The 45,543-nt window shown below is 63.5% G+C and carries 39 protein-coding genes and 2 pseudogenes; 15 read left to right on the top strand and 26 right to left on the bottom strand.

Features of this window, described 5'->3' with window-relative positions; translation table 11 throughout:
* Positions 1 to 372: 372 nt before the first annotated feature.
* Entirely contained in the window at positions 373 to 801 is a 429-nt protein-coding gene (locus tag PQR02_RS29230; RefSeq protein WP_408239699.1) for a response regulator, read from the bottom strand.
* Positions 802 to 1,362: 561 nt separating this feature from the next.
* On the opposite strand from PQR02_RS29230, the gene PQR02_RS29225 reads away from it, so the two are divergent.
* Complete coding sequence (locus tag PQR02_RS29225; RefSeq protein WP_408239696.1) at positions 1,363 to 1,617, top strand: hypothetical protein; 255 nt, start codon at positions 1,363 to 1,365, stop codon at positions 1,615 to 1,617.
* Between the two features lie 164 nt (positions 1,618 to 1,781).
* Here the strand turns inward: PQR02_RS29225 and PQR02_RS29220 are convergent, their stop codons facing one another.
* Genes PQR02_RS29220 through PQR02_RS29210 form a run of 3 tightly spaced genes read right to left on the bottom strand, consistent with a single transcriptional unit; the run spans position 1,782 to position 4,783 of the window.
* Positions 1,782 to 2,093, bottom strand: coding sequence for an AtuA-related protein (locus tag PQR02_RS29220; protein ID WP_149670988.1), 312 nt, complete (start codon positions 2,091 to 2,093; stop codon positions 1,782 to 1,784).
* A gap of 1 nt (position 2,094) precedes the next feature.
* A complete protein-coding gene (locus tag PQR02_RS29215) occupies positions 2,095 to 3,453 on the bottom strand; it encodes an acyclic terpene utilization AtuA family protein (RefSeq protein WP_408239692.1) in 1,359 nt (452 codons plus the stop codon).
* Positions 3,454 to 3,478: 25 nt separating this feature from the next.
* On the bottom strand, positions 3,479 to 4,783 hold the full coding sequence (locus PQR02_RS29210; protein WP_408239689.1) for a CitMHS family transporter: 1,305 nt from the start codon (positions 4,781 to 4,783) through the stop codon (positions 3,479 to 3,481).
* A 99-nt stretch (positions 4,784 to 4,882) separates the two neighbouring features.
* Here PQR02_RS29210 and PQR02_RS29205 point away from each other — a divergent pair, with 99 nt between their 5' ends.
* Positions 4,883 to 5,788 carry a LysR family transcriptional regulator gene (locus PQR02_RS29205; RefSeq protein WP_408239686.1) on the top strand — a complete coding sequence of 302 codons (906 nt, stop codon included), beginning with the start codon at positions 4,883 to 4,885 and terminating at the stop codon, positions 5,786 to 5,788.
* Positions 5,789 to 5,844: 56 nt separating this feature from the next.
* Here the strand turns inward: PQR02_RS29205 and PQR02_RS29200 are convergent, their stop codons facing one another.
* A complete protein-coding gene (locus PQR02_RS29200; RefSeq protein WP_408239683.1) occupies positions 5,845 to 6,612 on the bottom strand; it encodes a tetratricopeptide repeat protein in 768 nt (255 codons plus the stop codon).
* A gap of 105 nt (positions 6,613 to 6,717) precedes the next feature.
* Positions 6,718 to 7,100, bottom strand: a pseudogene (locus PQR02_RS29195) (cation:dicarboxylate symporter family transporter); the annotation flags it as partial.
* Positions 7,101 to 7,548: 448 nt separating this feature from the next.
* Between PQR02_RS29195 and PQR02_RS29190 the strand changes: the two are divergent.
* From PQR02_RS29190 to fabI, 4 genes are read left to right on the top strand one after another with little or no spacing between them, the layout of a single operon-like run.
* Positions 7,549 to 9,828, top strand: coding sequence for a DUF3141 domain-containing protein (locus PQR02_RS29190; RefSeq protein ID WP_408239680.1), 2,280 nt, complete (start codon positions 7,549 to 7,551; stop codon positions 9,826 to 9,828).
* A 59-nt stretch (positions 9,829 to 9,887) separates the two neighbouring features.
* Positions 9,888 to 10,829 (top strand): phosphate acetyltransferase, encoded by a 942-nt coding sequence (locus tag PQR02_RS29185; protein WP_408239677.1) that lies wholly within the window; start codon positions 9,888 to 9,890, stop codon positions 10,827 to 10,829.
* 11 nt (positions 10,830 to 10,840) lie between these two features.
* Positions 10,841 to 12,019: an acetate/propionate family kinase gene (locus tag PQR02_RS29180; protein WP_408239674.1), complete on the top strand. Its 1,179-nt coding sequence runs from the start codon at positions 10,841 to 10,843 to the stop codon at positions 12,017 to 12,019.
* Between the two features lie 2 nt (positions 12,020 to 12,021).
* Positions 12,022 to 12,801, top strand: a complete 780-nt coding sequence (gene fabI / locus PQR02_RS29175; RefSeq protein ID WP_408239671.1) for an enoyl-ACP reductase FabI — start codon at positions 12,022 to 12,024, stop codon at positions 12,799 to 12,801.
* Positions 12,802 to 12,924: 123 nt separating this feature from the next.
* Here the strand turns inward: fabI and PQR02_RS29170 are convergent, their stop codons facing one another.
* Both PQR02_RS29170 and PQR02_RS29165 read right to left on the bottom strand, forming a co-directional pair.
* Positions 12,925 to 14,097 (bottom strand): NHL repeat-containing protein, encoded by a 1,173-nt coding sequence (locus PQR02_RS29170; RefSeq protein WP_408239668.1) that lies wholly within the window; start codon positions 14,095 to 14,097, stop codon positions 12,925 to 12,927.
* A gap of 599 nt (positions 14,098 to 14,696) precedes the next feature.
* Positions 14,697 to 16,382, bottom strand: coding sequence for an alkaline phosphatase family protein (locus tag PQR02_RS29165; RefSeq protein WP_408239665.1), 1,686 nt, complete (start codon positions 16,380 to 16,382; stop codon positions 14,697 to 14,699).
* A gap of 476 nt (positions 16,383 to 16,858) precedes the next feature.
* On the opposite strand from PQR02_RS29165, the gene PQR02_RS29160 reads away from it, so the two are divergent.
* From PQR02_RS29160 to treA, 3 genes are all read left to right on the top strand, one after another.
* Positions 16,859 to 17,269 (top strand): DUF302 domain-containing protein, encoded by a 411-nt coding sequence (locus PQR02_RS29160; protein WP_408239662.1) that lies wholly within the window; start codon positions 16,859 to 16,861, stop codon positions 17,267 to 17,269.
* Positions 17,270 to 17,273: 4 nt separating this feature from the next.
* Positions 17,274 to 17,552, top strand: coding sequence for a hypothetical protein (locus PQR02_RS29155; RefSeq protein WP_408239659.1), 279 nt, complete (start codon positions 17,274 to 17,276; stop codon positions 17,550 to 17,552).
* A gap of 831 nt (positions 17,553 to 18,383) precedes the next feature.
* The gene (gene treA, locus PQR02_RS29150) at positions 18,384 to 20,111 is read left to right on the top strand and encodes an alpha,alpha-trehalase TreA (RefSeq protein ID WP_408239656.1); all 1,728 of its coding nucleotides are present in this window, start codon (positions 18,384 to 18,386) and stop codon (positions 20,109 to 20,111) included.
* 252 nt (positions 20,112 to 20,363) lie between these two features.
* Here the strand turns inward: treA and PQR02_RS29145 are convergent, their stop codons facing one another.
* The gene (locus PQR02_RS29145; RefSeq protein ID WP_408239653.1) at positions 20,364 to 20,771 is read right to left on the bottom strand and encodes a hypothetical protein; all 408 of its coding nucleotides are present in this window, start codon (positions 20,769 to 20,771) and stop codon (positions 20,364 to 20,366) included.
* A gap of 434 nt (positions 20,772 to 21,205) precedes the next feature.
* On the opposite strand from PQR02_RS29145, the gene PQR02_RS29140 reads away from it, so the two are divergent.
* The 3 genes from PQR02_RS29140 (at position 21,206) to PQR02_RS29130 (ending at position 23,306) form a co-directional block, all read left to right on the top strand.
* The gene (locus PQR02_RS29140) at positions 21,206 to 21,955 is read left to right on the top strand and encodes a hypothetical protein (protein ID WP_408239650.1); all 750 of its coding nucleotides are present in this window, start codon (positions 21,206 to 21,208) and stop codon (positions 21,953 to 21,955) included.
* Positions 21,956 to 22,103: 148 nt separating this feature from the next.
* Positions 22,104 to 22,424 carry a pyrimidine/purine nucleoside phosphorylase gene (ppnP, locus tag PQR02_RS29135; protein ID WP_408239647.1) on the top strand — a complete coding sequence of 107 codons (321 nt, stop codon included), beginning with the start codon at positions 22,104 to 22,106 and terminating at the stop codon, positions 22,422 to 22,424.
* Positions 22,425 to 22,682: 258 nt separating this feature from the next.
* The gene (locus PQR02_RS29130) at positions 22,683 to 23,306 is read left to right on the top strand and encodes a LysE family translocator (RefSeq protein ID WP_408239644.1); all 624 of its coding nucleotides are present in this window, start codon (positions 22,683 to 22,685) and stop codon (positions 23,304 to 23,306) included.
* A 10-nt stretch (positions 23,307 to 23,316) separates the two neighbouring features.
* On the opposite strand, the gene PQR02_RS29125 is transcribed toward PQR02_RS29130, so the two are convergent.
* Positions 23,317 to 24,732, bottom strand: a complete 1,416-nt coding sequence (locus tag PQR02_RS29125) for an aminotransferase-like domain-containing protein (protein WP_408239702.1) — start codon at positions 24,730 to 24,732, stop codon at positions 23,317 to 23,319.
* Between the two features lie 240 nt (positions 24,733 to 24,972).
* Between PQR02_RS29125 and aptA the strand changes: the two genes are divergently transcribed.
* Positions 24,973 to 26,301 carry an omega-aminotransferase AptA gene (gene aptA, locus PQR02_RS29120; RefSeq protein WP_408239641.1) on the top strand — a complete coding sequence of 443 codons (1,329 nt, stop codon included), beginning with the start codon at positions 24,973 to 24,975 and terminating at the stop codon, positions 26,299 to 26,301.
* A gap of 123 nt (positions 26,302 to 26,424) precedes the next feature.
* Here the strand turns inward: aptA and PQR02_RS29115 are convergent, their stop codons facing one another.
* Entirely contained in the window at positions 26,425 to 26,949 is a 525-nt protein-coding gene (locus tag PQR02_RS29115) for a DUF6496 domain-containing protein (protein WP_408239638.1), read from the bottom strand.
* Positions 26,950 to 27,242: 293 nt separating this feature from the next.
* On the opposite strand from PQR02_RS29115, the gene PQR02_RS29110 reads away from it, so the two are divergent.
* Positions 27,243 to 27,494 (top strand): hypothetical protein, encoded by a 252-nt coding sequence (locus PQR02_RS29110; protein ID WP_408239635.1) that lies wholly within the window; start codon positions 27,243 to 27,245, stop codon positions 27,492 to 27,494.
* 105 nt (positions 27,495 to 27,599) lie between these two features.
* On the opposite strand, the gene PQR02_RS29105 is transcribed toward PQR02_RS29110, so the two are convergent.
* The 11 genes and pseudogenes from PQR02_RS29105 to PQR02_RS29055 form a co-directional block, all read right to left on the bottom strand.
* The gene (locus tag PQR02_RS29105; RefSeq protein WP_408239632.1) at positions 27,600 to 28,808 is read right to left on the bottom strand and encodes an ABC transporter substrate-binding protein; all 1,209 of its coding nucleotides are present in this window, start codon (positions 28,806 to 28,808) and stop codon (positions 27,600 to 27,602) included.
* A gap of 101 nt (positions 28,809 to 28,909) precedes the next feature.
* Positions 28,910 to 32,550, bottom strand: a pseudogene (locus PQR02_RS29100) (molybdopterin cofactor-binding domain-containing protein).
* On the bottom strand, positions 32,547 to 33,056 hold the full coding sequence (locus PQR02_RS29095; protein ID WP_408239629.1) for a (2Fe-2S)-binding protein: 510 nt from the start codon (positions 33,054 to 33,056) through the stop codon (positions 32,547 to 32,549). Before PQR02_RS29095 ends, PQR02_RS29100 begins: the two are co-directional and overlap by 4 nt.
* 23 nt (positions 33,057 to 33,079) lie before the next feature.
* Entirely contained in the window at positions 33,080 to 34,279 is a 1,200-nt protein-coding gene (locus PQR02_RS29090; protein WP_408239626.1) for an amidohydrolase family protein, read from the bottom strand.
* Positions 34,280 to 34,350: 71 nt separating this feature from the next.
* Positions 34,351 to 35,064, bottom strand: coding sequence for an ABC transporter ATP-binding protein (locus PQR02_RS29085; RefSeq protein ID WP_408239623.1), 714 nt, complete (start codon positions 35,062 to 35,064; stop codon positions 34,351 to 34,353).
* Positions 35,061 to 35,870, bottom strand: a complete 810-nt coding sequence (locus PQR02_RS29080) for an ABC transporter ATP-binding protein (RefSeq protein ID WP_408239621.1) — start codon at positions 35,868 to 35,870, stop codon at positions 35,061 to 35,063. The genes PQR02_RS29085 and PQR02_RS29080 overlap by 4 nt, the downstream gene beginning before the upstream one ends.
* Positions 35,867 to 37,810 carry an ABC transporter permease gene (locus tag PQR02_RS29075; protein WP_408239618.1) on the bottom strand — a complete coding sequence of 648 codons (1,944 nt, stop codon included), beginning with the start codon at positions 37,808 to 37,810 and terminating at the stop codon, positions 35,867 to 35,869. Before PQR02_RS29075 ends, PQR02_RS29080 begins: the two co-directional genes overlap by 4 nt.
* A gap of 161 nt (positions 37,811 to 37,971) precedes the next feature.
* Positions 37,972 to 38,556 (bottom strand): amino acid synthesis family protein, encoded by a 585-nt coding sequence (locus PQR02_RS29070; protein ID WP_149671018.1) that lies wholly within the window; start codon positions 38,554 to 38,556, stop codon positions 37,972 to 37,974.
* A 70-nt stretch (positions 38,557 to 38,626) separates the two neighbouring features.
* Positions 38,627 to 39,217, bottom strand: a complete 591-nt coding sequence (locus PQR02_RS29065; protein WP_408239614.1) for an amino acid synthesis family protein — start codon at positions 39,215 to 39,217, stop codon at positions 38,627 to 38,629.
* Positions 39,193 to 40,149 (bottom strand): UPF0280 family protein, encoded by a 957-nt coding sequence (locus PQR02_RS29060; protein WP_408239612.1) that lies wholly within the window; start codon positions 40,147 to 40,149, stop codon positions 39,193 to 39,195. Before PQR02_RS29060 ends, PQR02_RS29065 begins: the two co-directional genes overlap by 25 nt.
* Positions 40,150 to 40,204: 55 nt before the next feature.
* Positions 40,205 to 41,818, bottom strand: coding sequence for a 6-hydroxynicotinate reductase (locus PQR02_RS29055; protein WP_408239609.1), 1,614 nt, complete (start codon positions 41,816 to 41,818; stop codon positions 40,205 to 40,207).
* Positions 41,819 to 42,200: 382 nt separating this feature from the next.
* Here PQR02_RS29055 and PQR02_RS29050 point away from each other — a divergent pair, with 382 nt between their 5' ends.
* Entirely contained in the window at positions 42,201 to 42,941 is a 741-nt protein-coding gene (locus PQR02_RS29050; RefSeq protein WP_408239607.1) for a TetR family transcriptional regulator, read from the top strand.
* Positions 42,942 to 42,998: 57 nt separating this feature from the next.
* Here the strand turns inward: PQR02_RS29050 and PQR02_RS29045 are convergent, their stop codons facing one another.
* From PQR02_RS29045 to PQR02_RS29030, 4 genes are all read right to left on the bottom strand, one after another.
* A complete protein-coding gene (locus PQR02_RS29045) occupies positions 42,999 to 43,376 on the bottom strand; it encodes a DUF3658 domain-containing protein (RefSeq protein ID WP_408239605.1) in 378 nt (125 codons plus the stop codon).
* A gap of 98 nt (positions 43,377 to 43,474) precedes the next feature.
* Positions 43,475 to 44,239 carry a hypothetical protein gene (locus tag PQR02_RS29040; RefSeq protein ID WP_408239602.1) on the bottom strand — a complete coding sequence of 255 codons (765 nt, stop codon included), beginning with the start codon at positions 44,237 to 44,239 and terminating at the stop codon, positions 43,475 to 43,477.
* Between the two features lie 55 nt (positions 44,240 to 44,294).
* Entirely contained in the window at positions 44,295 to 44,597 is a 303-nt protein-coding gene (locus PQR02_RS29035; RefSeq protein ID WP_408239599.1) for a hypothetical protein, read from the bottom strand.
* Positions 44,598 to 44,653: 56 nt separating this feature from the next.
* On the bottom strand, positions 44,654 to 45,543 hold an 890-nt coding region (locus tag PQR02_RS29030), incomplete at its 5' end, for a DUF6531 domain-containing protein (RefSeq protein ID WP_408239596.1).

The raw sequence follows: 45,543 nt of genomic DNA, 5'->3' as shown, positions 1-45,543 counted from the left end.
GGGGGGGGGTTTTTTTATCGGGGGGGGGTTTTGTTCACTAAAACTCCACGCTGCCGCGCGTTTCATTTCATTCACGCTTTCGTCTAGCGCAGCCACACCAAATCGTGTTCCTTTTTTTCGACCGATGTCAGCTTCAGTGTTGCTGTTCCACGCGACGCGGCCCTGCGGATCGATTGAGGTCGCGTACTGGGCCGCCTTGCGTTCGACGAGGTCGCGTACTGGGCCGCCTTGCGTTCGACGAAATGATCGGTGCGGGGCAGCGTGAGCGACGACATTATGTGAGCGACGAGCGGCAAGCTGAAATGGGATAGGGGCACAGGCGTTGGCGTCGTCGCCGTTTGTCGCGAGACGAGGTACGCCCAGAGGTACGCCCTATTCGCGCCAAAGTTTGCGCATCAGCGCAAGCAAAGCGGTTGGCGCCGTGCCTTTTTGACAATAGCCGTCGAAATTGTGACGTGCCTTGCCGGTTTCCTTGACGTGGTCCTCGTCGAGCGACGTGAACGCGACGATCCCGAGACTCTGGGTCGGCAGATAGCTGCGCAGTGCGCTCGCCGTTTCATAGCCGTCGCGCCCCGGCATCATGATGTCGAGCACGACAACGTCGGGCACCCAGTCCTTCACGCAACGCAACGCATCCGTGCAACTCATGGCGGCACGGGCTTCGAGGCCCTCATAGGAGAGATAGGTGGCGAGCGCTTCGGCCGCGCCGGCGTTGTCGTCGACGACTAGAATGCGCGGCACTTCGTGCAATACCCGGACCTCACGGGCGCTCCATCGTTGGCAGGTAGGTGTTCGGGACATGGAGGGCAACGTGCGATCAAAACATCGATCTGCAGCAAACCGCGTACCCGTGCGCATCGCAGTATCTGACGTCGGGTGCGGGGGTCGCCTTTGGGCGACTGCGCAGCACGAAGGAAAACGCCGCTGACATTGTCCGTATTGAGGTAAGCACCCCATGCGAAAAGGTAACAGTTACCACACGAAAAATTGAAACATTACAATGTCCTTTCTTCAAAAATTCGCGAAAGGGGGACATGCAATGCTTCTGTTTCACCGTGGCGCAGCAATTCAGGCGTCCGCTATCAGACATGGCCATATGTTCGTCGGCCGCGCCTGCATTTTGAAGGAAGACGGCGAATCCACCTCGCTGGGTGATCTTGGTCCGTTCGCAAGCCCTGCCTGTGCATACGAGTTTGCTGTGCGTTGTGCGAGTGCTTTCGTGGATGGCGTGCCGATGCCTCGTTGCCCTATCGGCCAATCCTCAACCGTCGACGAGCCGGCTCATAGTTGACGGCTCTCTCCAAAGCACATTGCATCCCGGCGCAATCGTGCCAAAGACAATCTGCCAGGCAAGGAGACGTGATGTACAAACCCGTATTAAGCCGCTTTCAGTACACCCGCAAGCACGGCAAGCGCCGCACCTACGACGTAACGATCAACCTCGTGCAAAAGGCATCCGGTGTCTGCTCATACGCGGCATGGGTGCATTTCCAGGCCGAATTCAAAGGCTCCGGATTAATGCTCCCACTCGTGGCCAATACGCGTGACGCTGCCGTGCGGGAAGCGCAAATGCGTATTCAGACAGACATCGACAATCTGATTGGTATCGTCGAATAGGAAACCGGCCGGCGCGGGTGAATCCGGGTGAATGAATGCCGCGCGCTGTCCTGATCGTTCATTTGCGCGTCAGCGCCCACCACGAGGGCCGCACCCGCATCGCCTGCATGATTCGACATGCCGTCCGCTCTCACGCCGACGGCATGTTGCATATCCACTCCAGCCTAGGGCAAGTCAGCGATCTCCAGGCTCATCAACGCCGAACTCAATGATTTTCCATGCGCATCGAGGGCGAGCGAACGCGTGACACCGCCGCCAAGCGCATCGCCAAGTACAAAGTTGAATGCCGCAAGATGCGGAAGTTCGTAACGAACGACATCCCCGCGCACGACCTCACGCAAATGCAACTTCACGCGGTCCGCGGATAACTCGCGCCGCAGATGTTCGTAGTGACGCGGGTCATAACAGATGACCGACACGTTCAGCGTATTACCCTTGTCGCCCGTTCTGGAATGGGCCAGCTCTCGCAGTTTCATCTCATGCCTCCACGAATTCGAATGCCGGATGGACGTGGACGCGTGGTAGCAGCACCGATTGAACCGCAAGCACTTCTCGCGTCAGCCTGGTGACGCCCCCGCCACCGGCCGGACCATTCGTATAGAGTGTTTCGACTTCGTTGCCGATTCTCACGGCTTCCGCCACCGAGGACGTACGTCCGGCCACGCGTGCGCGCACTTCATAGGGCTGCGCCTCGCAGGCGCCCAAAGTGTCGCCATGCAAAGCGTTCACGCCAATCAGATCGAAGCGCAGCTCGCTCGTCTCGACGCCGGTGAGTTGCAGCCTTTCCCTGACGACATCGAGTGCGAGCCGGCCTCGCGCCACCGCGCCGGGACCGGCGTACGATATCTGCCCTTCCCCGATGTAGCCATCGACATACGCCACCGACACCTTGAGCGTATCGGTGCGCGGCGTGCCGCGCCCCCCGCTCACCCGGACGCGGTCCGGCGCTTCCCCGCTCACGCGGACACCGGTGAAGTCAGCGACTACATCGGGCTGCAAATACCTGGCCGGGTCGTGAATCTCGTAGATCAGTTGCTCCTTGCAGGTCGCCTCGGTCACGCGGCCGCCCGCATGCGCCACTTTCGTCACGATCACCGAACCGTCCTCGCCAACTTCGCCAATCGGAAATCCGAGGCGCGCGAGTTGCTGCACATCCTTGAAGCCCGGGTCGGCGAAATAGCCCCCCGTCACCTGGCCTGCGCATTCGAGCAGATGCCCGACCACGGTCGCTTGACCTAGCGTGTTCCAGTCGTCCATCTTCCAGCCGAACTCATGGATCAGCGGCGCCGTGAAAAGCGACGGGTCCGCCACCCGCCCCGTCAGCACGATATCCGCGCCGGCCGCGAGCGCGGCGACAATCGGCGCGGCGCCCAGATACGCGTTGGCCGACACGATGCGGTCATTGAACGAAGCGACGCTTTCTCCCGATTCCTCGAAATGGAAGTCGCCTCGCTGCACGACATCGAGCACGTCATCGCCGGTGACGGCGGCGATCTTCAGGCCGGCGAGTCCGAGTTCGCGCGCGATCGCGGCGGTCCTTTGCGCGGCCGCTAGCGGGTTGGCCGCGCCCATGTTGGAAATGATGCGCACGCCGTGACGCGCCGCGATCGGCAGCACCGCTTTCATGCGCGCCTCCAGCAGCGGATCGTAGCCGAGCGCCGGGTCTTTGCGCCGGCACTGCTGCGCGAGCGCGATCGTGCGCTCGGCAAGGCATTCGAACACGAGATAGTCGAGTGCGCCGTATTCGGCCAGCTCGACCGCGGGTTCGATCCGGTCGCCGGAATAACCCGCGCCTGCGCCGATGCGCACGCGGCGTTGGAGTTGAGTTGTCGTCATACGGATACCGCCTTTCGGAAAAGCTTCACAGAGGAAACACGCCGAGCACGACGCACGCGATCGTCATGACGATCGACGCGCCGAACAGCAGCGGGAACGTGAATTTCTGGTGGTCGGCCAGATCGATGCCACACAGGCCGACGACGAGAAACGTCGCGGGCGTGAGCGGGCTCACCGGAAAGCCCGTGGTCATCTGGCCGAGCAAGGCGGCCTGGCCGACGTGCACCGCCGGCACACCGAGTTGCCCCGCGACTTCGGCCACCACGGGTAGCACGCCGAAGTAAAACGAATCGGGATCGAACAGCATGCTGAGCGGCATCGAAACGAGACCGAGCGCGATGGGAATGTGGCTCGCCATCGCCTGCGGCACGAAGCCGACGGCGGCCTGCGCCATCGCCTTGAGCATGCCGCTGCCCTGCATGATGCCGGTGAAAACGCCCGCTGCGAGAAGAATGCCGGCCATCATCAGCGCGGCGCGCGCATGCGCATCGATTCGCTTGCGCTGCATGTCCACGTTCGGATAGTTGACCATCAATGCGATGCACAAGCCCACCATGAACATGATCGCCGGCGGCACCTTCTCGCCCAACACGACCATCGTGCCGAGCACCACCACGGTCAGGACGATGTTGAACCAGAAGTTCTTCGGCCGGCGCAGCGTCTGTTCTTCAGCGGTAAGCTCGCGCTTGGGCATCGGCACCGCGCCGTCCGCACCGAAGTACCCGAGGCGCCTCTCCTCGCGCCGGCCGAGCCAGAATGCCATGCCGAACACAAAGACCAGTCCGACAATCTGCACGGGAATCAGCGGATTGAACAGCGCCGAGACAGGAAGATGCAGCGACGCCGACGCGCGGATCATCGGCCCGGTCCACGGCAGAAAGTTGATGCCCGCCGCCATCGACACCGCGGCGGCCAGTACACGCCGATCCATTTTCAGGCGGTCGTAGAGCGGCAACATCGCCGGGATCGTCACCAGAAAGCACACCGCGCCCGAGCCGTCCAGATGAATCAATAGCGCGAGCAGCGTCGTGCCCATTACGATGCGCGTCGGCTTCGTGCCGACTGCCCGCAGTATCCGGTCGATGATCGGGTCCAGCGTGCCCGCGTCGGTGATGGTTCCGAAGTACAGGATCGCGAACACGAACATGCCGACGACCGGCGCGAGATTCTTCAGCCCGTCGATCACGAACTTGCTTGTCTGAAACCCGAAGCCGCCAACCAGCGAAGCCGCGATCGGCACGATGATGAGCGCGACGAGCGGCGACATGCGTTTTGAAAGGATCGCCGCGAGCAGGACGACGATGGTGGCCAGCCCCAACAATGGAAGCATCAGCTTGTCTCCAACGTGTTTTTTAATGTGCCCCCAGCGTAATTTCACGCCTACAATAAATCAATTGAAATGATTTGATAGCAACAATCACAAAACGTAATGGATCTGAACTTCCGCGATATTCGCGCTTTCATCGCCGTGGCCCACGCGGCCAGCTTCACGCGTGCGGCCACGCGTCTGAATCTCTCGCAGCCCGCGTTGACGGTGCAGATTCGCCGTCTGGAGCAGACGGTCGGCGTGCGCCTGCTGGATCGCAACAGCAGGAACGTCGCGTTGACGCCCGCGGGCCGCGAGCTGCTGCCCGTGTTGCAAAAGTCGCTTCATGACATGGAGCATGTATTGAGCGACGCGCGCGCGCTCGGCGACGGCACGAGTGGTACGGTGAGAGTCGCGTGTCTGCCGACATTCGCCGCGAGCGTGTTGCCCGAGTTGATCCAGGACCTGAACAACGAGGTGCCGCGCGTGCGCTTTTACATTCGCGATGTCGTCGCGGACATGGTGAATACGTTGGTGCGCAGCGAAGAGGTCGATATCGGACTGACGGGGGGCGATCTGTCCGATACGGATTTTGAAGTTCTGCACGCCGGTGTCGACCGTCTGGTGGTCGTATGCCCGAAGGAGCACCGGTTGGCGCGCGGTCGGCACATCAAGCTCGAAACTCTTGCCAACGTGCCGCTGGTATTGACCGCGCAGGGTACGAGCGTAAGGGCTGTGGTCGACGCCGCGTTTGCAAGCAGCGGCTATACGCCCGACATCGCGTGCGAGCCGACCTACATGATGACCGCGGTGGCGATGGTTCGCGGCGGGCTGGGCGTGACGATTCTGCCAGGCTCGGCTCGTGAAGTTCTCGCCGAACCGGGGCTGGTCGCGCGACCGATCGGAGACCGGGCGTTCGTGCGTCCCATTACGCTGATCAAAAAACGCGGGCGGACTTTGCCTGCGGTGACCGAGAAGTTCGTCGCGGCGATGAAGAAAAAAATCGGCGCGACGCGGCGCGTTCCGTAGAAAAGCCGCAGCGGCTCGAATGAGCCGCACCCGCCTTCAACCGGCAAAACCCTGATTCATCGACGCGCCGGCGCCGTCGCCAGCGCTGCCTGCGCACGTTGCAGCCATTCGCGGTTATGGTCCCTTGCGTGGCGCGGCCAGTGTTTGGCGTCCTGAACGATTTCCTTGTACAGGTCGTCGGCCCGTTCGCGATCTGCCGCATCGGCTTGCGCGGCCAGCCAGTCCGCGAACAGACAGCGCGGCGCCACGTCGCTCGCGCACGTCAACGACTGCTCGAACGCCGCGCGTGTGCCGGATGCTCCTAACGCGGCAAGCGTGCGTGCAGACAGCAGCGCCGGTTCACCTTGATTGCGGGCCTGCGGATGAGCCGCGAAGAGTTTCGCCAGGGTCGCGTCGGCGGCCGCGGGGTTGCCCATCGCGAACTGCGCGCGCCCCAGGCCGAGCAACAACGCGGGGTCGTTCGCGAACGGGCCGTTCGCGGCAGCCTGATAGTGTTCGAGTGCTTCGGCGGCATTACCCGCTGCAAGCAACGCTTCGCCGAGCCGCATGCGGTGCTGGACGGTGGGCGCGCGGTCGAACTCAGCGCGCGCCTCGCGCACCGCGCGATTAGGGTCGACGAACTGCGTGATGGCCTGCGTGGCCGCGCGCGCACCGCGCGATTGACGCAGGCTCGGCAGGTAGATGGCGAACAAATACACGACGCTGCCCAGCATCGGAAAAGCAAACAGGATGAACAGCCAATACAGGCCCTGGTTAGTACGTACCGCGTGCACCGCAAAGCAGATTGCGATGATGACGTGAAGACCGATTCCGAAATATGGCATGTTTGTTTACCCGTCGAGGCTCAGGGAGCGCTTGTGGACACAGCCGCGCTGCTTCTTCATCAGCGAGTTTATTACAGGGCGAACAGAACGATCGGAAAAGGTCCTGCGCGGCCCCAGCCTGGCGAGAGCAATCGCGAGAAGCACCGAAAAGAAAATGATGGGCAGAATCTCGCCGTTCGCAAATGCTCCGACGATGCTCATGAAGAAATCGAGCATGCCGTGCTGCTGCGCGGCGTGGGTATAGCGCGCAATCGCCGGACTGTCGATATGCGCGGGGTCGATATTCATGCCGCTGCCGGGCCGGATCACGTCCATGATCAAGAGACCGATCATCGGTGCGATTGTCGACGCGACCTCGAGGTAGAGCACCGCCTTGACGCCCACTCGACCCGCCTCGTGCAGGTCGTTCATCCGCGCAATGCCGACCCCACCCCCGACGCGAAGATGATCGGCGCGAGCAGCATCCTGATCAGTTTGATGAACAGGTCTGTTCGTCTATTATCCGAACAAACGCAACCAATCGGCGCGCGCACGGGCCTTCATCGACTTCCTCGTGGATCGCTTCAAGCGGAACGCGAATACGCTGCCGTCGGTTTCCGCGTAACGCGGCTGCGTCAGGTGCATGCGATGCAGCAAGCGGAGCGGCGGCGCACGCGCTGCGCGCTCGCAAACCAAATCCGGATTGCCAGTCGAAACTTCACCGTCTAAACTGATCTGGTTGATGCGGCGCAACACATGCGGTTGCGATTCCGTGTCACCCATGTGACAAGCCGCGTGGCCGTGCTATCTGCTATCCGTTGTATCGCTGATCCTGGTGAAAGCCGCGCCTTTGACAGAGCGCGCCAGGTCTCGCCCAAGTCCACACCCGCTGCGGAAAACCGCAAAACGCGGACGTGCCAGGGCCGGGCCGACTATCTGACGGAGTTCGAAGCGAACATGACCCAGTCACAACCGCTACCCGCGTCGCCTGACTTTAGCGCCCCTGCCGTTCCCTCTGGCTTGCCGTTCGTGCAGGCCGCCGTCGCCTACTCCATCGACGCCTGGCAACGCGGCGTACTATTCGCCGACGTGATGCGCGAGCGCGGCAACCAGTATCAGGCCCACCTGCTCGAACGCACGCCGAACGTGCTCGACTTCGGCGCCGAGTTGATCGTCGACGGAAGAACGTTGCCGCGGCCGGTCAACTATGGCCTCGTGCGCATCGTCGCCCCCGACGACCTCAAGCCCGAGCGCGAGGCCGTCAGCCCGCACGATCCCGGCCGCCTGCGCCCATTCGTCGTGTTCGATCCGCGCGCGGGGCACGGACCCGGCATCGGCGGATTCAAGCGCGACAGCGAGATCGGCGCCGCATTGCGCGCCGGACACACGTGCTACTTCGTCGGCTTTCTGCCCGACCCGGTGCCGGGCCAAACGGTCGAAGACGTGATGCGCGCCGAAGCGACGTTCCTTGAAAAAGTCATCGAATTGCATCCGGACAGCCCCGGCAAGCCCGCCGTGATCGGCAATTGCCAGGCTGGCTGGCAAGTGCTGATGACGGCCGCGATGCGTCCGGACCTGTTCGGGCCGATCATCGTGGCCGGCGCGCCGGTGTCGTATTGGGCCGGCTGGCGCGGCAAGAATCCGATGCGCTATTCCGGCGGTCTACTGGGCGGTTCGTGGCTGACCGCGCTCACCGGCGACCTCGGCGCCGGCCGCTTCGACGGCGCATGGCTGGTGCAGAACTTCGAGAACATGAACCCGGCCAACACGCTGTGGAGCAAGCAGTACAACCTCTACTCGAACGTCGACACCGAGGCGCAGCGCTATCTGGGCTTCGAGAAGTACTGGGGCGGCCATGTGTTTCTGAACGCGGCCGAAATGCAGTACATCGTCGATAACCTGTTTGTCGGCAACCGGCTCGTTCAAGGCGAAATCGTGACATCGGACGGGGTTCGCCTCGATCTGCGCAACATCCGTTCGCCGATCGTGGTGTTCTGCTCGTACGGCGACAACATCACGCCGCCGCCGCAAGCGCTCGGCTGGATCACCGACCTGTATCGCGACGACGCCGATCTGCGCGCCCATGACCAGACGATCGTATACGCGACGCACGACAGCATCGGACACCTCGGCATTTTTGTGTCCAGCAGCACGGGGCGCAAGGAGCATCGCGAGTTCGTCAGCAATGTCGATCTGATCGATCTGCTTCCGTCTGGTCTGTTTGAAGCGCAGATGGGAAAGAAGACCGCCGCCACCCCGCACGCGGAACTCGTCGAAGGCGAGCATGTGCTGGCCATCACGCGGCGCAGCATCGACGATGTGCGCGCGATCGTGCAGCCCGACCCGGCAAGCGACCGTCGCTTCGCGACTGCCGCTTACGTGTCCAACGTCAATCTCGGCCTGTACCGCAGCTTCGTGCAACCGTGGATGCACGCTTACACGGCACCGTGGGCCGCCGATCTGACAAGCCGGCTCCACCCGCTGCGCGTGCCCTATGACTGGTGGTCCGACCGCAATCCGCTCGCGTCGAGCGTGGCCCACCTGGCGCAGAACGTGAAGGAGGAGCGCAAGAGCGTCGCCGCCGACAATCCGTTCTTGCAGATGCAGACGGTGATGTCGAACGCGATCGAAGCGTCGCTCGATTACTACCGAGACATGCGCGATGCCGCGGTCGAGCAGATGTTCGAGACCATCTACGGCGCGCCGTGGCTGCAGGCGATGGCCGGCCTTCCCGCCCCGGGTGGCGATGAAGAGGCGGCGGCGGTGACGCAGCCGGACGCTGAACGGGAACGGGAACGCGACGCGTCGGTCGCTGCCGAGCACGAACGCCTGCGCGCGGCCATGACGGCGGGCGGCCTGGCCGAGGCGTGCGTGCGCGCGCTGCTGTTCGTGCGCCGCACGCACGGCGAAGCCGACGAGCGGCGCTTCAATCTCGCGCGAGCGATGCTCGGCACGCTATCCGATCGCGGGATTCTGGCCTTCAAAGCGGTGGTCCGCGAGCAGGCCACGTTGCTGCGCTTCGACAGCGAGGCCGCCATCGACGCGCTGCCTGTCATGCTGAAAGGCGTGTCGGCGACCCAGGTACGCTCCGCCGCACGCCACCTGGAGAAGCTCTCCTCGACGCTCGCCCTCGATGAGCACGAACGCGCCGATCTCGATCGCGTGCTGGCGATTTTCAAATCCGCGGAGAAAGCGAAAACGACGCAGCGTAACGAGGTTGATCAGAAGGTCGAATGACGCGCGTCACTGTGCGTCCGCCTGCCCACCCACGTTGTGAGCCATCGAGGGTCTAGCATATGGAACATCCCCGCGAGAAGTACGAGCGACTCGTTACATTTGCGGCCACGCTGCCGCCCACGCCGACCGCCGTCGCGCATCCGGTCGATTACGATTCGCTGTCGGCGGTCATCGAGGCCGCCCGGCTCGGACTGATTGCGCCGATCCTCGTCGGGCCGCTCGCGAAGATCATGGCGGCAGCCCAAGAAGGCAGCCTCGACCTCGGCGATCTGCCCATCGTCGACGCGCCGCACAGCCACGCGGCCGCGGCGGCCGCCGTGCAGCTGGTGCACGAAGGCCAGGCGCAGGCACTGATGAAGGGCTCGCTGCACACCGACGAACTGATGGCCGAAGTGGTCTCGCGGGCCACGGGTCTGCGCACCGAGCGCCGCGTCAGCCATTGCTTCGTGATGGATGTGCCGGGCCACGAGGAGGCACTCATCATCACCGATGCGGCCGTCAATATCTCGCCGACCCTCGACGAGAAGCGCGACATCGTGCAGAACGCGATCGACCTGGCGTACGCGCTGCGCGTTCCGGTCGCGCGCGTCGCGATTCTCTCGGCGATGGAAACGGTCAATTCCAAGGTGCAGTCGACCCTGGACGCGGCCGCGCTGTGCAAAATGGCCGACCGGCACCAGATCACCGGCGGCATTCTCGACGGGCCGCTCGCACTCGACAACGCGATCAGCATGGAAGCCGCAAGAATCAAAGGCATCGACTCGCCGGTTGCTGGGCGAGCGAACATTCTGGTGGTGCCCGACCTCGAAGCGGGCAACCTGCTCGCGAAGAGCCTGTCGTTTCTCGCGGGCGCGGATGCCGCGGGCATCGTACTCGGCGCGAAGGTGCCGATCATTCTGACGAGCCGCGCCGACTCGGTGATTACGCGGCTCGCGTCCTGCGCGGTGGCTTCGCTGGTCGCGCTTGCGCGGCGCGAGCGGCTTGCCGCGGCCATCACGTGATGGGTGCCGGCATGGACGTCATTCTCGTCATCAATTCCGGCTCGTCGAGTATCAAGTTTCATGCGTTCTCGGTGAGCGGCGGCTCGCTCGAGCCGATCGCGGGCGGCAAGCTCGAAGAGCTGTACACCGCGCCGCGTTTGCAGGTGAAGCGGCAAAACGGCGAAGTGATCGAAGAGCGGCGCTGGCCGGCGGGCGAACAGCTCGGCCACGACGATGCGATCGCGTTTCTGCTCGACTGGCTGCCTGCGCATGCGGGCGGCGCTACCCTGCTGGCCGTCGGGCATCGTGTCGTGCATGGCGGTGAGCATCATTTCGAGCCGGTTCGCGTCGATGCCGAGGTGTTGAGTGCGCTCGAAGCGCTCGTTCCGCTAGCGCCGCTGCATCAGCCGCATAACCTCGCGGCAATTCGTTCGATCGCGGCGCGCAATGCTCAGGTTCCGCAAATCGCCTGCTTCGACACCGCGTTCCACCACACGCAACCGGCAATCGCAACACGCTATGCGCTGCCGCCCGACATCACGAGCCACGGCGTGCGGCGTTACGGGTTTCACGGCCTGTCGTACGAGTACATTGCCAGTGTGCTGCCGCAATACAGCGAGCGGGCCGCGCGCGGCAAAACCGTGGTGCTGCATCTTGGCAACGGCGCGAGCATGACCGCCATGGACGGCAGCCGCAGCATGGCGAGCACGATGGGATTCACGGCCATCGAAGGGCTCGTGATGGGCACGCGCTGTGGCAGTCTCGACCCGGGCGTGGTGTTGTGGATGATCGAGCAAGCGCATATGGATGCTGGCGCGATCGGCTCGCTGCTGTACAAGCGCTCGGGGCTGCTCGGCGTGTCCGGCATTTCGAGCGACATGCGCACGCTGCTCGCCAGCGACGCGCCTGCCGCCGCCGAAGCAGTCGACCTGTTCTGCTACCGGATCTCGCGCGAACTCGGTTCGCTGGCGGCCGCGCTCGGCGGGCTCGATGCGATCGTGTTCACCGCGGGCATCGGCGAATATGCGCCGCCCGTGCGCGAGCGCGTGTGCCGCCTGGCAGCGTGGCTCGGCGTGTCGCTGGACGCGAGCGCGAACGCTCGACATGGACCGCGCATCGACGATGCGCAAAGCGCAGTCGAGGTGTGGGTCATCCCGACGAACGAAGAACTGATGATTGCCCGGCATACGCTGGAACGACTGGAGGCATGAGCATGGACAAGCTTTCCGCGCAGCCGTTCTCGGAACGCAAGGTGTTGATCGTCGGAATCGCCAATGAACATTCGATCGCCTACGGATGCGCGCGCGCATTTCGCGAGCTGGGCGCGGACCTTGCGATCACCTATCTGAACGACAAGGCAAAGGCCTACGTCGAACCGCTCGCCGAAGAACTCGGCGCGTCGATGCTGCTGCCGCTCGACGTCTCGAAGCCCGGCGAACTCGAAAGCGTATTCGATACGATCCGCGAGCGCTGGGGACGGCTCGACGTCGCCGTCCATTCGATTGCGTTCGCACCGAAGAACGATCTGCAAGGCGGCCTTCTCAACAGTTCCGCTGAAGGCTTCGCGCAGGCGATGGACATCTCGTGCCACTCGTTCATCCGGATGGCGCGGCTCGCGGCGCCGCTGATGAACGAAGGCGGCTCGCTGTTCGCGATGAGCTATCTGGGCGCGGCGCGGGTCGTCCCCAATTACGACTTGATGGGGCCGGTAAAGGCCGCGCTCGAAGCGTCGTGCCGCTATCTGGCGCATGAGCTTGGGCCCAGACGTATTCGCGTGCATCCGATCTCGCCAGGGCCGTTGAAGACGCGCGCGGCGTCGGGGCTGAAGGACTTTGATCTGCTGCTCAATGAAGCGGCGGCGCGCGCGCCGATTGGGGAACTGGTGGATATCATGGACGTGGGGTATACGTGCGCGTTTCTTGCGACACCCTACGCGCGGAGGATGACCGGGAACACGGTCTATGTTGATGGCGGGGTGAGTATCATTGGGTAGGTCGTTAAATAACTTGAGACCGATCGTGCTGCTGTCGGTCGCAACATGACTTCCGCGAATCTCCCCTAATAGACTGCACGCGCGCACCTTGATTGCCTGATGCGCCACGTGCAGCGTCACACCTCATTGGCCCGCGTTCTCGAACGGCAGATGCCAGACGGTCACGGTGTTCGCGTTGTCGTCGACTGCCGCAAAGCGAACGAATTCATTCTTCGGCTGCCCAAACGCGATTCCAAACGGACCGTCGACTGCCGGGTCGATGGAAAACTGCGCGACGAAGCGGCCTTGCGGCGTAAACTCGACGATTTCGCTCGGATGCTTCGGATCGGCGTTGACCGCGTCGCCGTTCGCGACGACCAGATGGCCATTCGGTGCGAGGGCCATTCCGAGCGGGCCGTGCAGATGGGCGTTGTCCGCGTAGATCAGCACGCCCTTGCTGCCGTCGTGCTGCGAGCTGCCCGCGCCGGAGACGGCGAAGATCGCGTTATCGGCGGTCGAGGCGACATACAGTACATCGCGTTGCGGATCGTAGGCGAGTCCCGTAGGTCCGAGGACCAGTGCCGATGGATCGGTGGTAAAGGTGTAGCCGGAGGCGATCTTCGTGGCGCGGTTCAGATGGACGCCGTTGTCGTCGATGCTGACGTCGAGCCTCGTGACGGTGCCATTCAGCACGTTGGACACAAATACCTTCGCATGGTCGCCCTCATCGAAGATCGTCAGATCCCAGGGACCCTTGATCTTTGCCATCGCGGGCGTCCATTCCGCAATTTGACTGCCACTTCGATTGATCACCAGCAACGAGCCGTCCTGGACCGTTGCGGACGTGTCGTGCGTGGTCGGTACATTGCCGACCAGTACGAAGCCGGCCCTGAGCACACCGAGCGCGGTGCTCAGACCAAGACGCGCCGGACCCTGGAAGAACGTCACCGGGTTCTTGCGCGGCACGATCTTGACGATGGTCGTGCCTCTGCCCTGAAGATTGCCGGCGCTCTGCGAATTGTTGAAATTGGACACGAGCAGGTCACCTGCTGCGATCGTGCCGTAGCCGGGGAAACCGTCGGGCACGAACGCTACGCCATACGGATTGAGGTCACCGTTGGTGGGCACCGTCGACGAGGTGACGAACGAAGGCGGCAGCAACGCCGTGAGCTCATCGGCATGCGCGCTGCCTGCTGAGGAAAGCGCGAGACTGGTGGCGTATAGCGTGGTCAGCAGCAAGCGTTTCAGCGCGCGGCCTTTTCCACGGGCAACGCGGTGGCAGGGTTGCCAGCCGAAGTTCGGAGTAAGACTTTGCATGAGGGGATTCATGACTTCGCTCTCCACGAATGCCGCGGGGCGGGCGCGTCTGTTGTCGCTGCACGCATCGCGTGCCGGCCGCCGCAAGCGGATTTCGCCCGTGTCCGCGCAACGGACACTAGCACAGCAGTCTTGCGACTCGAACGCGGGTCGCACAGCGTCGGCGGCAGTGGGGCGAATTACGTCAACCACGCAAAGGCAGCCCCGTTGCCGGCGAGTGCGCGGCGAACGAGACATGCGTCATTCACTACGAGAACTGGATCGTCCGATGGCGAACGCGAAGGCGGACGAAGCGTGTGCAGTAAACGGATGACCGATGAAAATATTCCAGCGTGGTTGACGAAACTGGAGTCGCTTGCCACGTCGACTCTTTAGCTAAACGAGAGACTTCTTCCGATACCCATAGGCCTATGTGGGCGAGCAACAATCGGTGACTGTCAGCAGTTTGTTTGATTCGTAACCCGTAGGATCCTGGCTATAGAGGAAACGCACTCGACGGCCTATGCCGACGACGCAACCGCCTGCCGAATACTTCGGAACGGTTGCGTCGCACGAGTTACTTCGCTTGACAGGTCACCGCGTCGGACGACTTGCCGGCGCTAAAAGCGTTTGCGCTCAAAGCCCGGCAATGCATGCGTTCCCTCGACTGCGACCGAATGCAGCAGTTCAGGCTTGAGGTCGAGCAAGCGCAGGATAGTCGGTGCAACCTGTGTGGTCAGCACGGGATCGTCGATGGTTTGTCCCGCTCGACGAGCGCCCGGAACGGAGACCACGAGACCGAGATGGCTGTCGTCTGGCGCGTTGCCGCCGTGCTCTTCGTCTTTGGATGTGCTCGACGTATAGATGACACCCGGATTCGGCTGCACGACGATATCGGGCGTGCGGCCGAGCGCCGGATCGCCGAAGCGCGCTGCAAGCTGCGGGCCGTACAGGATATAGGCCTGCGGACCATCTGCACAAATGCCCGGCGCATTGCAACCGAGGTTGCCTTTCAAGGTCTTGACGACCGCCGCCAACTGACTTTGATCATGCAACCAGACTAGCCCGACGTCGTCCGACTGGACCATGCCGGTATCGACGAGGCCCGTGCCGTCATTCAGATTGCCGCTCGTCGTCGCGTTCTGCCCGAACTTGCCATTCGGGTCCAGATAGTTGTTGGCTTCCAGCAGTTTGGAGAGCGTGTCGCCGTTCTTCACGACCTTCGAGTGATCGCTAGGCGACTGACCATGTTTGGCCGTGACTATGATCGCGGTGGACGAATAGAGCCCACGCTGCTTGAGTTCGGCCACGATACGGCCCAAAGCATCGTCCAGATAGGCTATCGCGCCGGCAACCTGCGGGCCCGGCGTAAAACTCGCATCCAGATAGCCACCACCCGTCGCGACCGTGGCCTTCTGGGCTACGCTCAGCGTCTGGAAGTTGGTGCCGAACAGCGTGGGGACATCGGCGCGCGACTGGCCCGTCGAGTCCCTGCCGTCAATCTCGGCGATCAGCGACTGCACATGGAAGTTATCGAATACTTCCGTATGCGTGTAGACGTCGGTGTAATTGGTCTTGGTCGCAGGATCGATCGAATTGATTTCCGTGCGCGACAGGTCGTCGACGCCTATCCCTGAGGGCCCGTTAAGCCAATCATAGCCCCATGCGTGCTTGTCGGCCCATGCGGTCCGTGCGTCCCCCTTGTTCTGTTTGACGACTTCGAAGACAGTGTTGGTCTTGATGTAGTTGTGAGGATAGACAGGCTGGCAAACGCCTTTGATCAATGCATGAGGAATAGCCTGCGGGTTGAAAGCGCCGCCGCCGTTGAGATGCGTCAGCGCGCCGCCGTTCTCGCCATCGACGCCGGTCGTCTCGTCGAATACCACGTTCCAACCTTGTTTCCCCGTGCAACCGGTATCGGAAGGTGCGTAGAGCGTTCGATCATAGGACACGTCGTAGAACAGGCCGGCTGATTTCGGCGAACCACCCGTCACCAATGCAGCCAGGCCGGGAAAGGAATCAGACAGACCGGGCGTATATGCATTCGTGTAATTCATACCCGACTTCGCCAGCAACGCGAGATTGGGACACGAGTTCGAACCGATACAGCGTGCGACGTCCTGTTCATGCAAGCCGTCAAAGCTGAGCAGCAGCACATGCTTCACCGACTCATGCTCATGTTCATGCTCACGCCCATGTTCGCCGGAATCGCCCGCCACCGCACCTGCTGCATACAGTGCAGCTAGCATCGCAACGCTGGCGCCAATCGTTCTTTGTACGCACATCCATCTCCTGTTCGCCTTCATGTTCTGTCCTTTTTAGAGGGGTTACAGAAATATTCTGTAATCGAGGCTGAATGTGCAATGAAATTAAGTCCTCCCGATGAATGAGAACTTTCGATTCACTGACGCGGCAAACCTTCTCTCAAGCCACAAAAAAATTCACATGACATCGCGGAGTCCTTAAGGTTTTCTTAAGCATTGAATGATCTATCCCAAAGCAATTTGCATTTCAATCGTTCATGGTCCGGTCGCCGTTGTCAGCCAAGACTTTTTCTGAAACCCCTTATCTAATGGCTCCGCCGACCACACAATCGACCCCGCTGTGCCCGGAACCGCCTAAACTGATCTGATCCGCTTTGTCGAGACCACTTCGAACGCCGCAGCGTCGGCGTCGCGCCCAGGTCGTCGAGCAGAGCGAACGCAGCACTACTGTCGAGGCTGCGCCAGTCACGCATATTCGCGCAACGCTGCCAGGACGCACCGTCCGGACGGGAGACATCATGGCCACGGATTCGATTGCACCGAGCGCCGGTACCGGCATCGTCACTGTTGCCAGCGCGCACTCCGGCGCCGCGACGCTCGACAAGCTCCAGGCGCTACTCCGGGAACGGGGGCTGACGGTTTTCACCTGCATCGATTTCAGCGGCGACGCCGAGCGGGCCGGGCTCGAGCTACGGTTCAGTCAACTCGTGATCTTCGGTAATCCCAAGGCGGGTACGCCTTTGATGCAACGCACGCCAACCGCTGCGCTGGACCTTCCGCTAAAAGTGCTCGTCTGGGAAGACACGAACGGCCATACGTGGCTGTCGTTCAACTCGATCGAGTATCTTCGCCAGCGCCATGGTCTTCCGGATGATTTGATGACGCCGGTCAGTGGCGTGGCCGCCCTCGTGGAAGCCGCTGCGCGCTAAGGCCTTGAAACGCGGATCCCTTACGATTCGCCGCGCCCAAGTCACGGTACCGATCGACTACCACGCGCAAACGGTCGAGCAGTACGTGGCGGCATATATCGATCAAGGCCGCCGTGCATTCTGGCAACTAAAATCACCGCTATTTGCGATTCGCTCCGTAGTCCAGAAGATGACAGCGAAGAAATCGTCGCTTTCCCGATTGAAAGTTGCTGTCGGCGCAAGCACCACGAAAGTCCCCGCAAAGAAATCTTTTCAATCGTTCAGACCCGCCCGTTCCAATTGAGAAGCGAATAGCCGCTACCCGTATAAGTCAATTTCGCGTCGCGTTCGTGAACGTTTCATGCTACCGTCCACCCAGCCATCAGTGCACAGTGTCTCTGCGGACCGGCGTTAGAACGAAGGGTGGGGATTCGCGATCGGCGATGTTCCAGGCTTGTTTGTCGCGAACCTAATACCGAATAAGGAACCGCGACATGAGACACCCGAACCGTGCCCGAACTGTCTTGGCCTGCTGCGCGTTCGCGGCAATAGCGACCACCGGCAGCCAATGCTGTATCGCGGCTCCCGCCGACGCGGATTCCGAATCCGAACTCGACGACTCCAGGCAAGTGGTCCGTTTTGCGGGAAACACTCCGTTTCCCCGCTTTGTTCCATCGCTCGCCCCATCGGGTACAGGGCCGCCCACACCATCCCCAGCCATTGCACTCTGCATCCCGGACCTCTATTGCTCACTCGCATCCGAATTGCCCAATTGAGTGCGGCGACATCATTGTCCGCAGTGCGTTCCACCCAGAACATGCGATGACGCGTATGTAAACGCGGTGTATTCGATTTCAATCCGGCACGGCCGACCGGTTCGAACAGATCGGCGTCGTTAAAGCAGTGAATATGTTCGCGATCGTCGCGAAGCAAAATCGATTGGCTGTTACGCATGACGGCCTATTGCACTGCGCACAATCTATATGCGTATTGCATATGCTGCAGCGCAGTTGATTCTTTCTTCCAACGCATGCGATCCTTTCGACGCTTGTGATCCGTCAGTGCCGCAAACAGACGGCATCGGATGGAGTCGCGCGACGAGACCAGTGAAGCGCCCAAACTCCCAGGAGGCGACATGAGCATCCAGTCACAGTCTCGTACCAGTGCAGCGTCAGTGAGCGACGCGCGATTCGTCGAATCGTCGTTTCAGGCATCCGCATCGCGGCTCGCCTTGAATCTGTCTCGCAGTCGAAAACACATCACACGACAGCGCGCACTCACTGCGATCCGCGCTGCGTGCATCGCGACCCTCGTGTTCGCGTCAGCGAGCGCTCTCGCCGATACTCAGGTCGGCGCGGCATTGCCGCCCGCACCGGACATCCTGTACGGCGATCTCTTTGTCGCCGTGCAGACCGCGCAGATTTTCAGCGACCAGAAGACTTTCGTGGACTCCACGCCGAAGATCAGCCCCGCGACCATCGTGCAACTCTACGAAACCCAGAAGAACCAGCCGGGCTTTTCTCTGCTGGCATTCGTGAACCAGTATTTCACGCCGCCACCCGACCAGAGCCTCACGCCGCCACCCAACCAGAGCCTGCGCGAGCACATCGACTGGCTATGGTCCGGGCTTACGCGCACGACAACGAGCGCGCCCGACAACAGTTCGCTGATCCCGCTGCCCAATCCCTACGTCGTGCCGGGGGGCCGCTTTCGCGAAGGCTACTACTGGGATACTTATTTCACTATGCTCGGGCTGCAGGAGTCGGGACGCGAAGATCTCGTCGACAACATGCTCGACAACTTCGCGTACATGATCGAGACATTCGGCCATATCCCGAACGGCAATCGCACCTACTACCTGAGCCGGTCGCAACCGCCGTTCTACTCGTACATGGTCGAACTCGCTGCGCAGAAGGAAGGCAACAAGGTCTATCAGAAGTATTTGCCTCAGTTGCGCAAGGAACACGCGTACTGGATGAAAGGTGCAACCAGCACCGCGCGCGGCAGTGCGACGCGCAATGTCGTCGTGCTGCGTGACGGCACCGTGCTGAACCGCTACTGGGACGAGCTGGACACGCCGCGCGATGAGTCGTACCTGGAAGACGTCCAGACCGCGGCGCAGGCCAGCGGGCGTCCGGCAAACGAGGTCTACCGCGATCTGCGCGCGACCGCCGAAAGCGGCTGGGATTTCAGTTCGCGCTGGTTTGGCGACAACCAGAACCTGTCGACGGTGCGCACCACGTCGATCATTCCGGTCGATCTGAACAGTCTGCTTTTCCATCTCGAGACGACGATCGCGCGCGGCTGCACCATCAGCCGCGATTTCGGCTGCGTCGCGCAGTTCATCGGCTACGCGGCGCGCCGCGCGGAGGGCATCAACCACTACCTGTGGAACAGCAAAGGCTATTACGGCGACTATGACTGGCAGCTCGGCAAGGCTCGCGACAATCAGACACCCGCGATGCTTTATCCGTTGATGGCGGGCGTCGCCTGGCCCGACCGTGCATGGAAAACCGCGCAGACCGTGCAAAGCGTGCTGCTCAAGGAAGGCGGTCTCGCGACGTCGACTTACGACACCACGCAGCAATGGGATGCGCCGAACGGCTGGGCGCCGTTGCACTGGATCGCGATCCAGGGGCTCAAGCGCTATGGACGCGCCGATCTTGCAAAGCCGATCGGCACGCGCTTTCTCTCGGATGTCGAAAACGTCTACAAGACGCAGCAGAAACTCGTCGAGAAGTATGTCGTCGAAGGGGCGGGAGAAGGCGGTGGCGGTGGCGGCGAATACCCGTTGCAGGACGGCTTCGGCTGGACCAATGGGGTGACCTTGATGCTGCTCGATCTGTACGGCAACGGTCAGTAACGGATGCGGCACAGGCAACGGCATCCAGACCTGCCACGTAGGCTCACGGCACTTCGTGAGCGGACCCGGCCCGGAGCAAATGGGCCGGGTGCGCCGTCAATTGCCGCTCGACCGGGCGACGCCTGCATGGCATTCAACAGTACAACTGACAGTCGCGCGAATAGCCGCCCAGGCCACTGCCTGACGCGGCAGGATTTCGCGCGACCCGACGTTGGCGACCGAACGTCATCGAGTAAACCCGCATACCCCGGATCAAAAGCCGTGCCGGACAAAAAGCGTTGCGCCCGTACTGTTCGAATGGAAAACAGCGATACGCGCCGTGGCGGAAAAGACCCAGTCGTCGACAGTCAAGGACAGCCTTCGCTGCGGTCCTGTACCGAGCGTCAAGGTCGCGTTCGCCGACTGGACGATCGAGAGCTGCGGCGCCGTCGACGGGCTCAGACGGAGAACATTCGAAGCCGCCGGCTGCGCCGCTGCGCCGGGCGTGGGCGTTAGCGTTGGCGTGGCGTTCCCGGCGCCGAGCCGGAAGTCATGCTCCAACCGTACGCTGTAGAAGTTCTCGATCTGCGTATAGAACGGCCCGCCCTGATTCGACGAGTGTTCCATTTCATAGTGCTGCAAATAGCGTCCCGGCTGCGGAATGGGCGGAACAACCTCCACGGGCACAGTTGCGATGTTCGCAACCGTCATTGCTCGGGGCGGATCGCTGGCAACACCGCCCGCGCACGCCAATCCACTCTGCACAAAAAAGACAACGCAAACAACCCTTTCGTTCAGGCACGTCATGGGCATGCCTCCAATGAAGGAATTGAAACGTCTCACCACGGAGCGTTATGCCCGGACCGATCCTGTCTGAACAGACCGCCTCCAGGTTCGCTTGCATCTACACAGTGTAGTCAGTCATTCGCGCTTGGCTACTCCAATGTGCATAGTCGCGAAGGTGACGACCGACATCGCGTCGGGCACCCCGACGCCGCACTCGATGTAGCACTCCGCGTGCCGCGTCGCAGAAGCGAGGCCAGCATGCTTGAGACGTTCAGCGAGTGACGCTTGCAGGCCGGTCCGCGGCAAGGCGATCCTTCGAAAGCTTTACAATGATCGAGATGAGTTCCCCCTTGCAACCGCGCCGAATGCCAGACCTGCTGACCTCCTTTTTCTGGAGCGGCGACGCCCTCCGCAGTCGACGCGTGAGCGAGCTCGTGCTATCAGGCATGGTCGACGTGCCCGAGCCCCCTCGTCGCCTGCTTGCGGATTGGGACAGGGAGATATCGTCGCATGTGATACTGGAGTCTGGAGACGTCGAGCCATTGCCTTTGGCAAGAGCACGGGCGCGTTGGCCTGACTACCCGCGCTGCGTGCAGGCCGTGTCCGATTGGACGCGCGCGCTTGGCATGCCGGCGGTGCTCGCCTCCAGTGACGTAGCCCTGATGGCCTGCCGCGGCGCGAGGTATCACCACGACGGCAATCAATATGGCGGCGCGGCCTTTTGCAATCTCTTCCTGAGCGAGGACAAGGGGCTGGACGTGCATTTTCCCTCTGTCGGCCGTCGCATTCCCCTGCGCCGCGGGACGGTTGTGATCTTCGATACTTGCCAGCCCCATGGCGTGATTCGGCGGGGCAGCCATGCTTTCGATGCGGCCGACTTCGCGCCGGACCAGGATTGCGTCCAGATATTCCTGACCTGGGAGCTTCCCATCGAAGATGCCTACGTGGCGCAGGCGCTCGGGATCACCTTCGACGTCTGCCCTTCGACCTCGTCGCCCCTCGATGCGGAGCAAGTCCTGGTGGACCGCGAACAAGCAACCGTCTGCCCGGAGTCAGGCGGTTGGCGCCGTGTTCGATAATCGCCCGGGTCATGCCGCGCTGACCCAACGGACGGGCTCATGCTTAACGACAGCCGCCGGCCGCCTGTATGATGCGGGCTCGCGCGCGCCGCAAGAGCGGCAGCAGGCGCCCACTTATCCATTCACGATGATCCGGAGGAAGACCGTCATGACGGCCGCAACGCAATTCGAGCAGGTTTCCGTTGTCAAACGCGCCAACGTTTACTTTGAAGGCAAGTGTGTCTCGCACACAGTCCTTTTTGCTGACGGCACGCGCAAGACGCTTGGCGTGATCCTGCCCGGCTCGCTCAACTTCGGCACTGACGCGCCGGAACTCATGGAAGTGCAGGCCGGCCAATGCCGCATCCGCCTCGAAGGCAGCGATGTGTGGACAACCTACGGCGCGGGCGAGTCTTTCCACGTGCCCGGCAAGAGCCGCTTCGATATCGAAGTGATCGAGACGCTCGACTACATCTGCAGCTACTTGTAAAAGCTCTTCCGCTTGGCCTCCCTCGGTTATGCCGATGGAGCGACCTTGCGCACACTTTTGCGCCAACGGCCAGAACGAGGCGTACGCGATCTTCGCGCCGATCTGCGCTGATCGCTTGCCCGGTCAGTGGCAGTTAGAACGGCGGAATCACTACCCGCCGAACCCGTACCGGCCACCATCCCTCGAACCGTACCGGTACTGTACCGGCCGCCCTCGCTAGAATGGACTCCATCGTATTCCGCCGACACCGGAGCCATCATGCCTTACCTCACGCTCAGCGCGCTGCCCGCCGGCATTCTGTTCGCGCTCGTCACCACCATCACGCCGGGTCCGAACAACGCGATGCTGCTCGCCTCGGGCGTGAACTTCGGCTTTCGCCGCACGCTGCCGCATCTCTCCGGCATCAGCCTCGGGGTCGTGCTGTTGATGCTGTCGGTCGGCATCGGTCTCGGCGAAGCCTTCGTGCATTTCCCCGTGCTCTACACAGTGCTCGAAGTCGCGAGCGTCGCTTATCTGCTGTATCTCGCGTGGAAAATCGGCTCCTCGGGCGAATTAAAAGTGAAGAAAGGCGAGCGCCGGCCCATGCGCTTTCATGAAGCCATCGCGTTCCAGTGGGTCAATCCGAAGGCATGGATGATGGTGCTGACCGCCGCCACGACCATCCACCTCAGCCAGAGCTACAGCATGAACGCCGTCGCGATGGCGGTGATCTTCTACGTGATCGGCTTTCCGTGCATCTGTCTGTGGGCCGGCTTCGGCACCGCGATGCGCCAGGTGCTGTCGGACCCGAAGCGCTTGCGCATCTTCAATGTGGCAATGGCGCTGCTGCTCGTGTTCTCGCTGTATCCGATCGCGCTGCGGCTGCTTGGTCTCTCGGCCTGAACAGGCAAACCTAAAGCGCCCCCTGCCCCACCCGCTCGATGAACCGCCACAGCGCGTCGTCGGTCGAGTACGGGGCGTTGAAACGGAACCAGGCGCTCGGCGCATCGTCGGTGCGGAAGTAGGAGCCCGGCGCGAGCCAGATGCCGTGCGTGAGCGCGGCGGTCGCCACTTCGCCGGCCCGCTCGGGCTCGATCGGCAAACGCGCCCACAGAAAGAGTCCGGCGCGCGGCCGGTGAAACACTTCGAGGCCGAGCGCATCGAGCCGTTCTTCAACGGTCGCGTGCGCGAGCTTGAGCCGCTCGTTGACCTCGTCGACATGGCGCGCGTAGCGCCCTTCGAGCAACACCTTGTCGACGATCCGCTCGATCGCCTCCGACGACGTCAAGCCCACCGCCATTTTCGTGCGCGCCAGTTCGCGCAGCACCGCCTGCTCGGCGACCACGAAGCCGCAACGTAGCCCCGGCGTCACGGTCTTCGAAAATCCGCCGACGTACAGCACGCGCTGCAAGCCTTCCATCGCGGCGAACAGCGGCGCGCCGGGCGCCGCGAGTTCGCGGCTCACGTCGTCCTCGATCACCCACATGCGCTGACGCTCGGCGATCTGCAGCAGGCGGAACGCCGCCGACATGCCGAAGGTCGCGCCGGTCGGATTCTGCAGCGTGGTGTTGACGAAGATCGCCTTCGGCTTGTGCTGCGCGACGAGCGCTTCGAGCACGTCCGTATCGACCCCCGCCGGCGTGCGCGGCACGCCATGCACGACCAGTCCTGCCAGCTTGAGAATCTGCAGCAGGTTGCAGTAGCCGGGGTCTTCGACGATCACGGCATCCCCCGCGCGCAGCAGCGTGCGCACGATCAGATCCAGCCCCTGAGTCGCGCCCTGCGTGAGCAGGACATTGGAGACGTCGACGGGCAGGCCGCGCCGGTCGAGCTGCTCAGCGATCCGTTCGCGCAGCGGCGCGAACCCGTACGGATGCCCATAGTCGCCCAGGCGCGCGGCCGGCACCCGGCTCGTCGCGCGCAGTGCGTGCTGCAAGCCGGTCTCGTTGATCCACTCGTTCGGCAGCCAGCCGCCGCCCGCCTTGATCGGCACCGAATGGTCGGCGAACACGTCGGACAGCAGCCAGGTCGCGGTGAGGCTGGGCGGCTGCCACTCGGTGACGGCGGCGCGCGGCGCTGGAGCACGCGCGGCGACGCGGTAGCCGGAGCCGCGCCTGGCGACCACGAGGCCCATCGACACCAGCCGGTTATAGGCCTCGGTCACGGTGAAGGTGCTCAGCTCATGACCGTGCGCGAGTTGCCGCACCGATGGCAGCAACGCGCCCGCGCGCAGCGTCTGCGCCTCGATGGCGCGCGCGAAGCCTTGCACCACCTGCTCGACGAGCGTGGGAGCGGCGCGGCGGTCGCGCTGGAGTTCCAGTTCGATCATGGTCACGGCGAAATCCGGGCGAAAAAAAGAAGTCGGCGGCGAGCGGCCAGGAACGCAACATGAATCGGCGCCCGTCAGCACCAGACGGTGAATCGTATCCATCGGCACAGTTGACGCCAATCCACCAGCACAGTTAGCACCACACTGCGTCAACTGTTTATGCCGCCATTAAACCGCGAACGCTACAGTTTCGCTACCTAACGGCAGTCCCCGAGGGGACGCCACTTCGAGGAGATACCCATGACTTCGCGCCCCGTCATCGATGATCTGTCGTCTTTCTGGATGCCCTTCACCGCCAACCGGCAGTTCAAGGCCGCGCCGCGCCTGCTGGAATCGGCCAAGGGCATGTACTACCGCAGCACGGACGGGCGCGAGGTACTCGACGGCTGCGCGGGTCTGTGGTGCGTGAACGCCGGCCACGGCCGCGACGAGATCGTCGCCGCGATCACCCAGCAACTCTCGACGCTCGACTTCGCGCCGACCTTCCAGATGGGACACCCGCTCGCCTTCGAAGCGGCCACCAAAGTCGCCGAGCTGATGCCGGCCGGCCTCGACCGCATCTTCTTCACGAACTCGGGTTCCGAATCGGTCGACACCGCGCTGAAGATCGCGCTCGCGTATCACCGCTCGCGCGGCGAAGGCCAGCGCACCCGCCTGATCGGCCGCGAGCGCGGCTATCACGGCGTGGGCTTCGGCGGCATCTCGGTCGGCGGCATCGCGCCCAATCGCAAGACCTTCTCCGGCGCGCTCCTGCCGGCGGTCGATCATCTGCCGCACACGCACAACCTCGAACACAACGCGTTCTCGAAAGGGCAGCCCGCCTGGGGCGCGCATCTGGCCGACGAACTCGAGCGCATCGTCACGCTGCACGACGCGTCGACGATCGCCGCGGTGATCGTCGAACCGGTGGCCGGCTCGACGGGCGTGCTGATTCCGCCGCAAGGCTATCTGCAGAAGCTGCGCGAAATCTGCACGAAGCACGGCATCCTGCTGATTTTCGACGAAGTGATCACCGGTTTCGGCCGCGTCGGCAAGGCGACCGCGAGCGAATACTTCGGCGTGACGCCGGACCTGATCACGATGGCCAAGGCGATCAACAACGCGTCGATCCCGATGGGCGCGGTTGCCGCGAGCCGCACGATCCACGACACGATCGTCAACAGCGGCGCGCCAGGCGCGATCGAGCTGTTCCACGGCTACACGTATTCGGCACACCCGGCGGCGGCCGCCGCCGCGGTGGCGACGCTCGATCTGTATCGCCGCGAAGGCCTGTTCGAGCGCGCGGCCACGCTGGCCCCGACGTTCGAAGCCGCCGCCCATTCGCTGCGCGGCGCGAAGCACGTGAAGGACGTGCGCAACCTCGGCATGATCGCGGGCATCGAGCTCGAATCGCGCGACGGCGCGCCGGGCGCGCGGGCTTATGAAGCGTTCGTCAAATGCTTCGAGGCGGGCGTGCTGGTGCGCTTCACGGGCGACATCCTCGCGTTCTCGCCACCGCTCATCATCAACGAAGAGCAGATCGCTCACATCTTCAAGACGGTGGGCGACGTGCTGGATACCATCCAGTAACAGCAGCCCAGCAAGGCAGGGTTGAAAGCGGCGTATGCGTGTGCATGCGCCGCTTTTGTTTTGGAACTGCGGCACGCAGGTTGGCCGGAGGGCGCGCACGCGGCGCGCCCTTGCCGGCAAGCATCAGTGATGCGCGCGTGACGCCCGCGTCTGGGCTGCCTTTTTTGCAGCCGCCGAGCGACCCGCTGCACCCTTCGTCGCAGCCGCTTTCTTCGCCGCCGCCGAGCGACTGGCCGCCGGGCGCTTGGCTGCCGCCGACTTCGCCTGCTTCGACATCGCCGCGGGCGACGCCCCGGCGGTGCTCTCGCGCTTCAGCGCATTGGTCGAGGCTCGCGAACGCTTCGCCGTCGACTCCGTGCTCGCGCTCTTTCGCGCAGTGCTCTTGTGCTGTCCGGCGGCGCTATCCTTCTCGGCTTTCTTGCGCGTCGCTTCGCTCGTCGTGCCCTTCTTCGGGGACTTCAGAGCGACGCCCGCGCGGCGCGCTTCCGACAGGCCGATCGCAATCGCCTGCTTCGCCGACCTGACGCCGTGCTTGCCGGCACGCACCTTGTCGACCTGTTCCTTGACGAACTCTCCTGCCTGAGTACTCGCTGACTTGCCGGCACGTTTGTCGGCTGCGGCGCGCTTGAGGGTTTTCTGTTCGGGCATGATGGTTCTCCAGTGTGACTGTGGCCTATGTGGTGCAGCAACAGTTATGCCGGAGCGGTCCGGCGCGCGTGAGCTTCGTCGCGAGGCGCGCATTCCATTGGGCTGATTCGCGCTCCCGCTCGCCTCGCACGTCATGGCGGAGGGTTGCCCCATGGTCGAGGTCAATTCGCGCGAGCAGCCGAATCGCCGCGAACCTCCGGCAAAACCGCAAGACGGGACTCGCCCCCGCCGGCCGGACGGCGTATGGTGTTAGCAAGGGTCGGCGCCGTCGTCCGGCCCGACCGGAGACGTCCATGAAGATACCTACCGTTCGCGCGGGCGCGCATATCGAAGGCGTGCACTGGGTCGCCGAATACGCGGAAGACCTTCACGAGATTCGCGTGTTTCGCGAAGGCCAGGAGGTGGATGTGCATAACGCGCCCTCCACCCTGTTCGGCGACGAGGAGAATGCGGGCTCGAAGAGCACCGCGGATCATCGCGCGGTCGAAGCCGCGGTGCTCGCTTATCTGAGGCGCTTCGTCATCGAGCACGACGCGGAAGAGTAGCCGTGCGCGGTTGATGGGCGTCCTGCGTGGCTAATGTGTTTTCGCAGCGCGCGCGGCACGAGACACGTCGATAACCCGTGGATACGTGCCGCTTACGTCACACGTTCAATCAGCGGGCCGCAGCTTCCTGATCTCGGCATCCGACGGCTGAACGCTCGCACCGTCGATATACCGGTACGACGTCATCACACCCTTGCCGTCCTTCAACCCGGTCACGCCGACATACGCGCCCATGGTCGACTGATTGTCCTGCGCGCGATACGTGACCGGGCCGAACGGCGTCTCGACATTGAGGCCCTTGAAGGCGGCCGCGAGCTTGTCCGCATCCACCGAGCCGGCCTTTTTGATGCCGTCCGCGATCGACATCAACGCGGAGTAGCCGACCACCGAGCCGAGGCGCGGATGGTCGTGATACTTCGCCTGATACGCCTCGACGAATTTCCGGTTCGCCGCCGTATCGATCGAATACCACGGGTAGCCGGTCACGATCCAGCCAACCGGGGCTTCCGCGCCCAACGGATCGAGATAGTCCGGCTCGCCGGTCAGCAATGACACCACGCTGCGATCCTTGAAGAGCCCGCGCGTATTGCCTTCGCGCACGAACTTGCCGAGGTCCGCGCCGAACAGCACGTTGAAGATCGCATCGGGCTTCGCATCGGCGATCGCCTGGGTCACCGCGCCCGCGTCGACGTTGCCGAGCGGCGTCGCCTGTTCGACGACGAACTGCACGTCCGGCTGCGCCGCCGTCAGCAGCTTCTTGAAGGTCGCCACCGCGGATTGCCCGTACTCGTAGTTCGGATACACCAGCGCCCAGCGCTTCTTCTTCAGCTTGGCCGCTTCCGGCACCAGCATCGCCACCTGCATGTACGTGGAAGGGCGCAGACGGTACGTGTATTTATTGCCATCGGCCCAGACGATCTTGTCGGTCAGCGGCTCGGCGGCGAGGAAGAAGATCTTCTTCTGCTTGGCGAAATCGGTCAGCGCAAGGCCGGTGTTCGACAGGAAACCGCCGAACAGCAACTGCACCTGCTCGCGCGCGATCAGTTCCTGGGCGACGCGGATCGTGTCGCCCGGGTTGCCGTTGTCGTCGCGCGACACCACTTCGAGCTGCTTGCCGAGCACGCCGCCGGCTGCGTTGACCTGTTCGAGCGCGAGGTTCCAGCCGTTCCTGTAAGGCCCGAGAAAGGCGGGCTGCGCCTTGTAGCTGTTGATCTCGCCGATCTTGATGGTCTGCTGGGCGCTCGCACCGAGCGCGGCGAGCGAACACACCGTCGACACCGTGAGGCGAGAGATCCATCCTGCGCGCGTGGTCATGCGTTTCTCCATTATCAGAAGGATTGCGTGAATGCTGGTGCTTTTAATCGGGCTTGCAAGCGTGCGTCCGAGCTTCGAGCTTCGAGCTTCGAGCGCCTGGCTCAATCCGCCCGGGGCGTCGCGCGGATTCGGGCCACGCTCGCCGTGACGTCCCGCCACGCCGGCTTGCCGCCCGCGAATTGCTGGCGCAGATACGACACGAGTTCGGCGACCTGGGCGTCGTTGAAACTGTCGCGGTACGCCGGCATCGTACCGAGTTCGGGCCGCGCAGGCGAGCCGATGCCGTCGAGAATCACGCGAATCAGGTTGTCCGGGCTCGCGCTGTGCAGATTCGTGTTGAGCGCGAGCGACGGATGCGCGCCGAACAGTTGCGGCCCGCTGCCGGTGTGATGACAGGCCGCGCACGCGCCGTCGAAGAGCCGCGCGCCGAGCCCCGCCGGCGCGCCGGTGATCGTGCTGGCCTGCTCGTATTGACGCGCCGTCGCGGCCGGATCGGCATTGGGCTCCAGCGGATTGAGCGACGCCAGATACGCGGCCATCGCGCGAATATCACTGTCGGGCAGCGCCGCCAGATCGCCGATCACCGGCGCCATCGGCCCAGCCGCCACACTATGCAGCGGCGCGTGACCGAAGCGCAGATAGCTGAACAGTTCGTCCTCGCTCCACGGCACGGGCGCGCTCGACAGCGTGGACAGCGCGGGCGCTTCCCAGCCCTCCGCGCGGCCGCCGCCCATGAACGCCGCGCCGGCTTTCTCGGCGCCGAATGCGTTGCGCGGCGTATGGCACGCACTGCAATGGCCCAGGCCGTTCACCAGATACGCGCCGCGATTCCATTGCGCGCTTTGCGTCGCGCTGGGCGCGAACGTGTTGCGGCCGAGAAACAGCCCATTCCACGCGGCCATCAGCGGACGCGCGTAGAAGGGAAACCGCAACTGCGTTTGCGGCGCGTGGGACCGGACTGGCGGTTGGGACATCAGATAGGAATAGAGCGCCTTGAGATCGTCGTCGGACGTGTTTTTGAACGACGTGTACGGGAACGCCGGATACAGCCGGTGTCCATCGCGGCTGATGCCTTGCCGCATCGCGCGGATGAAGGCTTCGAGCGACCAGTTGCCGATCCCCGTCTGGCCGTCCGGCGTGATGTTGGTGCTGTAGACGATGCCAAACGGCGTATCGAGCGGCTTGCCGCCGGCATTCGGCACGCCGTTGCGCGCGGTATGGCACACCGCGCAATTGCCAAGCGACGCAAGCAGCTTGCCGCGCGCCACCAGCTCGGGGGCGAACGCGCTCGCGAGCGGGGGTGTGATCGGCGCGATGGGCGGCGGCGCGAACGACATTGCGCCGAGCCAGCCGGCCGCGCCCGCCGCGAACGCACCGAGCAGACCCAGCCGCCAGCGCTTCTTCTTGCGCGCCGCGACGTCCTCGGCCTGCGCATCGGCGAGCGCGGCGCGAATCGTTTCCGGCGTGAACGGCGGCCGCCGGAAGCGCACGCCAGTCGCATCGAACAGCGCGTTGGCGATGGCCGCCGCGCCGGGCAGCGACGCGGATTCGCCGACGCCCATCGGCGGCTCGCCGTGACGCGGCATCATCACCACCTCGATCACCGGCACCTCACGGAAGGTCAGGATCGGATACGCGCCCCACTCCTGGCTCGTCACCGCGTTGCCGCCGAACGTCACGCGCTCTTTCAACGCCCGGCTGGTCGCCTGGATCACGTTGCCGTGAATCTGATGACGCACGCCATCGGGATTCACCATCGTGCCGCTATCCTGGCCGACCACCACGCGCGTCATCGCGAGTTCGCCGCTCTTGCGATTGACTTCGACATCGGCGATCCATGCGGACCACGCCGCCCCGAAGCCGGGGAATTTGCTGTGCACGTAGCGCGCGTAAGCGATGCCCCGGCCGCGCGCGATGTCGCCCTCCTGCCGGGGCGCGGGTTGCGCCGCTTGCGCGGCTTGCGCGGCTTGCGCGGGTTCGCGCGGTTGCCAGCCGGCCTTGTCGGCGACGGCCTTCACCAGTTCGATCGCGCGCGGGTCGGTCAGATGCTTCAGCCGGAACTCGACTGGATCGACGCCCGCTTGCGTTGCGAGTTCGTCGATGAAGGACTCGTGCGCGAAGGTGTTCGGCAACGCGGACACGCCACGCAGCCACGACGCCCGCACGATCGGCGGCGTGTCGTCGCACACGATGCGCATGCTGCGGTAGTCGTAAGGCGGCACGGCCGTGCGGTCGCCCATCTCGAACACCTGCGGCTGCGCGGAGATCGTGCCGGTCAACAGCAGCGCCAAGGTAGGCGCGTCGTTCGACGGATAGCGCGTCGCGAAGTCATATGCGGCCAGCTCGCCTGCGGCGCTCAACGCGCCGCGCACGTCCATCAATTGCGCGGCGCCCTTCGGCTCCCACGCATGTTCGTCCTCGCGCGAAAGCTGCACGCGCACCGGCGCGCCGCTCGCGCGCGACAGCAGCGCGGCGTCGGCGGCGACATCGTCCGCGCAATTGCGGCCGTAGCAGCCCGCCGCATCCATCCGCACGATCTCGATGCGCGCCTCGGCCATTGCCATCAGCAACGCGAGATCGGCGCGCAACGAATGCGGATTCTGCGTGCCCGACCAGACCTTGAGCGCACCGTCGCGATAGTCGGCCACCGCGCACGACGGCCCGATCGACGCATGCATCTGGAACGGCCACACGTAAGTGCGTTCGAGCGTGCGAGCCGGGTCTTGCGCGAGCGCCTCGTCGACGTCGCCGTCGAGCACCAGGTCGCGCCTCGTGGCCGGATTCGCGCGCAACGCCGCTTCCACTTCTTCGCTGGTCTCCAGCGGCGGCAAGCCCTCGACCGCTTTCCACCGCACGTCGAGCCGCTTCACCGCTTGCTGCGCGATTTCCTCGCGCTCCGCGACGATGCCGACGAAATCGCGAATCACCACCACCTTGACGATGCCCGGTAAATCGCTAATGGAGTTTTCGTCGACATGCAGCAGGCTGTTGCCCATGAAGTCGCCCTGCGCGACGCCGGCATAGGGCGGACGCACCACGCGGCCGTGCAGCATGCCGGGCACGCGCAGGTCGTGCACGAAGCTCAATTCACCGGTCACCTTCGCGGGGATATCGATACGCGGCGCGCTTTTTCCGACAATCCGGTACGCTTGTGGAGATTTCAAAGGCGCGTCGGTGGAAAGCTTCAGCTCGACCCGCTGGCCTTTAATCAGTTCACCGTATTGAACGCTTTTTTTTCCGGATCACCGTCGCGCTGAAACACGCGGCCGTCCTGCACGTCCAGTTGCTCGACGCCGAGCCGGAGGCGCGCCGCCGCTTGCGCGAGCAGATAGTGACGCGCCTGCGCCGCCGCGTGCCGCAACGGCACCGCTGAAATCTGGATCGTCGCGCTGGCGATCGTCGGCCCCTGATTCGGCGCTTCGCCGGTGTGGCCGAGCACGATCGACACCCGCGTGAGCGGCACATCCAGTTCTTCCGCGACGATCTGCGCGAGCGCCGTGCCGATGCCGGTGCCGAGATCGACATGGCCGTTGAACGCGACCACGCTGCCGTCGTCGCGCACGGCGAGGAACAGGTCCGCCTCCGTCGGCACGAACGACGAGCGCGAGCCCGGCTGACCGAGCGCGGCCTGCACCGGCGCTTGCGGGGGCCGCGTGACGATCAGCACGCTCTGCGCGTCATACAACTGTTTGCGCGACGGTGGCGCGGCGCGGCGATCGACGCTGAAATCCGGTCCCGTCATGCGCGCGCTCCTTCATGCGCAGCCGTTTGCGCGGCGAGCAATTCGGCGGCGCGCTGCACCGCGCGCACGATCTCGACATGCGTGCCGCAGCGGCACAGGTTGCGCGACAGCTCGCGCTGGATCGTCGCGATGCTCGGATGCGGATCGCGATCGAGCAAGGCCTTGGCGGTCAGGATCATGCCGTTCAGGCAATAGCCGCATTGCGCGGCCTGCTCTTCGATAAATGCCTGCTGCACCGGATGCAGCGCGGCACGCGTGCCCAGGCCTTCGAGCGTGGTGATCTCGCGGCCCACGGCGACCTGCGCGGTCGTCACGCAGGCGCGCGTCGGCATGCCGTCGAGCAGCACCGTGCACGCGCCGCACTCGCCCAGCCCGCAGCCGAACTTCGGCCCGTTCAACGCCAGGTCGTTGCGCAGCAAATAGAGCAACGGCGTGTCGGCGGCGGCGCAGACCCGATGGGTCGCACCGTTCACGTTCAGCACGAGCGGCACTGGACGGTTCGTCACCTGGCTGTCCACGTCTTGCGCGCTCAGAACACCACCGGCACTTCGGTGGCGGGCGGCGTGTTACGGCTGCGCCGGCAGCGGATCAAGCCGTCGATCATCACCATGCCCACGCCAGGAATGTCGCCGAGCTGCACGCTTTCGAGCAGCGTGTCGGCTGCCGTGTGCTGCGCGCGGTCCATGAACACGAGGTCGGCGGGACGGCCCACTTCGATCAGCCCCTGACGCAGCTTGCGTTGCCGCGCGGTGTTGCCGGTCGCGAAGCAGAACGCGATTTCGGCGGGCACGTCGGCGAGGCTCGCAATCAGCGCGATCATCCGCAAGATACCGAGGGGCTGCACGCCGGAACCGGCGGGGCTGTCCGTGCCGAGAATGATCCGGTGCGGGCACTTCAGTTCGATCGCATGCCGCGCGGTCAGCAGTGCGATCCGTTCGTTGCCGTTGTGGACGATCTCCAGAGCGCGGCTCGACTGCTCGCACAGGTCGCACACATGCCGGTACGACAGCGACGTATGGCCGCCGTTGACGTGGCCGATGACGTCGGCGTCGGCGGCCAGCACCACGTCGCGATCGATCAGCCCCGAGCCGGGAATCGACGGGCCACCCGTGTGGATCGTGCTTTGCATGCCGTACTTGCGCGCCCACGCGACCATCTGCGCGGCTTCCTCGCCGCCCTTCACGCTGCCGAGCCCCACTTCGCCGAGCAGCTTCACGCCCGCTTCGGACAGCTCCTTGAAGTCCTCTTCGACCATGCCCTTCTCGATCACGGGCGCGCCCGCCATTACCTTGACGCCGCCGCCGACACCCGCGCCGCGCATCCCTTCGAACGACCGTTGCGCGGTGATTGCGAGCGCCTTCACGCCGAGCACATCTTTCGGACGGCCAGGCAAATGCACTTCGCCGGCGGAGATCATCGTCGTCACGCCGCCGTTCAGATTCGATTCGATCCAGCCCATCTGATTCTGGCGCGGCGTCCAGTCGCCGAATACCGGATGCACGTGCGAGTCGATCAGGCCGGGCGCCACCGTGGTGCCTTTGCAATCGACCGTGGTCCGCGCGCCTTCGAGGTCGCAGTCCTTCTCCTTGCCGAGCGCGACGATCACCCCGTCGTCGATCACCAGCGTGTTTGCCTCGAGAATCGGCTGGTCGATGTCGCCGGATAACAGCAACCCGATGTTCGTTACCGCGACCTTGCCCGACAAGCCTGTCAACGTCTCTGCTGCCATCTGCCTCTCCTTTCGCAACGATTGCCCGGCGACGCCGGCGTGCACCTTGCACGCCGCGCGCGCCGCTGGAATCACACGCTGAGATAAGCGCGCCTGACTGCTTCGTTCCGTGCGAGTTCGCCGACCGTGCCGCTAAAACGGATCTGCCCTTTTTCGAGCACATACGCGCGGTCGCTGACCAGCTCGGCGAAGTGCAGGTTCTGTTCGGACAACAGAATCGACAGCCCTTCGCGCTTGAGTTCGAGAATCATGTTCGCCATCTGTTCGACGATCACCGGCGCGACGCCTTCCGACGGCTCGTCGAGCAGCACCAGATACGGATTGCCCATCAGCGTGCGCGACACGGTCAGCATCTGCTGCTCGCCGCCGCTCATCTGGCCGCCCGGACGGCGGGGCATTTCGCCGAGATTGCGAAAGAGGCGGAACAGCTTTTCCGGCGTCCACTGCGGCGCGCCTTCGCGTGGCGGCTGACGGCCGGTGTCGAGGTTCTCCATCACCGTGAGATCGGCGAACACGCGACGCTCTTCGGGCACGAAGCCCATGCCCATCCGCGCAATCCTGTACGGCGGCAACGCCGCGATGTTCTGCCCGCGAAACGTCACCTCGCCTCGACGGCGCGGCAGCAGACCCATCACCGCTTTCATCGTGGTCGATTTGCCGGCGCCGTTGCGGCCCATCAGCGCGACGACTTCGCCGCGGCCGACTTCGAGACCGACATCGAACAGGATATGAGCGCGGCCGTAGAACGCGTTGAGGCCGGAAACTTTCAGCATCGGCTCGCTCATTGCAGCGCTCCCTGTCCCGCTTGTCCCGCCGCCGTGTCATGTAGCGGCGCGTGCGGCCGGAAGGTCTTGCCGGTGCCGAAATAGACTTCCTGCACGCGCGGGTCGTTGCGGATCGTTTCGGCGTCGCCCTCGGCGATCAGCTTGCCGCGCGCGAGCACGATCATGCGATCGGCGTACGCGAATACAACGTCCATGCTGTGCTCGGTAAACAGCACGCCGATCTTGTGCCCGGTGACCAGACGTTTGGTCAGTGCCATCAACTCGTTGCGTTCCTTCGGCGCCATGCCGGCGGTGGGTTCGTCCATCAGCAGCAGCTTCGGGCGATTGGCGAGCGCGATTGCCAGTTCGACGCGTTTCACGTCGCCATACGCGAGCACGCCGCACGCGCGCTTCGCATCGGCGCTCATGCCGACCTGTTCGAGCAGCGCGAACGCTTCGTCGGCATAGCGCGAGCCCGCCGGCTTCCAGAGGCCGAAGGTCTTGCGTTCGCGCGACACCAGCGCCATCTGGACGTTTTCGAGCACGGTCATCGAATTGAAGGTCGCGGCAATCTGGAACGTGCGGCCGACGCCGAGCCGCCAGATGTCGCGCGGACGCATGCCGACCAGTTCTTGACCGTCGAGACGGATCGATCCGGACGACGGCTGCAACTGCCCGTTGACCATGTTGAAGCAGGTCGACTTGCCCGCCCCGTTCGGCCCGAGCAGCGCGAGCAGTTGACCGGCTTCGAGATCGAACGAGACATTGTCGACGGCCTTCAGGCCGCCAAACGAGCGGGACAGACCCGCAACGCGCAGCAGGCTCATCGTCCCTCCTTGATCGCGGCGGCGCGTTGCGACGGCGACACGGCGCTACTGTCGGCGGCATCGGCGGTGTCGTCGCCGAAACGCTCGCGAATGAAGCCGACGATCCCTTGCGGAAACGCCATCACCAGCAGCAGGATCGCGACGCCCAGCAGCGCCTGCCAATAGTCGGTCTGCCGCGCGACGGTGTCCTGCAACCACGTGAACACGGCCGCGCCGACGATCGGTCCGCTCAAGGTCTGCAAGCCGCCGAGCAGCACCATCACGAGGCCGTCCACCGAACGGCTCACGCTGATCACTTCCGGCGAGATCGTCCCCTTCGAGAACGCGTACAGCGATCCGGCGAGTCCGCAGAACAGCGACGCGATCACGAACGCCGCCCACTGCACGCGCTTCACGTCGATGCCGATCGCCTCGGCGCGCAGCACGGAATCGCGCGAGGCCCGCATCGCGTAACCGAGCGGCGAGAACAGCAGCTTGCGCAGCAACCACACGCCGATCACCGCGCAGACCAGCGTCAGATAGTAAAACGCCACCGGCGACGACAACCAGTTCGACGGCCACAAGCCGAGCACGCCGTTGCTGCCGCCCGTCACGTCGTCCCACTGGAACACGACCGACCAGACGATCTGCGCGAACGCGAGCGTGAGCATCGCGAGATAGACACCGGAGAGGCGCACGCAGAACCAGCCGAACACCAGCGCGCCGCCGACCGCGAGCAACGGTCCGAGCAGCAGCGCGGCTTCCATCGGCAGATTCAGCACTTTGAGGAACAGCGCGGCGCCATATGCGCCGAGGCCGAAGTAAGCGGCGTGGCCGAACGAATGCATGCCGCCCGGCCCCATGATGAAATGCAGGCTCGTCGCAAACAGCACCGCGATCAGGACTTCGACCAGCAGCACAGGCACGTACGGAAACGCGTCAGCCGCGAGCGGCGCGAGCACGAGGACCAGCAAGGCGAGCGCGGCCAGCCACTTGAGGCGCTTGCCGGCCGGACGCAACGGCGTTTCCGGCGCCGCCATTGCGCGCACCACGGCGCTCGCGCGCCCAAGCAGGCCCCAAGGCCGCACCACCAGCACGACCGCCATCACGACGAATTCGGCCACCAGCGTAAAGCGGCTCAACGACAGACCCACGCCGAAAATCGTCACATGGCCGATGCCGATGCACAGCGCCTTGATCTCCGCGATGAACAGCGCGGCGACGAACGCACCCGGGATCGAACCCATGCCGCCGACCACCACCACGACGAACGCATTGCCGATGGTCTCCAGATCCAGCGACAGATTCGCCGACATGCGCGGCCCTTGCAGCGCGCCGCCGAGACCGGCGAGAAACGCACCGACGAAAAACACGCCGGTAAACAGCCACGCCTGATTGATGCCGAGCGCGCCGAGCATCTCACGATCCTGCGTCGCGGCGCGCACCAGCGTGCCCCAGCGCGTGCGCGTCAGCGCGTACCAGAGCAGCAGCAGCACCACCGGCCCGATGACGATTAGCGCGATGTCGTAGGTAGGCAGCGGATGGCCGAGAAAATCAACCGCGCCGGCCAGATGCGGCGCACGCGGCCCGAACAGATCTTCGGGGCCCCACAGCCACAGCGCGGCGTCGCGAAAGATCAGCACCAGCGCGAAGGTGGCGAGCAGGTGGAACAACTCGGGCGCCTGGTAGATGCGCCGCAACACGATCATCTCCACCAGCGCGCCCAGCACCGCGACCACCAGCGCGGCGGCCAGCACCGACAGCCAGAAGCCGCCCGTCGTCTGTCCGAAGCGGCTGGCGATGCTGTACGCGACGTAGATGCCGAACATATAGAACGATCCGTGCGCAAAGTTGACGATGCGCGTCACGCCGAAGATCAGCGACAAACCGGCGGCGACGAGAAACAGCGTCGACGCGTCGGCGAGTCCGTTGACCAGTTGTACCAGCAAATTCGAAAGCATCACGACCCTCGGCGGCTTGCTGAACGGCGCGTGCGGCAGGCGCAGGCGGCGCGATCGGCAGACGTTGCAGCGCGTGCGGCCCCATGCGCGCACGCGTCAACGGCGGGACAGTAACCTGAAAGAATTCCTCTTGGGAAGCGGCGAAACAACCGCGGCCAAACTCAGCGCAAACCGTCTTCGCCCTTGATCTCACTCACCTGCAAGCCGCCGATGCGCGGCAGCGGCCGCCCCGACGCGGTCACCGCGACCGCCACGACGATTTCGTTGGCGCGCGGCGCGTCCGACACGCGCGCCTCGATCGCATCGAAATGACTGCGCACGAAGGCGGCATCCTTGTGGCCGAGCGGCACGTCGATCGCGGTGCCGAGCGTGCCCATCTTCTTCGCCGACGGCACCAGCGCCGCGCCCTTTTCGACTGCGGCCCGCAGCGGCGCGCCGAGCTTCGGGTGCAGGATCGCGGCCGCATGTTCCAGTTCGCCCGCCTCGCCGACGATCGCTGCCTTGCCGTAGCTTTGCGCGTCGCCGGGCGCGATGCCGAGCGCCTCGACGCAGCGGTTGCCGAGCAGCGCGCCCAACTCTTCGCCGGCTTCGATCAGCGCGTCGAGTTTGGCCTCGTAGCGGCCCGCATACGGATTGTCGATCACCGCGATCGCGACCGCGCGACGCGCCGGTGGATCGATGGCCTGGCCCATTTCAATGCGAGTTTCATCCACCTGCACGACCAGCTTGCGAAGCTTGATTGCCATTTCGCTCTCTCCGGGTTTCGGTGCTTCGAGGTTGCGGCGTTGCCACTTTTCGCTGCGTCGATGCAACGCTTCAGCGCAAACCGTCCTTGCCCACGATCGCCTCTTTCGCGAGGCCGCCGACGCGCGCATGGACGCGCTGCCCCGTGCTCATCACGAGGATGTACACGAGTTCGTCGGCGGCGGGCGCGCCGGGCACGCGCACTTCGATCGCGTCGAAATGGCTGCGCACGTAGCTCGCGTTCACGTGCGTGAGCGGCACGTCGAGCGCGGTGAACGGCGCGCCGACCTTCTTCGTGGACGGCACGATCGCGTTGGTCGGCACGCCGTTCTTCTCCAGCAGTTCACGCATTGCATAGCCGCCGGGTACATGCCACAGCGCGCCATGCTCGAGTTCGCCGCGCGCGCCGACAATCGCGCCCTTGCCATAACTCTCGATCGACGCATGCGGCACCGCCATCGCCGCCAGCAAGCGTTGCGCCATATCGAAGCCGATGGGTTTGAGCGCTTCCATTGCGTGTTCGATTTTCGCTTCGTAGCGGCCGGCGAACGGGTTCGTCATCACCGCCGCAATTGCGCCGCGTCTGAGCGGCTGCGCGGGCGCAGGGCCGAACTCGTGGAAGATATCTTCGACGTGCGTCAGCACGCGGCGTATTTCGAACACGGAGCCTCCGTCATTGTAGGGGCGCGACGCGCGGGCAACGCGCCGTTTTCATGAATGCCGGCGACGCGCACCCGCCCTTGCAGAAACAGCGCGGCGCCTTCGATCAAGCCTTGCTCTCGCAGACACTGCGCCGCAGCGACGCCGCGCGCCAGCGCAAGTTCGATCAGCGGCTGCGGTAACGCAGGGACGTCGACGGTGACGAGCAGATCGCCCAGATCGCTATCGTCCTTCAACGACGACGCTGGGCGGCGCACGATACCCGCATGGTCCAGCCCATGCTCATGGTCCAGATTCACGGCGTTCGCGATCATCGTCGCGGCGGCGTCGGCGGTGGCCGCGTCGCGGGCGAGCACGGTCACGCTGTCGGCGATGCCGAGGCTGAAGCTGCGGCCGCGCCAGCCGCTGGTTGCGATGCCGCGCACCGGCTCGCTCGCGTCGAGCGTCAGGTTGGCGTCGAGCGCATGATCGCGTGCCAGATGCGAGCCGGAGCAGTTCGCGAGATCGGCGAATACCCCGACGCGGTATTGCTGCCCTTCGGTCAGATGCAGCGCGATGTCGCCGCCATTGTTGATGAACGCACGTGCGACGCCTTCGCGCGCGAACGCCGCGATCAGTTCATCGGCGACGCTGCCCGCGACGGCCGCCATCGGCGTGATGTAGCGCGCGCGATGCGGATGACACGCGGACCACATGCGGCGCGCCACGGGGCCTTGCAACGCGTTGTCGTGCAACGCCGCGTCGGCCGGCACGGGCTGCCGGAGCATTTTCAACTCGCCGACCAACACAGGCAGCACAGCCGCGAAACGCGCCCAGCACGCGTGATACGCGGCCTGCACCGCCGCAGGCTCGCCGTCGGCGCCAAGGATCAGATCGATCGGCCCATGCTGCCAATGCCAGCGGCTTGCATCTAGGCGAGTGCGGGTGGGGGTCATCACTTGGGTCGCTTTCGTCGTGTGGGTGCGGTTTGTGTTGGCGGGTGATGCGCCGTCAGCCCAGCATCGGCGGCATCGCGGGCGGCCATGGATTGTCGGGATTGCGCAGCACCGTGCGGCGCGCGAGCGGTGCGCCTTCCGTATGGCCGGGCCCGTTCGCCAGCACGCTCTCCAGCGAGCGGACCGCGTCGAGATGGCCGCCGAGGTCGCGATACGCGTCATGCGTCATCGTGAATTCGATCGGCGCGACGATTGCGGGCGTGGGCACCGTGCCGAACGAGCGGTCGGGCATCCGCGCTACATCGACCATCACGGTGATGCCGCCACCGGGCCACACATACGCCGGCGCGCCGCCGCAGGTCACGTTGACCAGCTTCTGTTTGATCGCCCGCGTGAGCAGCACCGGGTTCTCCGTGGCGCCCGCGCGCAGACTCCCGCCCGCGCCGCCGAGAAACAGCACCGTGGCGAGCGACGGCTCGCAGTTCTCGCCGATGCGTTCTACCGTGCGGCGCACCGCGTCCGGCATCGGCGCGATACGCGGCACGAGATTCTGGTCGAGTTCGTACCATTGCGCGTGTTCGCCGGTGGTCGACACCATCAGCAAACGCATGCCCGGTGTCGCGACGGCGGGATCGAAGCCCTCGACGATCGCCAGTGGGTCCTGAATGTCGGTGCCGCCCCAACCCGTGCCGGGATTGGCGACCTGAAAATAGCGCCCTGGTGTCGACTTACGTCCGCGAATCTTCACGCCCGAACGCGTCATGCCGAGGCATCGGCCGGCCTGGTGTTCGGTGAGCACGCCGGTGATGTGATCGTCGACGACCACCACTTCGTCGGCATGACCGAACCATTGCTTCGCGAAGATGCCGATGGTCGCGGAACCGCAGCCCACGCGCATGCGCTGCTCCTCCACACCGTCGACCACCGGCGCCGCGCCCGCGCGGATCACGAGACTTGCGCCACCGTCGATGGTCAACGTCACCGCCTCCTTGTTGCCGAGCGCAAGCATCATGTCGCACGTCACGCGGCCTTCTTTCTTGCTGCCGCCGGTCAGGTGGTGCACACCGCCCAGGCTCAGCATCTGCGAACCGTACTCCGCTGTGCTCACGTGGCCGACAATCTCGCCGTGACAGCGCACGTTCGATTGCTCCGGGCCGAGGAACCTATCGGTGTCGATCTTCACTTTGAAGCTGCAATAGCTGAAGATGCCTTCGGTGACGACGGTGATCATATCGACGTCGTCGAGCTTCGACGCAACGATGAAAGGCGCCGGCTTGTAGTCGGGATAAGTGGATGATGCGCCGATGCCGGTGACGAAGAGCGGCTCGTCGGCGGCGGGATCATTTGCTTCGGACGGCGCGCCGAATTCGACGATGGCTTGCGCCTGGGTGCCACTTGCGCCCGCTCCGGCCGCTAACGGAGAGCGTGCGAGAAACACCACCGGATCGACACGGATCAGCCGCCCGTCCGCATTCGCGTAACGATCGCACGCGCCGGTGCGGCCTTCGGATATCTGACACAGCACGGGGCATGCGTTGCACTCGATCTTGTTCGACGCCATGCGCTCGCTGCGAGGCGCCCCCTTTTCCAGCACGGTAGGACCCGGCGTCGACGCGGTTTCACCGTCGACACTGTCCGCGCCGAAATCGACCTTCGTATGTTCTGTCATGGCGGGGTTCCCATACGACGACATTACAAGCGGTCCTGCCCGGCTGCCAAATCACTCTTGTTTCAAGGGACTTGCGCGCGGCGCGCCAATTTTCATGTTGCGGTCACTCACCGTTGATGTAGTATTTTCTACATCAAACTGGATGGAAATCTACTCGATCAAAATAGACTGTGCAACGTGTTTCCGGCTGAGCGGGAGAATGATGCGACGCGGCATGGCGTGTGAATCACGCTTCAATCTACGCCGAAGCGGCGCACCGCGCAGCACCCGACTCAGCGCTAAAGCGGGCGGTATGATGATGGCGCGAGCGTGCATTGCTCGTGCATGAGCCGCTACGATGCATGCCGTTTTATCGACACCAACGAAGAGATCCGAGACCGCCATGAGTCCCACCGCCGTCCGCAAGCCGGGCGCCACCGGCATCCGTGCGAAACAGGCGCAGGAGACGCGCGCCAAGCTTCTGAAAGCGGCAATCAAGGTCTTCGCGAAACAGGGTTATGCAAGCGGGCGCGTCGAGAGTATTTCGAAGGCCGCGCGTTCGCACGACCGCATGATCTATTACTACTTCGGCAGCAAGGAACAATTGTTCGTCGAAGTGCTGGAGACGATCTACACGCAGTTCAACGAGGCGGAAAGCAAACTCGATCTCGATCTGGACGATCCGGTGCACGGTCTCGAACAGATGGTCGAATTTGTCTGGCAGTACTACCTCGATCATCCGGAGTTCGTCACGCTGCTGTCGAGCGAAAATCTGCACCGGGGCAAGCATGCGAAAAAATCGCTGAAGCTCAAGGAGATTTCCGGCTATGCGATTTCCGTCGTGCAAAAGTTGCTGGACGCCGGTCACGCGCAAAACGTGTTTCGCGCCGACATCAGGGCGCGCGACGTGTATCTGATGATTGCGTCGCTCGGCTATTTTTATAACGCCAATCAGTACACGCTGGGCGCGTTTCTCGGCGAGCCGCTGATGGAGAAGGCAGCGCTCGAACATTGGCGCGAGGTCATGAAGGACACGGTGTTGCGCGCGGTGCGTTTGCGGTTGCCGACTGCCGCGGCAGATCCCAGCGAAAGCGGGCGCGACGCAGACAGATCAGGACAATGCAAAACGATCCCGATATCTTGATCGTCCTATGCTGGACTCCGTTGCGAATCGAGCGAGACAATAGCCAGCGAAGAAGCACTATCGCATTTCGCTCGATGCGGGACGGCGCTGATCCCCACCGGGCGGCGGCAAGCAGACCTCGCTGTAGCCCATTCTGTTCAAGTCGCCCGTCGACAAGATCAGACCCCTCTCAACCATCAGCTTGATACGTTGCGCGTAAAACACATCAACAAGGTCGGGGTATAGCTTCTTGTCGGCATACATGTTCATGGTCGTTCCTACGATCCTGGCCACTTTGCGCCAGTTATCGACGACGTTCGCGAGGATCGCTGCGTCAATGGCTTGTAGATCGGCCGCTGTCAGGCGGTTGACCGCTTGTTGTTGAGCAGCAGTCAGCGGTGGATTGTCGGCCGCTGGGTCGTAATTGGCAGGGTATTCGTGAACTGACTTGGTCATTCGTTTAATCCCTCAAGACGCTAAATAAAATATTGTGGATCATTTGGCTAACAGTGTAATACGCATTCTTGGAAACATCTCGCGGTCTTTCTCGGGAATCAAAACCCGCCACATCGGGCTGGCATGCAACTTCGCATACAGGTAGAAAATTTTCCCGTCCAAACGTGTGGCTGGTTGAAATCAGTAGCGGCTCGAGCGCACGTTTCGATGCAGGCCGCCTTTTCCGCCGCACATCCGTTGTCGTTGCATTTCATCATCCCCCCGGCGGCAATCGCATCCAAAGCCGAATAAGTTGGCGGGGCGCTTACCAGTGAGCTGTTCGTAATACCCACTGGGCCGCCACCAGTCAATTGGCCAGTCCGGGGACTGTAGAGTGCGCGGGCATCAGGACCCGCTACAGGCCAAGACTTGGCGTTCATGTAACACTCCACGCATACCGGATGAATTTCTGTCAGCGACACGACACCATTGCTTGATTCGGCCAGATTGGCGGCCGGGACAACAGGTGTCACACCGTTTTCATAGTTGTTTAGCCACTGATCGATCGCGGCACTGCTGATAGCTGTGGGCGCGCCGTTGTTCGTTTCGAGCGTGCCGGTACGTGAGATCACTTTTCCATCCGGCGAGTATGCGTATTCAACCCGTAGCGTGCGCTTGACATTGCCGGTCACCGGTAGTGCGTTGGCGAAGATTCGGAAATTGGTAACCCGCCCGCGGGAGTCATAGAGCGTATCCGTGTTGAACTCATCAAGTGACACGCTCAAAATTCTATGCGCAGCATCGCGCGCGGCGATCATCGGTTGTATCCATCCTGGAAATCGGCTCGACACCGATTGAAGATTGCCAGTCAGGTCAAAGTTCATCCCCCATGATCCTGTTAGCACCCCGTTCTGGTACATCTCAAGATAGGAGAGGTTCTTAGCTACGTAATACGCCGTATGTGGTCTGCTGGCCGTCAATGGAGTGCGCGTCAAAGCCGCTCTCTCCCGTCGGATCGTCTGTTGTCAGATCGCTGATTCCAGTAGTATTTCCTTGCACGTCATAGGCGAACGCGCGCATTTTGCCCGAGGAAGCAATCAGGTAGGGGCGCAAGGTCGTAGCATCGGCATAGCGGACAGACGTGACAGTCGTGCCGGTAGCGCCTCGTACGATCAAGCGAATAGGCCGGCCCAAGTCGTCATAGGTATAGTTGGAACTGCCCCCAGGGTTTGTCTGGGTCAACAAATTCCCTGACGCATCCCAAGTGGAACTGTTTGCTCCTTTAGGCGAACTTCCGCTCAAGGGTCGCAGCATGTCGCCAAGCACGAATAGTTCAACGTGCTCGAACCTGTGCCATCGGTCACGGTCGTGGTTCCACTACCGTAGGACAGCTGTACGTTACGAGTTGTGTCGGGATGGGCGACCGCGGTTGCGCGGCCCATCGCGTCATATGTCCACGTTGCGATTCGCTTTCCGGTCTCGTCAACTACGCCAGTTAGGGCTGCGCCAAAGCGAGAATCATCATAGACGTAGCGACGCACGTTGCCATCGGGCCACGTCACCGACACCAGGTTGCTCAACGTATCGTAAGCATATTTCGTAGTTGCGCCGATCGGGTCAGTCATCTGTATAAGACGCCGCTTCTGATCGTAAGCTAAGCGGATGGTTATATCCGTGTGTGGCCTATATTCGATCGCATGCTGTGAGATCGAAATCAGTAAACCAGATGCAGGTGCAATTGTTGACGGCGTGCTCGCATCGCTGTAGGTCAACGTGACCGTGCGTCCGTTACGAGTATTCATCGAAAGCAATACACCCTGCGAGGAGTACGATTCCGCGGTTCCGGACGCTAAGTCGGTCAGCGTCCAACCCGATCCGTCCTGCGTAAGCGCTAAACCGCTAAAACCTGCTGTGTGCCATGTGCCCGAGGTTTTATTGAATGTGATGCGGATGCCCTCTGCGCGATAGGCAAAGACCTGCGGCGTGCTATTGCCCGCGTTCGCCAATCCGAGCTTTATCTGCCAGTTGTGAAGCCATAGCGAACCGATGCCAGCATCGTTGCGGGTCATCGGTTGGGCACGGTAGGTGCGCCGGAACGTCAAAGGTACATCGTCGCCGCTAACAAAGTCGGTTTCGGTAATCGTCGTCGCGCCAGTTGAGGGATATACGGGATCGGCCACCGGACAAC

Source organism: Paraburkholderia sediminicola (assembly GCF_046026895.1).
Lineage (GTDB): Bacteria > Pseudomonadota > Gammaproteobacteria > Burkholderiales > Burkholderiaceae > Paraburkholderia > Paraburkholderia sediminicola_C.
Note: the sequence above shows the minus strand (reverse complement) of the source record. Positions and strands in the feature narration are given on the sequence as shown.

Bases quoted from the DNA above. Each gene is read 5' to 3' on its own strand.
- PQR02_RS29230 (WP_408239699.1), bottom strand. From the start codon at position 801: ATGTCCCGAACACCTACCTGCCAACGATGGAGCGCCCGTGAGGTCCGG.
- PQR02_RS29225 (WP_408239696.1), top strand. From the start codon at position 1,363: ATGTACAAACCCGTATTAAGCCGCTTTCAGTACACCCGCAAGCACGGC.
- PQR02_RS29220 (WP_149670988.1), bottom strand. From the start codon at position 2,093: ATGAAACTGCGAGAGCTGGCCCATTCCAGAACGGGCGACAAGGGTAAT.
- PQR02_RS29215 (WP_408239692.1), bottom strand. From the start codon at position 3,453: ATGACGACAACTCAACTCCAACGCCGCGTGCGCATCGGCGCAGGCGCG.
- PQR02_RS29210 (WP_408239689.1), bottom strand. From the start codon at position 4,783: ATGCTTCCATTGTTGGGGCTGGCCACCATCGTCGTCCTGCTCGCGGCG.
- PQR02_RS29205 (WP_408239686.1), top strand. From the start codon at position 4,883: ATGGATCTGAACTTCCGCGATATTCGCGCTTTCATCGCCGTGGCCCAC.
- PQR02_RS29200 (WP_408239683.1), bottom strand. From the start codon at position 6,612: ATGCCATATTTCGGAATCGGTCTTCACGTCATCATCGCAATCTGCTTT.
- PQR02_RS29190 (WP_408239680.1), top strand. From the start codon at position 7,549: ATGACCCAGTCACAACCGCTACCCGCGTCGCCTGACTTTAGCGCCCCT.
- PQR02_RS29185 (WP_408239677.1), top strand. From the start codon at position 9,888: ATGGAACATCCCCGCGAGAAGTACGAGCGACTCGTTACATTTGCGGCC.
- PQR02_RS29180 (WP_408239674.1), top strand. From the start codon at position 10,841: ATGGACGTCATTCTCGTCATCAATTCCGGCTCGTCGAGTATCAAGTTT.
- fabI (WP_408239671.1), top strand. From the start codon at position 12,022: ATGGACAAGCTTTCCGCGCAGCCGTTCTCGGAACGCAAGGTGTTGATC.
- PQR02_RS29170 (WP_408239668.1), bottom strand. From the start codon at position 14,097: ATGCAAAGTCTTACTCCGAACTTCGGCTGGCAACCCTGCCACCGCGTT.
- PQR02_RS29165 (WP_408239665.1), bottom strand. From the start codon at position 16,382: ATGAAGGCGAACAGGAGATGGATGTGCGTACAAAGAACGATTGGCGCC.
- PQR02_RS29160 (WP_408239662.1), top strand. From the start codon at position 16,859: ATGGCCACGGATTCGATTGCACCGAGCGCCGGTACCGGCATCGTCACT.
- treA (WP_408239656.1), top strand. From the start codon at position 18,384: ATGAGCATCCAGTCACAGTCTCGTACCAGTGCAGCGTCAGTGAGCGAC.
- PQR02_RS29140 (WP_408239650.1), top strand. From the start codon at position 21,206: ATGATCGAGATGAGTTCCCCCTTGCAACCGCGCCGAATGCCAGACCTG.
- ppnP (WP_408239647.1), top strand. From the start codon at position 22,104: ATGACGGCCGCAACGCAATTCGAGCAGGTTTCCGTTGTCAAACGCGCC.
- PQR02_RS29130 (WP_408239644.1), top strand. From the start codon at position 22,683: ATGCCTTACCTCACGCTCAGCGCGCTGCCCGCCGGCATTCTGTTCGCG.
- PQR02_RS29125 (WP_408239702.1), bottom strand. From the start codon at position 24,732: ATGATCGAACTGGAACTCCAGCGCGACCGCCGCGCCGCTCCCACGCTC.
- aptA (WP_408239641.1), top strand. From the start codon at position 24,973: ATGACTTCGCGCCCCGTCATCGATGATCTGTCGTCTTTCTGGATGCCC.
- PQR02_RS29115 (WP_408239638.1), bottom strand. From the start codon at position 26,949: ATGCCCGAACAGAAAACCCTCAAGCGCGCCGCAGCCGACAAACGTGCC.
- PQR02_RS29110 (WP_408239635.1), top strand. From the start codon at position 27,243: ATGAAGATACCTACCGTTCGCGCGGGCGCGCATATCGAAGGCGTGCAC.
- PQR02_RS29105 (WP_408239632.1), bottom strand. From the start codon at position 28,808: ATGACCACGCGCGCAGGATGGATCTCTCGCCTCACGGTGTCGACGGTG.
- PQR02_RS29090 (WP_408239626.1), bottom strand. From the start codon at position 34,279: ATGGCAGCAGAGACGTTGACAGGCTTGTCGGGCAAGGTCGCGGTAACG.
- PQR02_RS29085 (WP_408239623.1), bottom strand. From the start codon at position 35,064: ATGAGCGAGCCGATGCTGAAAGTTTCCGGCCTCAACGCGTTCTACGGC.
- PQR02_RS29080 (WP_408239621.1), bottom strand. From the start codon at position 35,870: ATGAGCCTGCTGCGCGTTGCGGGTCTGTCCCGCTCGTTTGGCGGCCTG.
- PQR02_RS29075 (WP_408239618.1), bottom strand. From the start codon at position 37,810: ATGCTTTCGAATTTGCTGGTACAACTGGTCAACGGACTCGCCGACGCG.
- PQR02_RS29070 (WP_149671018.1), bottom strand. From the start codon at position 38,556: ATGGCAATCAAGCTTCGCAAGCTGGTCGTGCAGGTGGATGAAACTCGC.
- PQR02_RS29060 (WP_408239612.1), bottom strand. From the start codon at position 40,149: ATGACCCCCACCCGCACTCGCCTAGATGCAAGCCGCTGGCATTGGCAG.
- PQR02_RS29055 (WP_408239609.1), bottom strand. From the start codon at position 41,818: ATGACAGAACATACGAAGGTCGATTTCGGCGCGGACAGTGTCGACGGT.
- PQR02_RS29050 (WP_408239607.1), top strand. From the start codon at position 42,201: ATGAGTCCCACCGCCGTCCGCAAGCCGGGCGCCACCGGCATCCGTGCG.
- PQR02_RS29045 (WP_408239605.1), bottom strand. From the start codon at position 43,376: ATGACCAAGTCAGTTCACGAATACCCTGCCAATTACGACCCAGCGGCC.
- PQR02_RS29040 (WP_408239602.1), bottom strand. From the start codon at position 44,239: ATGAACTTTGACCTGACTGGCAATCTTCAATCGGTGTCGAGCCGATTT.